Origin of the sequence: Sphingomonas hengshuiensis (assembly GCF_000935025.1) — a bacterium.
GTDB classification, from domain to species: Bacteria; Pseudomonadota; Alphaproteobacteria; order Sphingomonadales; family Sphingomonadaceae; genus Sphingomonas; species Sphingomonas hengshuiensis.
On sequence record NZ_CP010836.1, the window covers coordinates 1938643 to 1994662 of the forward strand.

Sequence of the window (56020 nt, forward strand, 5' to 3'; positions counted from 1 at the left end):
CCCGCGCGGGCTGATCGACTATGCGACGTTCGAGGATTGCGAGGAGGAGCGCAAGGGCGCGCCCCCCGTCCCCATCCGCCGCACGATCCTGCGCTCGCGCACCTTCCTCTATTTCGGCGGCTGGGCGGCGATCGGCATTGCGATGGCGATCATGCTGGGCGCGCGCACGCGGCTCGACCTGTCGGTCGGGCAGGAGCGCAATCCGCTCTATGTCCAGCTCTCGGACGGCAGCGTCCGCAACGCCTATACGGTCAAGGTCCGCAACATGGAGACCCGCCCGCGCCCGGTGCGGATCAGCATAGAGGGGCTGCCCGGCGCGTTGGTGTGGGATTCGCTTTCAGAAGAAAGCACTGCGGCACAATCGCTTACGCTCACCGTCGCGCCTGACCAGGTCGAGCGCCGCCGCCTCTATGTCCGCGCCCCCCGCACCGGACCCCAACCCGCCGACTTCCGCTTCCGCGTCACCGCGCTCGACCCGCAGGGCGGCGGCGATGACGATGCGGCCCGTTTCGATCGCCCGGAGACCCTTCGATGACCCGCAGCTTCCGCTTCACCGGCTGGCACATGTTCGCCACGATCGCCCTGTTCTTCGGCGTCGTCATCGGCGTGAACATGACGATGGCGACGCTGGCCACGCGCACCTTTGGCGGCGTGGTGGTCGCGAACAGCTATGTCGCCAGCCAGGAATTCAACGGCTGGCTGAAGGCGGCGGAAGCGCAGAAGCGGCTCGGGTGGGAGCCGAAGCTCGAAAGCATCGACCAGCGGCTCGTGGTCGCGACGAGCGCCCGGCACGCCGTCGCCACCGCCGTCGCGCGGCATCCGCTCGGGCGGCTGCCTGATGTGGCGATCCGCTTCACCGAAACCGCACCGGGCCGGTTTGTCGCCGACACCCGCCTGCCCGCCGGGCGCTGGCGGGTCCACCTGACCTTCGTCCGCGGCGCCGACCGCGCCGATTTCGTCCGGGACGTGGCGGCGTGAGCACCGAGCATAGCGTCCTCAGCGTCCCCGGCATCCGCTGCGCAAGCTGCATCGCGCGGATCGAGCGCGAGCTGGCGCCGATCCCCGGCATCCACAGCGCGCGGGTGAACTTCACGACCAAGCGCGTGACGATCGACCACGAACCCGCGCTGACCCCCGAAAACCTCCGCGATGCGCTCGGCAGGATCGGGTTCGACGCCGAACCGATCGCCGCGGGCCCGTTCGCCGCGCAGGGCGATGAGAGCAAGGCGCTGCTCCGCGCCGTGGCCGTCGCGGGCTTCGCGTCGATGAACATCATGCTGCTGTCGGTCTCGGTCTGGTCGGGCGCGACCGGGGTGACGCGCGAGATGTTCCACTGGCTGTCGGCGCTGATCGCGCTGCCGACGATCGCCTATGCTGGGCGTCCCTTCTACAAATCGGCTTGGGCGGCGCTGCGGCGCGGGCGGACCAACATGGACGTGCCGATCTCGATCGGCGTCACGCTGGCCACCGGCCTCAGCCTGTTCGAGACGATCACCGGCGGCGAGCACGCCTATTTCGACGGCGCCGTGATGCTGGTGTTCTTCCTGCTGATCGGGCGCTTCCTCGACAGCGTGATGCGCGACCGCGCGCGCCAGGGCGTCGAGGCGCTGCTGCGCCAGACCGCACCCGGCGGCACCGTGCTGCTGCCCGACGGCACCACCAGCTGGATCAAGTCCGATGCGCTCGAGCCCGGAATGCGGCTCATCGTCGGCGCCGGCGAACGCATCGCCGCCGACGGGCTGGTCGAGCAGGGCGCAAGCAGCATCGACCTGTCGCTGATCACCGGCGAGAGCCGCCCCGAGCCGATCGCCACGGGCGGCAAGGCGATCGCCGGCACGCTCAACCGCGATGCCCCGCTCACCATCCGCATCACTGCGGCGGGCGACCGCACCACCATCGCCGAAATCGCGCGGATGATGGACGCCGCGTCGCAGAGCCGATCGCGCTATGTCCGCATCGCCGATCGCGCCGCGCGCTTCTACGCGCCCGCGGTCCACACGCTGGCGCTGACCAGCTTCGTCGGATGGATGCTCGCGGGCGCGGGCTGGCACCAGTCGCTGATGATCGCCGTGGCGGTGCTCATCATCACCTGCCCCTGCGCGCTGGGCCTCGCGGTCCCGGCGGCGCAGGTGGTCGCGGCGGGGGCGCTGATGCGGCGCGGGATATTGGTCAAGGACGGTTCCGCACTCGAACGGCTGGCCGAAGCCGACACCGCGTGTTTCGACAAGACCGGCACGCTGACGCTGGGCCGCCCGGTGCCGGTGGGCACGCTTCCGCTGACCGGCGAGGATGCCGCCATCGCACTGGGGCTGGCGCGCGCAAGCCGCCATCCCGTGTCGCGCGCGCTGGCGCAAGCGCTCGAATGCAGCGGCGTCCGTGCCGCCGAACTGACCGACCTGCGCGAAACGCCCGGAATGGGGATCGAGGGGCGTTCGGGCACGCGCCACGCCCGGCTGGGCCGCCCGAGCTGGATCGGCGTCACGGCGTCGCATCCGGGGCTGGTCACGGCCTTTGCAGTCGACGGCGCCGAGCCCAGCATCCTGTGCTTCGCCGACGCGCTGCGCCCCGATGCAGCCGCCACGATCGCGGGGCTCAAGGCATTGGGGCTGCCCGCGACGATCCTGTCGGGCGACCGCCCCGAGGCCGTTGGGCCGATCGCCGACACGCTCGGCATCCCGGCGCTGCCCCGGCTGACCCCCGACGCCAAGCTGGCGGAGATCGAGCGGCTCCACGACACGGGCAAGCGCGTGCTGATGATCGGCGACGGCCTCAACGACGGGCCCGCGCTCGCCGCCGGGCACGTCTCGATCGCCCCCGCCTCGGCAAGCGATGTCGGACAGACCGCCGCCGACTTCATCTTCATGGGCGACAGCCTCGCCCCCGTGGCGATCGCGGTGCGCGCGGCGCGGCGGACATTGGCGATCGTGCGACAGAATTTCGCGCTGGCGATCGGGTACAACCTGCTCGCCGTGCCGCTGGCGATCCTCGGCTATGTCACTCCGCTGATCGCCGCGCTGGCGATGTCGAGTTCGTCGCTGATCGTCGTGGGCAATGCCCTGCGCCTGCGCCGGTGCGCGCGGTGAACGGGCTGGCAATCCTGATCCCGGTGGCGTTGCTGCTGGGGCTGAGCGGGCTGGCGGCGTTCCTGTGGTCGCTCAACGCCGGCCAGTTTGAGGATATGGACGGCGCCGCGCTGCGCATCCTGATCGACGAGGACGCCGAATGAGACTGCGCCTGCTGCTCCTGCTTCCGCCGCTCGCGCTGGCGGTGCCAGCGCCGGCCGCGCCGATGAAGCCGGCCTATGGGCGGCTGTGCGGCGGCGGCGCTGGGGGCCGCGAGGATATGCCGGGCAAACAGCCCTGCCCCGTCGCCTGCCACGCCGCGCTGTGCGAGCGGCAGCGCAAGGGGCGCTGACCTTCTGCGCCTCGGCGGCTCAGCTCCCGATCGCGCCGAAATCGCGCATCCGCACCAGCCATAGCGCGCGGCCCTTCTCGCCGCCCTCGACCATCCCGATCACGCTGTCGGTGACCGGGCCGATCCCGGCGAGCTTCAGCACGTTGCGCCGGAGGCTCTTCAGGCTGTGCGCGCGGTAATAGAGCCGATAGACGAAGCCCGGCATCCCCATCGTCACGACGATATGCGCGGTTCGCCCCTTGAGCAGCCCTTTGGGCCCGGTCGGGCCATCGGCAATCGCGAAACCCGGTCGCGCGACCTGTTCGAGAAACGCCTTGAGCAACGCGGGCACGTCGCCCAGCCATAGCGGATACAGGATCACCAGATGCTCGGCCCAGACGATCGTCTCCAGCGCCGCGGCAATCGCGGGGGGCGGCGCCGCGCGCCATTCGCGCTGCGAGCGCAGGATCGGAAAGTCGAGCGTGCTCAGCTCGATGCGGCGCACCGCATGCCCGGCCTCCGCCGCGCCCTGGGCATAAGCATCGGCAAGCGCATGGACATAGCGCGCGCGATCCGGATCGGGGTGGCCATCGAGGATGGCAATGCGTCTGGTCATGCCGCCAGCTTCGCGCACCCTGCCGCCGCGCTCCATCCGTAGCTTACCCAAGTGCGCCTGCGCCCCCGCTGCCGTCCAACGACGGCGACGCCCGGACACACGCTGCGGGCGAAGGAGAATGCACATGATACGGGACCTGCTCGCCATCGTCGACTGCCCCGACCAGTCGATGCCCTTTCTCGACGGAGTATTGGCCTTCGCCGAACATCAACAGGCCGAGGCGGAGGTCACGCTCCTGACGCCCGGCCCGCTGGCCAGTCCGGCGCTCGCGCCGTTCGGCGCGCTCTATGTCCCCGAACCGACGCTGGAGGCGGAGGAAGCCGCGCGGCTCGCGGTGTTGCGCGGGCGCTGCGGGTCGGCGCCGGTCACGACGATCGTCCATGGGCTGCGCGACGATGTGGCATGGCTCGCGGGCGACCTGCGCCATCGGCGGCAGATCGTCGACCTGATCCTGATCGGCGGTGCCGAGGGCTGGGCGCTGCCCTGGTTGCGCCGGCGCGTGATCGAGACGCTGCTGCTGGCGGCGGGAACGCCGGTGGTGCTGGTGCCGCGCGATCGCCACCTGACGCGCATACGCCGCGCCGTGATCGGCTGGACCCCTTCGCCCGAGGCGGCGCGCGCGGTCCATGATCTGGTCCGCCTCGCCGAGCCGGGTGCGGAAATCGATATCGTCACGATCACCGGCCACCACCCCGCCGATGAGCCGAGCGCCGCGGAGGTCCAGCGCCATCTGGCACGGCACGGCTTCGTCGCGCACGTCCATGCCTTCGCAAACGAGGACCGGCTCGAAGCCGATCTCCTCCAGAAATATGCGCTCGACGCGCATGCCGACCTGCTCGCGCTGGGCGGCTTCGCGCATTCGCGGGTGCGCGAAATCGCGCTGGGCGGCGTCACCCGCACGCTGATCGCGGAGACCCGCCTGCCCGTGCTGCTGTCGCATTAAACTCTGTTTCAGCGAAGCTGAAACAGGCCGGTGCCGATTCAGCGAAGCTGAAAACGAGTCTAACAAAAATGCCTCCCCGAGCCGTCGCCCGGGGAGGCAGTTCAAGACCGGCGCGCGGCGAAAGGGGAGGATCGCCGCTGCCTTCTTGCCCTAGAACCGGAAGCCGACGCCCACGCCCGCGACGATCGGGTTGACCTCGACATTGACCGAACGCTTGGTCGCGCCGGTGGTCAGCCGCGCGGTCGTGTCCATGTCGATATATTTGATGTCGGCGTTGACGAAGAACTTCGGCGTCACGTCGATGTCGATCCCGGCCTGCAGCGCATAGCCGAAGCTGTCGTCCAGCTTGACCTTGGTCGCGCCCAATGCCGTGTTGAGCGACTGAGTCGCATCCGCCGAGTAGAAGATCGTGTAGTTCACGCCCGCGCCGACATAGGGATGCACCTTGCCCTCGGGCAGGAAGTGATATTGCAGCGTCAGCGTCGGCGGCAGCACCCAGGTATCGGCGATCTTGCCCAGCGCGGAAATCGTGCCGCGACCGCTGACGTCATGCTTGGTCGTCGCCAGGATCAGCTCGGCGCCGATATTCTTGGTGACGAAATAGGTGAAGTCGACTTCGGGCATCACGCTGTTGCCCACGCCCACTTCGCTCCCGGCGATGCCGGTGACGGCGCCCGAGCTCTCGGTGGGCGAGACCATGATCGCGCGCGCGCGGAACAGCCAGTCGCCGGCCTCGCGGCTGGTATCGGCGGTGGGGGTCGGCGTGGCGTCCTGCGCCAGGGCCGGGCTCGCTACCAGCGCGCCCGCCGCCAGCATCGCGCATTTGAGAGCGGTGTTCATTTCGAATTTCCTCCTCGTTTCGAGGAGTTCGGGCTAGGCGGCGCGCGGCCCCGAAATGTTGATCCAGCGCAACAATCGGGTCCGCAATGTCCCCAATGGGGATGTCACGTACCCGCGACAACCAACGGTTTTCATTCGAATTCCAGGATCGCCGCATCCACCGCCAGGCTGTCGCCCGCCGCGAAGTTCGCCGCCTTCACCACCCCCGCCCGCTCGGCGCGCAGGATGTTCTCCATCTTCATCGCCTCGACCACCGCCAGCGGCTGGCCAGCCGAAACCGCATCCCCCGGCGCGACGTGGAGCCGGGTGAGCAGCCCCGGCATCGGCGCGAGCAGGAAGCGGCTCATGTCGGGCGGCATCTTCTCGATCATGTGCACCGCCAACTCCCCGGTGCGCGTATCATAGGTCTTGGCAACATGGGTGGCGCCATGCGTGGTCAGGTGCCAATTCACCCCTGCGCGCTTAACGCCGACGGTCAGCGGCTCGTCATCAATCATCGTTTCAACCAATGCCGCGCCCGGTTCCCAACGAATGGTGATTTCGACGCTTTCCAGGGCATCTCGCACGTTGTGGAGAACGTGATAGCTGCCTCTGTCGTAATTCCAATGGCCCGAGACGACGAGTTCGAATGGCTCACCGTCGATCGACACCGTCCAGTTGCCATGCGCCACCGGCGCCCCGGCAAGCTGACCGGAGATCTTGTGGGCACGCCCGCGACGGATATCCGCGATCACGCCCGCCACCGCGGCGAGCTTGCGTACGAGCGCCGGCGAGGCGGGAGCTCCGGCAAACCCGTCGGGGTACTCCTCGGCAATGAAGCCGGTCGTCAGTCGCCCTTCGCGGAAGCGGGCATCCTGCATGATAGCGGAAAGGAAATCGATGTTATGACCAATGCCCTCGATCCGGAACCGATCGAGCGCGGCGATCTGGCGATCAATCGCCTCTTCGCGCGTTGCGCCCCAGGTGACCAGTTTGGCGATCATCGGATCATAGAACATCGAGATTTCGCTGCCCTCGGTCACGCCATCGTCGATGCGAACCCCTTCCGACAGCGCTTCCGGCGCCAGCAATTCCCCGTGTGTGCGCAGGTCATCCGGATAGCCTTCGCTGTAAGCGACCAAAAACGTCGTTGGGCCACCGTCATTGCCGGCGCGCGGAGGGGAATACCGCACCAGCCGCCCGGTGCTCGGCAGGAACCCGCGATACGGGTCCTCGGCGTACACCCGGTTCTCCACCGCCCAGCCGTTGATCTGCACCTCGTCCTGCGTCAGCGGCAGCGCCTCGCCCGCAGCGACGCGGATCATCAGCTCGACCAGATCGAGCCCGGTAATCTCCTCGGTCACCGGATGCTCGACCTGGAGCCGGGTGTTCATCTCGAGGAAGTAGAAGCTCTCGCCCGTCGTATCCGCGCCCGATACGATCAGCTCGACCGTGCCCGCGCTGTAATAGCCCACCGCCCGCGCCAGCGCGACCGCCTGCTCGCCCATCTTCCGGCGCATCTCTGGCGTGACGAAGGGCGATGGCGCTTCCTCGACCACTTTCTGGTGGCGCCGCTGGATCGAGCATTCGCGCTCGTTCAGGTAGAGGATGTTGCCATGCTGGTCGCCCATCACCTGGATTTCGATGTGGCGCGGGCTCTCGATGAACTTCTCGATAAAGACGCGGTCGTCGCCGAAGCTTGCCAGCCCCTCGCGCTTGGTCGCCTCAAAGCCCTCGCGGACGTCCTGCTCGCTATAGGCCAGCCGCATCCCCTTGCCGCCGCCGCCCGCGCTCGCCTTCATCATCACCGGATAGCCGATCTCGCTGGCGATACGCACCGCATGTTCGGTATCGTCGATCTCGCCGACAAAGCCGGGGACGACGTTCACCCCCGCCGCTTTGGCCAGCTTCTTGGACTCGATCTTGTCCCCCATCGCCGCGATGGCTGCGGGCGGCGGGCCGACGAACGCGATCCCCGCCTCGGCGCACGCCCTGGCAAAGCTCTCGCGCTCGGAGAGGAAGCCATAGCCGGGATGGATGCAATCCGCCCCGGTCTCCTTGGCCGCGAGCAGGATCAGCTCGGCCTTGAGGTAGGACTCGCTCGCGGGCGCCGGCCCAAGCCGCACGCTCTCATCCGCCATCAACACATGCGGCGCGCGGGCATCGGCGTCGGAATAGACCGCGACGGTGGCGATGCCCATCTTCCTGGCGGTGCGCATGACCCGACACGCGATTTCGCCGCGATTGGCGACGAGGATTTTCTTGAACATCAGGCCCTCTCGGTTCTCACTTTTCGTCACCCCGGCCTTGCGCCGGGGCCCCGCTTGCTACGCGGGCAAGGTAGCGGGATCCCGGCGCAAGGCCGGGAAGACGAAGAGAGGAGGCCCCGCCGTCTTGCATTACTCCGCCGCTTCCAATTCCGCCCGCACCTCAACCGCCATCGGCATCACCCCCAATCGAGCAAACAGCGCCGCGTCCTTGTCGTCGCCCGCATTGCCCGTGGTGAGCAGCTTGTCGCCGGTGAAGATCGAGTTCGCCCCCGCCAAAAAGCAAAGCGCCTGCGTCTCGTCGCTCATGCTCTCACGCCCCGCGCTCAGCCGCACCATGCTCAGCGGCATCAGGATGCGCGCCACCGCCACGGTGCGGACGAATTCGATCGCGTCGATCTTCGCCAGCGGCGTGTCGGCCAGCATGTCGCCCAGCACGGTGCCCTTGACCGGCACCAGCGCGTTGATCGGCACGCTTTCGGGATGCTCCATCGTCGCCAGCGCGTGGAGGAAGCCGACGCGGTCCTCGCGCTTTTCGCCCATGCCGATGATGCCGCCCGAACAGACGTTGATCCCCGCCCCGCGCACATTTTCCAGCGTCTCGATCCGATCCTCGAACGTCCGCGTCGTGATGACGTTGGCGTAGTTCTCGGGCGAGGTATCGATATTGTGGTTGTAGTAATCGAGCCCCGCCTCGGCGAGCATCGCCGCCTGACGCTCGCTCAGCATGCCCAAAGTCATGCAGGTTTCCAGCCCCATCTGGCGCACGCCCTGCACCATCTCGACGATGGCGGGCATGTCCTTGTCCTTGGGGCTGCGCCACGCGGCGCCCATGCAGAAGCGCGACGAGCCATTGTCCTTGGCCTGCGCCGCCGCCTGGAGCACGGCGCGCACGTCCATCATCTTGGTCGCCTTCAGGCCCGTCTCGGCATGGGCGGACTGATTGCAGTATCCGCAATCCTCGACACAGCCGCCGGTCTTGATCGACAGCAGGGTCGAGAGCTGGACCTGGTTGCGCGGATGGTGCGCGCGGTGGATCGATGCGGCCTCGTACACCAGATCGAGGAACGGCAGGTCGAACAGCGCGGCGATCTCGTCGCGGGTCCAGTCGGTACGCAGCGTTACATCGGGCATCAGTGGTTCCAGTCCAGCGCGGCGAGCTGCCGCGTCCGCTCTTTGGTCAATCGGGTCAGGCATTGCGCGCGCACCATCGGCTGCATCGATCCGCCGGCATATTGCCCGGCCTCGATCACGCATTGCGCGTCGCGAAAGCGCAGCCAGGCGCGCTGGCTCTCCAGCGTCGCCGCGGCATAGCCGAAGCCACCCCCGCGTCCGCGCGTCGCCGCATCGCGCCGCTTCATCGCGGCATAGACGCGCTGCCACTGCGCGGTCATCGCCGCATCCGCCGCCTTATACTCGCGGCCGGCGTCGGTCGTCATCTGGGTCTGGCTCTGCGCCGCGGCGGGCGCGGTGGCCAGCATCGCGGCGAACAAGATTGAAATCATTCGGCGGCTTCCTCCATCGGGGGCATGTTGTGCCCCAGCAGACGGAGCACTTCCTCCGCCGCCTTAACGAGGTTCGTGCCGGGACCAAAGATCGCCTGGACCCCCGCTTCGCGCAGGAATTCATAATCCTGCGCGGGGATCACTCCGCCCGCGATCACCTTGATATCGGCGCGGCCCGCATCCTTCAGCGCGGCGATCAGCTCGGGGATCAGCGTCTTGTGCCCCGCCGCCAGGCTGGAGGCACCGACCACGTCGACTTGCCTTTCCAGCGCCAGCGCGGCGGCTTCGGACGGAGTCTGGAACAAGGGGCCGGGCACGACTTCGAAGCCGAGATCGCCGAACGCCGACGACACCAGATTGGCGCCGCGATCATGCCCGTCCTGCCCCATCTTGGCGACGAGCATCCGCGGCTTGCGCCCCAGCCGCCGCTCGGTCGCGGCAACGCCATCCTTGAGCCGGTCCCAGCGCCGGTCGAATTCATACGCGCCGCCATAAATGCCCTGCACCGGCGTCGGCTGGGTGCCATAGCGCCCGAAGCCGACCTCCATCGCCGCGCTGATTTCGCCCAGCGTGGCGCGCGCGCGGGCGGCGGTGACGGCGAGCGCGAGGAGGTTCGATCCTCCTGTACCCTGTGGCCGTTCCGCCTGCGCCTCTTGCGCTCCCCTTCCGCTTGCGAGTTTCAGGTCGGTCAGGCCCCCGGCCTGACCTAAACGATCCGGTGCATCGTTTACCTGAAACTGGGTCGGGGGAGGGACAGACATGGACGATGCAGCGAGAGGCATCGGCCCCTCCCCTAGCCCCTCCCGCAAGCGGGAGGGGGACGCTTGAACGGAAACTGCCGCCCCCCGAAGCGCCTCCAGCGCCGCCTGGCACGCCGCCTCGTCGCGCGTCGCCTTCACCCGCCGGATGCGCGCGATCTGTGCCTCGCGGACCGCGACGTTATCGACGTCGAGGATGTCGATCGGGTCCTCGCCGTCCTTGCGATATTTGTTGACCCCGACGATCACCTGCTCGCCGCGATCGACGCGCGCGGCCTGGGCGGCGGCGGCTTGCTCGATCATCGCCTTGGGCCAGCCGGCCGCGACCGCCTTGGCCATCCCGCCTTCGGCCTCGACGCGCTCGATAATCTCCCACGCCTTGTCGACCAGCTCCTGCGTCAGCGCCTCGACATAATAGGAGCCGCCCAGCGGATCGACGACCTTGGTCATCCCCGTCTCTTCCTGGATCACGATCTGGGTATTGCGCGCGATCCGGGCGGAGAAATCGGTGGGCAGCGCGATGGCTTCGTCGAGCGCATTGGTGTGCAGGCTCTGCGTGCCCCCCAGCATCGCGGCCATTGCCTCGATCGTGGTGCGCATCACATTGTTATACGGGTCCTGCTCGGTGAGCGAGACGCCGCTGGTCTGGCAATGCGTCCGCAGCATCTTGCTGCGCTCGTCCTTGGCGCCCAACTGCGTCATCACCCGATGCCACAGCACGCGGGCGGCGCGTAGCTTGGCGATCTCCATGAAGAAATTCATGCCGATCGCGAAGAAGAAGCTCAGCCGCCCGGCGAACTTGTCGATGTCCAGCCCCGATGCGACCCCGTATTTCACATATTCCATGCCGTCGGCGATGGTGAAGGCCAGCTCCTGCACCTGCGTCGCCCCGGCTTCCTGCATGTGATAGCCGGAAATCGAGATGCTGTTGAACTTCGGCATATGCGCCGAGGTATAGGCGAAGATGTCCGAGATGATCCGCATGCTCGGCTCGGGCGGGTAGATATAGGTGTTGCGGACCATGAACTCCTTCAGGATGTCGTTCTGGATCGTGCCTTCCAGCTTGTCCTGCGAGACGCCCTGCTCCTCGCCCGCGACGATGAAGAACGCCAGGATCGGGATCACCGCGCCGTTCATCGTCATGCTGACCGACATCTGGTCGAGCGGGATGCCGTCGAACAGGATCTTCATGTCCTCGACGCTGTCGATCGCGACCCCGGCCTTGCCGACATCGCCCGTCACGCGCGGATGATCGCTGTCATAGCCGCGATGCGTGGCGAGATCGAACGCGACGCTCAGCCCCTTCTGCCCGGCGGCGAGGTTGCGGCGGTAAAAGGCGTTCGATTCCTCGGCGGTGGAGAAGCCCGCATATTGCCGGATCGTCCAGGGCCGCCCGGCATACATCGACGCCCGCACCCCGCGCGTGAACGGCGCGAAACCGGGCAGGCCGGGGTCGATCCCCGCCACATCCTCGGCGGTGTAGAGCGGCTTGACCGCAATCCCCTCGGGCGTGTGCCAGGTCAGGTCGCGGCCCTTCACTTCCTTCGCGGCGGCGGCGGACCAGTGATCGAGCGTGGGTTTGCTCAAATTCCCTCTCCCATCGGGAGAGGGAGGGAGCGCCAAAGGCGCGGAAGGGTGAGGGCGACAGGCGGGACACCCTCACCCTCCCGGCGCTCCGCGCCTCCTTCCCTCTCCCAAAGGGAGAGGGACAGTCGCTCAATGTTCACGCGGCGTCTCCATGATCTCGGTAAGCACTCCGCCCATATCCTTGGGATGGACGAAGAAGATCAGCGTCCCATGCGCCCCGATACGCGGCTCGCCGAGCACCTTGGCGCCCTTCGCCTCGAACCAGGCCTTGGCCTCGTGGATGTCGGGCACTTCGTAGCAAAGGTGATGCTGCCCCCCCGCCGGGTTCTTGGCGAGAAAGCCATGGATCGGCGAGGCCTCGCCCAGCGGCTCGATCAGTTCGATCTGCGCGTTAGGGGTATCAACGAAGCACACCTTCACGCCCTGCGCGGGCAGGTCGAAGGGCGCGCGGATCACTTCCGCGCCCAGCGTGTCGCGATAGAGGACGATCGACGCTTCGATCGAAGGCGTCGCGATCCCGACATGGTTGAGACGGCCGAGTTTCATCCTCCAAATCCTCCCCTGCAAGGGGAGGTGGACCATTCGCGCAGCGAATGGTGGAGGGGTATCGCGCTATCGAGAGGGGAATACCCCTCCACCACGCCCTGCAGGCGCGGTCCTCCTCCCCCTGCGGGGGAGGAATGGTTGAAAAGGCCGAACCTCATTTGCCCGGCGTCACCGACGGCATCGCATAGGGAAGCCCGCACGCCGCATAGACCTTGCGGAACATCGCGTCGCTGCCCGGGCCGGGAAAGCTGCCCTCGATCATCACTTCGCCTTCGGGGACGCCGACGCGGACCGTTTTCGACTTGGCGACCTGGTCGACCAGGATGAACACCTCGACGGCCTCGCCATTATAGGCGCCCGCGCCCGGAAACTGCCACTGGCTCATCTCCGCCTGAGCCTCGTTGTACGTCATCGTCACGGTGCGCGAATCCCCGGCGGGGATCGGCGGCTTCGGGATGAACTGCACCGACACGATCGGCTGGACTGCCGTGTCGCAGCGCACCACCAGCCGCGAATTGCCGTCGGCGGCGCGGATCGAGGCGCTGGCGTTCTTCGGCTGCGCCGGATCGGTGCTTTCCTTGTACGTCCAGGCGGGCGCCGCCTGTGCAGGCGCCGTCTGGACGCCGAGCAGCGTGAGAGCGAGAGTCAGGATGGGCATGGCAATCCTCGGATGATGTCGGCAGCCACGGCGGCCCCGCTCACAGCGGGATGTTGTCGTGCTTCTTCCACGGGTTCTCAAGCTGTTTCCCCCGCAACTTGCGCAGTCCCAGCGCGATCCGCCGCCGCGTCGAATGCGGCTGGATCACTTCGTCGATAAACCCCTTGCTCGCCGCGACGAACGGGTTGGCGAAGCGCGCCTCATATTCCGCGGTGCGCTCGGCGATTTCCTCGGGCGTACGCCCACGGAAGATGATCTCCACCGCCCCCTTCGCCCCCATCACCGCGATCTCCGCAGTCGGCCAGGCATAGTTGAGGTCGCCGCGCAGATGCTTCGACGCCATCACGTCATAGGCGCCGCCATAAGCCTTGCGGGTGATCACCGTGATCTTCGGCACCGTCGCCTCGGCATAGGCGAAGAGCAGTTTCGCGCCGTGCTTGATGATCCCCGAATGCTCCTGCCCGACGCCCGGCAGGAAGCCCGGCACGTCGACAAAGGTCACGATCGGAATGTCGAACGCATCGCAGAAGCGCACGAACCGCGCCGCCTTCTTCGACGAATTAATGTCGAGGCACCCCGCCAGGACCATCGGCTGGTTCGCGACCACGCCCACCGTGCGCCCCTCGATCCGGCCAAAGCCGATCAGGATGTTGCCCGCATGGCTCGGTTGCAGCTCGAAGAATTCGCCCTCGTCGAGCGTCTTTCGCACCAGTTCGTGCATGTCATAGGGCTGGTTCGCGCTGGGCGGGATCAGCGTGTCGAGGCTCTCCTCGACTCGGTCCCACGGATCGTCGCAGGGCCGTTCGGGCACGGATTCCCGGTTCGATCCGGGCAGGAAGTCCACGAAGTCGCGGGCCGCGAGCAGCGCCTCGATGTCGTTATCGAAGGCCACGTCAGCGACCCCCGACTTCGTGGTATGCGTCACCGCTCCACCCAGTTCCTCCTGCGTGACGATCTCGTTTGTAACGGTCTTCACTACATCCGGGCCGGTGACGAACATGTACGACGAATCCTTCACCATGAAGATGAAGTCGGTCATTGCGGGAGAATAGACGGCGCCGCCTGCGCACGGCCCCATGATGAGGCTGAGCTGGGGCACCACGCCGCTGGCCAGCACGTTGCGCTGGAACACCTCGGCATAGCCGCCGAGCGACGCGACGCCCTCCTGGATGCGCGCGCCGCCGCTGTCGTTGAGCCCGATCACGGGCGCGCCGACCTTCAGCGCGGTGTCCATGACCTTGCAGATCTTTTGCGCATGGCGTTCGGACAGCGATCCGCCGAACACCGTGAAATCCTGGCTGAACACATAGACCAGCCGCCCGTTGATCGTGCCGCTGCCGGTCACCACGCCGTCGCCGGGGACGATCTGGTCCTGCATCCCGAAATCGGTGCAATTATGCTCGACATACATGTCCAGCTCTTCGAACGAGCCGGGATCGAGCAGCACTTCCAACCGCTCGCGCGCGGTCAGCTTGCCCTTGGCATGCTGCGCGTCGATCCGCTTCTGACCCCCGCCCAGTCGGGCAGCGGCTCGGCGGCGCTCAAGCTCCTGGATCGTCGAGGACATGCGTTTCTCCTGGGCGGGCTCATGCACAGGGCCAGCAGCCCCATGCAAATGCAATGTTGCAAAGTTGCAGCGCCGACGTTTGCAGAATATACTGCGCCGATGGCCGCCCCCCGTCGCCGCCTGTTCGAAGGCTTTCGCCTGAGGGACCTTCGCCGCCGCCTGTCGCTCAGCCAGGCGAGCATGGCCGCGCGGCTGGGCATTTCGGTGCCCTATCTGTCGCAGATCGAGAATAACGACCGCCCGATCACTGACATCGTCCTGCTCGCGCTCGCCCGCGAATTCCCGCTCGAAGCGAGCGAGATCGGCGCGCAGAGCGAGACCAGCGCGCTGCTCCGGACGATCGACGCCGCGACCGACAGCAGCATCCCCGCCGACCGCATCGACGAAGCCGATGTCCGCCGCGGCCTCGAGCAACAGCCGCTGCTCGCCCGGCGGCTGGTCGCGCTCCACGAAGCCTATCGCCGCAGCCAGGCGCAGCTTCGCGTGCTCGACGACCGGTTCGACAGCGGATCGGGCGACGCCGCGCCTTTGCCCTGGGAGGAAGTGCGCGACTGGTTCCAGGCCGAGGGCAATTATATCGACGCGATCGATCGCTCGGCCGAAGTGCTGGCGGAGGCAGTCGACGAGGGGATTGGCGGGCTCGAGTCGCGGTTGCTGCGCTGGCATGGCATCGCGGTGCTGGCCGGCGACGGCGGCGGCAGCCAGCTCAGCCATTTCGATCCCGCCGCTCGCACGCTTACGATCGCCGGCGGCCTGCCCCCCGAAAGCCGCGCCTTCCTGCTCGCGCACCGGCTGGTCCGCCACGAATTCGCGAACGAGATGCGGCTGGTGATCGATCGATCGGGGCTCGCCGCGCCCGCCTCGCGCGAATTGCTGTCGGTGGGCCTCGCCAATTATGCCGCGGGCGCGCTGCTGATGCCCTATGCCCGCTTCCGCAGCGCCGCGCGCGACGTCCGCCACGATATCGACCGGCTGCGCCAGCGCTTCGGGGTGAGCTTCGAACAAGCGTGCCACCGCCTGTCGACGCTCCAGCGCCCCGGCGAGGCGGGGCTGCCCTTCTTCTTCTGCCGCGTCGACATGGCGGGCAACATCACGAAGCGGCATTCGGCGACGCGGCTGCAATTCGCGGCGCTGGGCGGCGCCTGCCCGCTCTGGGTGGTGCATGAAGCGGTGGCGATCCCCGATCGCATCCTCGTCCAGCTTGCCGAGATGCCCGACGGCACGCGCTATGTGTCGATGGCGAAGGGGCTGGTGAAGCCCTCGGGCAGCTATACGCGCTCACCGCGCCGCTATGCCGTCGCTTTGGGCTGCGAAGAGGCGCATGCCGCCGACTTCGTCTATGCCGACGCGCTGCGCCCCGGCGGCGCCGCGACGCCGATCGGCGCCTCCTGCCGCATCTGCCCGCGCCTCGACTGCGACCAGCGCGCCTTCCCGCCGGCGGGATCGGTGATCGAGATCGATGCCGACCGGCGCACGATCGTTCCGTATCTATTGCGTTAGAGTAACGATCAGTTATTGTACAAGCATCCCAACGAAAAAAGCGGGAGGCTGTTATGAGGGCGGGCAATCTTTCCTTAGGCGCTAAAGATTTCCTCGCGGTGCTAATGCCTGGCGTCGTCCTGTTATATGCGGCGATGGAACTCCACAGTATCAAGGACTTGATCGCAACCGACGATGGTGGCGTAACGACGTTGGTATTCGCTGCTGCCGCTTACGGCGTTGGCAGTTTGGCGTACGCTATCGGAGCGACTCTTGACTGGCTTCACGAGCCTACAGTGGCGCTCTTCGTCCGGCCGAAACATGCGAAACGCGTCGAACTGCTCGAAGGCTCCATGGATAATGTCAAACAGCAGATGATTAAGGCACACCCAGCGTATGTTAGTTCAGCGGCACCGGAGTTCTCAAACAAGAGTTTCTTTTACGACTATTTACGTCTCAATAGCCCGTCTGCGGCGTCACTGCTCGAAGCGCTCGAAAGCAGGCAGAAGCTATTCAGAACATTCTACGTAGTTCTGGTGATAATATCGCTCGATGCTGCCCTGACAGGCAAGTTCTCACTCAGCCTCTGGACGATCATTGGGGCGATTGCCTGCTTCGGTTTCTACAACCATGCGCGCGCAGATTGGCGGTACCGCCTTTGCAAGCTTACGCTCCTCGCAGCGCTTCCAAAAATGCTACCGGGTGGCCCAGCGTCGTCGGTCGCTGCCATCGGCGGGTCACCGGGCACCCTACCCTGAATGCGGAGGGCGAACTGAAGGTTGTCAAATAGGGGGCCGTCGTGCCATACCCGACCCTCTAAAAACAGTTTCGGAGAGGGTTCATGGCCACCGCGCTCGCAACCAAACCGCAGGTCAGCGCAGCCGAATGGGAGGCGCGCCAGCAGCTTGCCGCCTGCTACCGCATCTTCGACATGCTCGGCTGGTCGGAGATGATCTACAACCATATCACGGTGAAGGTCCCGGACCAGGAAGGTGCCTTCCTGATCAACCCGTTCGGGCTGCATTTCAGCGAAATCAACGCGTCGAACCTCGTCAAGATCGATATCGACGGCAATACGCTCGACGGATCGCCCCATCCGGTCAACCGCGCCGGCTTCGTCCAGCACGCGCTGTTCCACCGCCATCTGCCCGACGCGCATTGCATCATGCACAGCCATACCACGGCGGGGATGGCGGTGAGTTCGGTCGAGGGCGGGCTGCAGCCGACCAATTTCTATGCGTGCAATTTCGCGGGCCAGATCGCCTACCATGATTTCGAAGGCGTCACGGTGCGCGACGAGGAAGGCGCCCGGCTGCTCGCCAATCTGGGCGACAAGCGCGTGATGCTGCTGCGCAATCACGGCATATTGGTGATGGGGCAAACCCTGCCCGAGGCGTTCATCAAGCATTGGGCGCTGCAGCGCGCATGCGAGATCCAGGTGGCGACGGCATCGATGGGCACGCCGCTGCTCGTCCCCGATGCCGTGGTCGCGGTCCACCAGCGCGACGTGCACATGGCGCAGGTGCCGGGCGGGCCGGGATCGGCCGATTTTGCGGCGATGGTGCGGCTGGTCGACCGGATCGATACGAGCTGGCGCGAATAGCGACCCGACCGCTCCGCGCGTTCAGTCACCCATCATGATCGGCGGACCGGCGATCGCCTTGATCACCTGTGCGACGGTCGAGCCCACGACGACTTCGTGATCCTTGTCGAACACGATCACCCCCATCTCCGCGCCCGCCAGATTGATCGCCGACACCGACCGGACCGAGGCAAGATTCACCAGCATCGGCTCGCCATTGATCGCCATCAATTCGATGAACCGCGGTTTTTCGCTCAGCATCTATGTCCGCTCCGTTTGCGTACTCCAACCCTCCTTATAGGCAGATCGGCGCCGCAACGGCGCGAAGCTAGCCGAAACGATATCCGCTGACGGTCCAGCCCATGACGTGATCGCGATAGTCGCACCGCGCCGGGTCCGCCCCACCCGCTCCCAGCGCGACCATCAGCGGCAGCAGATGCTCGGCGCGCGGATGGGCGAAGCGGGCTTGTGCCAGGTCCTCCCACGCGGTGAGGCGCTCGGCGCGGCGCACGGGATCGGGATCGGTGACGGCCTCGCTCAGCGCTGCGTCCCACGCATCGGCGACCGGCGTCACCTGCGGCCCGAACGCCCGCATATTGTGAAAGCTCATTCCCGACCCGACGATCAGCACCCCCTCGTCGCGCAGCGGCGCCAGCGCGCGCCCGATCGCGATATGCGCGGCAGGATCCAGATCGCGGCGGAGCGACAGCTGCGCCAGCGGGATGTCCGCGCCCGGCACCGCAACCATCATCGGGATGAACACGCCGTGGTCCCATCCGCGCGCCGTCTCGACGCCCACGGGGAAGCCTGCCCCCTCGATCAATGCCCTGGCCCGCATCGCGACGTCGGGCGCACCCGGCGCGTCCCAGCGCAGGCGATAGGTGTGCTCGGGGAAGCCGCCATAATCATAGAGCAGCGGGTGCCCGTCGCCGGCATGGATCGTGACCTGCGCCGCTTCCCAATGCCCCGAGACGAGCAGGATCGCGCGCGGCCGCTCGGCCAGCGATCCGATCAGCCCGGCGAGATAGGCCTGCATCGGCTGCCACATCGGGTCGGGCGGACCGCCCTCAGGGTCCATGAAGAAACAGGGGCCGCCGCCATGCGGGATGAAGAGAGTGGGGAGCGTCATCGCACTGATGTCGCGCGCCGGCGATGCGGGTACAATGCCGGTTTCGGAAACGGCATGTTTCCCGCTACACACAGGCCATGACTCGCTTCACCGTCAACAACCAGCCGGTCGAGTACAGGATGGACCCGCGCACGCCGCTGCTCTGGGCGCTGCGCGATGCGTCGAACCTGACGGGCACCAAATATGGCTGCGGCACCGGCGATTGCGGCGCGTGCGCGGTCGATGTCGACGGCACGCTGCGGCTGGCGTGCCAGGAGACGATCGGCGCGCTCGAAGGCAATTTCGTCACCACGATCGAGGGGCTGTCAAAGGATCGCAGCCATCCGGTGCAACAGGCGCTGATCGCCGCCAATGTTCCGCAATGCGGCTATTGCATCCCCGGAATCGTGATGGCCGCGTCGATATTGTTGCGAAACAATCGCAACCCGTCCGAAGAAGATATCAAGGCGGGCATCCCCAATATCTGTCGCTGCGGCATTTATCCGCGGCTCATCGGCGCAATAACCGATGCCGCGCGGATCGCGCGCGGGGATGCTCCGGTCAGTCTCGACGCGCCGAGCCAAGTCGTCGAGCCGAGCGATTGATCCTTTTCTTTCAATCGGCTTTCACCGCAATTCAGCAACCGCTCATCCGGCGGGGCCTAATCGGAATGCAGGTGGCCCGGCCATTGCCGGTCCCGCGGAGACGCATCAGATGAAGAAAGCATTGCTCGCGGCGATCATCGCCGCAACGGCCCTGGTCCCGCCTGCACTGGCGCAGGATCGCGGCGAGCGTGGGCGCGGCAACCGCGCCGACTCCGGTGCGTCGAGCGGCCAGCAGTCGCGCCCCGATCGCGGCCAGTGGCGCCAGAGCGCGCCGCAGCGCGACCGCGCCCCGCAACCGCAGCGCCAGTGGAACGGTGGCGATCGCGGCCCGCAGCGCCAGCCCCAGGCCCAGCCGCAGCAACAGCCCCAGGCGGCGCCGCAACAGCGCCAGTGGAACGGTGGCGACCGCGCCGCGCGCCCGGATCGCGGTGCGCGCCCTGACCGCGGCCAGTGGAATGGCGGCGATCGTGGGCGTCCGGACGGCGGCCAGTTCAACGGCGGCAATCGCGGCCCGCGCCCCGATGGCCAGTGGAACGGCAACCGCGACGGGCGCGGCGATCGCAACCAGTGGAATGGCGGCAATCGCGGCCAATATGATCGCGGCAATCCCGGCTGGAACGGCGGGCGCGGCCAATATGACCGCAACAACCGCAGCTGGAACGATCGCAACGGCGGCCGCTGGAACAACAGCTGGCGCAACGACCGCCGCTATGACTGGCGCGGCTATCGCACCAGCAACCGCAGCCTCTATCGCCTGCCGCGCTACTATGCCCCCAATGGCTGGGGCTATGGCTATCGCCGCTTCTCGATCGGGTTCACGCTCAATTCGATCCTGTTCTCGCAGCAATATTGGATCAACGATCCCTATTATTACCGGCTTCCCGAAGTCGACGGCCCGTATCGCTGGGTGCGCTATTACAATGACGCGCTGCTCGTCGATATCTACACCGGCCAGGTGGTCGACACGATCTACGACATCTTCTGGTAAGCGCACTCGCGCTGTTGCCGGCAAGACCTGGGGGCCTGGCGGAAACGCCGGGCCCTTTTGCCGTGCCCTCTTGCAATCCGCGCGGCGCCGCGCGAATTCGCTTTCGTGAGCAATATCATCATCGGCAAGGTATCGGGCAGCGCCTCCCCCGCCCGCGCGAAGATCGGTCGCGACGTCGCCGCGCGGCTCGATGCCGACCCCGCGGTCCGCCGCGCCAAGGTCGAGACGGCGCAGATGTACACCGTCCCCGGCTTTTTCGACGATGCCGAATGCGACATGCTGATCCAGATGATCGACAGCAATTCGCGCCCGTCGACGCTGCTCGCCTCCAGCGAGGACCCCGAATACCGCACTTCCCACAGTTCGGACCTGTATCGCTGGGACGAATCGATCTGGGCGATCGACCAGCGCATCGCCGCGTTGCTCGGCATACCCGGCGACCATGGCGAGACGCTCCAGGGCCAGCGCTATGCCGTGAACCAGCAGTTCCGCGCGCATTGCGACTATTTCCACGAAACCAGCGATTACTGGCCAAAGATGCAGGAGACCGGCGGCCAGCGCACCTGGACCGCGATGGCCTATCTCAACGACGTGCCCGAAGGCGGCGCAACCTGGTTCCCCCGCGCCGGCATCCGCTTCAAGCCGAAGCGTGGGCTGCTCGTCGTGTGGAACAACATGGCGGCGGACGGCGCCCCCAATTACGATACGCTCCACGAAGGGATGCGCGTGCTGGAGGGCATGAAGTACATCGTAACAAAATGGTTCCGCGAAGAGCCATGGATCCGCGACATCATCCCCACCTACACCTCGCCGGGGATCGAGAACGCGAACTGAGGCGCCCTGCCCCGCGCACGCTCCACCTACTGAGCGCTTGCGTCGCCGCACCGAACCGGCACAAGCGCCGGCGATGACTCCGCTCCTCCCCGTCGCCGAAGCCCAGTCGCGGCTGCTCGCGCTCGCCACGCCGTTGCCGCCCGAGGCCACCCCGCTCGCCCGTGCGCTAGGCCATTGGGCGGGACAGCCGGTCACGGCCCGCCGCACCCAGCCCGACGCCGATCTCTCGGCGATGGACGGCTATGCGATCCGCTTCGCCGACCTGCCCGGCCCCTGGACCGTGATCGGCGAGAGCGCCGCGGGGCGCCCCTTCGCGGGCACCGCGAGCCCCGGCGAGGCAGTGCGCATCTTCACCGGCGCGATGCTCCCCGCCGGCACCGACACGGTGCTCGTCCAGGAGGAAGCGCAGCGCGAAGGCACCGCACTGGCGCTTGCCGGCGAGGGGCCGCAATATCTCCGCCGCAATGTCCGCGCGCGCGGGCTCGATTTCCACGAAGGCGATGTGCTCATCGCGGCAGGCGAGCGCATCACCCCCGCCCGGCTCGCACTCGCCGGGGTGGCGGGGCATGCGACGCTTCCGGTGGCGCGGCGCGTCCGCGTGGCGGTCGCCGCGACGGGGGACGAACTCGTCCCACCCGGCACGCCGCTATCCCCCGGCCAGTTGCCCGAGACCAACCGGCTGATGCTCATGGCGCAACTCGCCGATCTGCCGGTCGACCTGATCGACCTCGGCATCCTTCCCGACGACATGGCGACGCTGACCGCAGCTTTCGCAGGCGTCGATGCCGATCTGCTGGTCACCAGCGGCGGCGCGTCGGTGGGCGATCACGACCTCGTCCGCCCGGCGCTCGCGGCGGCGGGGGCGGCGCTCGATTTCTGGCGCGTCGCGCTGCGCCCCGGCAAGCCGGTGATGGCGGGCCGGATGCGCAACACCGTGGTGCTCGGGCTGCCCGGCAACCCCGTCTCGGCGTTCGTCACCGCCATGCTCTTCGTCCGCCCGCTGGTCGCGCGGATGGCCGGAGCCGGCAACCCCCTCCCCGTCCCGCGCCCGATCCTGCTCGGCGCGCCCCTCCCCGCCAACGGCCCCCGCGCCGATTATCTGCGCGGGGCCATCGTCGACGGGCGGGCCGTCGCACCGCCGCTTCAGGACAGCGCGATGCTGCGCACGCTCGCCGCCGCCGACTGCCTGATCCTCCGCGCGCCGGGCGCGCCGGCGGCAAATCCGGGCGACTCGGTGGAAATCCTCAGCATCGCTTGACAAGCGGGAGGAACATTGCATAAACGTTCCCAGTCTGTTCTAGACGGAGGAACCCCGATGCTCACGCGCAAGCAGCACGAGCTGATCTGCTTCATTTCCGATCGCCTCAATGAAACCGGCGTATCGCCCTCTTTCGAGGAAATGAAGGAAGCGCTCGACCTGAAATCCAAGTCGGGGGTCCACCGGCTGATCAGCGCGCTCGAGGAACGCGAGTTCATCCGGCGCCTGCCCAACCGCGCTCGCGCGCTCGAAGTGTTGCGTATGCCCGAACGCGGCGAAACCAGGAAGCCGGCACCGCGGAAAGAGCCTGCGCTACTATCAACTTCATCAACTTCGGCCCCGCCGCGCGCCGCGAACGACGTCGTCGAGATCCCGCTCCACGGGCGGATCGCCGCGGGTACCCCGATCGAGGCGCTCGAAGGATCGACGATGCTGCCGGTGCCCGCCGCGCTGCTGGGCGCAGGCGAGCATTATGCGCTCGAAGTCGCGGGCGATTCGATGGTCGAGGCGGGCATATTGGACGGCGATTACGCGCTGATCCGCCGCACCGAGATTGCGCGCGACGGCGAGATCGTCGTGGCGCTGATCGACGATACCGAAGCGACGCTCAAATATTTCCGCAAGGAAGGCGCGATGGTCCGGCTCGATCCGGCCAACCGCGCCTATGACGCGCAGCGCTATCGCCCCGATCAGGTGCGGGTGCAGGGCAAGCTGGCGGGGCTGCTCCGCCGCTATTGAGGCGGGGCGTCCGGGCGGCGGCGCGTCATCGCTCTGCGGGGCCGATCGTGCCGCGCCGCTCCGGGTGCAGCTTCGAACGGTGGCTGGACCGTCGGCGGGTCGATCCACGGATGGTGCCCGCCCGACCGCACCGTAACCACGCGCGGCCCGGCGAAGCTAATCGCGACCCCACCGCTATGCGCCAGCGTGACACGGTCGAGCGCCGTCCAGCGGGGGTGGCACCCCGGCGGCAAGCGGCGTTCGCTCACGACGAGGTCCGATGCGGCACAGGTCGCGATCATCGCCTTCCACGGCACCAGATAGCCGCTGCGCGTGGCGGCGACTCGCCACCGCCGCCCGCCGCGGGTCACGTCGATCAGGCACAGATCGGCGCTGCACCGCGCCTCGGGCTGGTCGGCAAGGAGCGCGAGCGCATCGTCCTCGACCCCGCCATTCTCGCCGAGCATCGCCCGCGTATAGTCCCCGGCCCGATCGCGCAGCAGAGCGAGTCCGCCATTCGCGGTACGGATCGCCAGATGCCGCCCGTCGCCGGTGACGAGCAGGTCGGGCGCCGGGGTGAGCAGCGCCCAGCCCGCCCCGATCGCCAGCGGCACCAGCCCGCCGATCCGCACCCGCGTCCGCCACAGCGCAAGCCACAGCCCACCCGCGACCATCAGCGCATAGGCCCCGCCGGGCATCGCCGGCAGCGCGGCGACCGCGCCGGGCGCCGATGCCGTGACATGCGCCAGCCCCAGCAACAGGTCGAGCGCCCGCGCCGTCAGCCACCACGCCGGCGCCCCGATCCCGACCAGGTCCAGCGCGAGCGCCAATGCCTCGAGCGGCATGATCACGAACGTCGTCAGCGGAATCGCGACGATGTTCGCCAGCGCGCCGTACAGCCCCGATTTGTGGAAATGGAACAGCGCGATGGGCATCAGCGCCGCCTCGACCGCGACGCCGGTGAGCAGGAGCGAGCAGAGCCCGCGTCCGATCCCGCGCCACCGCGCCTCGTCGCGGGCCAGGAACCATGCCCGCACCCGCGGATGCTCGTGGATCGTGACGATTGCAGTGACCGCGGCAAAGCTGAGCTGAAAGCTCGGCCCCGCCAGCGACTCGGGCCAGAGCAGCAGCACGATCGTCGCCCCGGCCGCGACCAGCCGCAGCGTGAGTGCCTCGCGCCCCAGGCTGAGCGCCAGCAGCACGAGCAGCGCGGCAACGCACGACCGGATCGTCGGCACTTCCGCACCGGTGAGCAGCGTATAGCCGATCGCCGCCAGCGCCCCGCCCCCCGCCGCAACGAGCGGAAGCCGCCAGCGCAGTGCCAGCGTCGGGCTGAGCGAGAGCAGCCGCAGCACCACCAGCATCGCCGCCGCGGTCACGGCGGTGACGTGCAGCCCGCTGACCGACAGCAAATGGCTGAGCCCGGCGCGTTGCATCGCCTCCGAATCGTCCTGGGTGATCGCGCCACGGTCGCCGGTGGCGAGCGCGCTGGCGATTCCCCCCGCGCTGCCCGCGATCCGCGACTCGATATGCGCCGACAGCCGGGCGCGCAGGTCGGCACCCGGCGCAGCGCCGGGGCGCAGCACCTGCACCGGCGCAAAGCCCTTGCCCGTCGCGCCGAGCCCGGCGAACCACGCCGCGCGCGCAAAATCATAGGCGCCGGGGACCGAGGGCGGCGCGGGCGGCATCAGCCGCGCCCTGAGGCGGACCAGCGCGCCAGTGGCGATGCCAGCCGGCGCATCGCCCTCCGCCAAATTCACCCGCAGCTTGCGCGGCAGGTCGCTTCGCCCGACCGGCGCCAGCGTCAGCCGCACCATCTCGCGCGCCGGCAGCGCCTCGACTCGCACCACGGTCCCGTCGAGCGTCACCATTGCGGGCCGCGCCAATACGGGCGCCGCCACGCGCTCCGCCCGCCACCAGATCAGCGCGCAACCCAGCGCGACCGCCAGCGCCGCCACCGCCAGCACGCGCGGTGCCCGCCCCCGCCCCGCCGTCGCCACGCCGATCAGCGCGAGCGCCGCCGCAGCCGCGATCAGCGCACTCCATCGCGCCGCATCGGGCAGCCCGAACCACGCCGCGATCCCCAGCCCCAGCATCACCGGCAGCCACAGCACAAGCTGATCGCGTTCGGCCTCCAGCCAGCATTCGACTGCGTCCGACGCCTGGCGCAATGCCGCCCCCGCCCCCATTTGAAGGGCGGACACCCCCGTGCTAGGGGCCTCGGCGGCTGAATGGGCCATCGATCTTATTGTCTGGGAGCAAGCGCGGTTGAGCGCAACATCTGATACCGGCACCGTAACGGATGTCGTCACGCGCTTCGCGCCTTCGCCTACCGGCTTCCTGCATATCGGAGGGGCACGGACGGCGCTGTTCAACCTTCTCTATGCGCGGCATCACGGGGGCAAGTTCCTGCTGCGGATCGAGGACACCGATCGCGCCCGCTCGACCGAGCCCGCCATCGCCGCGATTCTCGACGGGATGCGCTGGCTGGGGCTCGACTGGGACGGCGAAGAGGTCTTCCAGTTCGCCCGCGCCGAGCGCCATGCCGAGGTTGCGCACCAGTTGCTGGCCAAGGGCCATGCCTATAAATGCTTCGCCACCGCCGAGGAGCTGGAGGCGATGCGCGCCGAGCAGCGCGCGAACAAGCTGCCGCTGCGCTATGACGGACGCTGGCGCGACCGGCCGGAGAGCGATGCCCCGGCAGGTGCCCCCTTCGTCATCCGGCTGAAGGCGCCACGCGAAGGCGCGGTCACGATCGACGATCGCGTCCAGGGCGCAGTGACGGTCAACAACGCCGAGCTGGACGACATGGTCCTGCTCCGCTCGGACGGCACGCCCACCTATATGCTCGCGGTCGTCGTCGACGATTATGACATGGGCGTCACCCACGTCATCCGCGGCGACGATCACCTCAACAACGCCTTCCGCCAGCTCGCGCTGATCCGCGCGATGGATTGGCGCGAGCCGATCTATGCGCATATCCCGCTGATCCACGGATCGGACGGAGCGAAGCTGTCGAAGCGCCACGGCGCGCTGGGGGTCGACGCCTATCGCGACGATATGGGCATTTTGCCCGAAGCGCTGTCCAATTACCTCCTCCGACTCGGCTGGGGACATGGCGATGATGAGGTCATCAGCCGCGACCAGGCGATCGAATGGTTCGATCTGGGCGGGGTCGGCAAGTCGCCGTCGCGCTTCGACCTGAAGAAGCTCGAGAACCTCAACGGCCTCTATATCCGCGCCGCCGACGATGCCCGGCTCGCCGATCTGGTGGCGCCGCGCTTGGGCGTCGCGCTGTCCGAGTCGCAGCACGACCTTCTGCGCCGCAGCATGGCCTCGCTGAAGCCAAGGGCCGCGAATCTGGGCGAATTGGCCGATGGCGCGGGCTTCCTGTTTCGCAGCCGCCCACTGGAATTGGACGAAGGCGCGGCGGCTCTGCTAGAGGGCGAGGCGCGGACGTTTCTGGCTCAGTTGCACACCGCGCTTGACGGCGTGGAAGCCTGGGATACGGAGGCGCTCGAAGCGGCGGTTCGCGCCGTCGCGGAAGATGCGGGGGTCAAGCTCGGCGCCGCTGCGCAACCGTTGCGCGCAGCACTCGTTGGGCGGCGTACCTCGCCTGGTATCTTCGACGTCCTGGCATTGCTCGGACGCGAGGAGAGCCTGGCCCGTATCGCAGACCAGATGACCGTTCCCGCCTGACCGCGGGACTAGCAAGGACGACACTATGAGCGACACCGCGAAGCTGCAGGTTCCGGGGAAGGACGTCGAATATTCGATCCTGACGGGCAGCACCGGCCCCGATGTCGTCGATATTCGCAAGCTCTATGCCCAGACGGGCATGTTCACCTACGACCCCGGCTTCACGTCGACGGCATCGTGCGAATCGGGGCTGACGTTCATCGACGGCGATGAGGGCGTATTGCTCCATCGCGGCTATCCGATCGGCCAGCTCGCCGAAGAGTCGAGCTTCATGGAAGTCAGCTACCTCCTGCTGAACGGCGAACTGCCGAACCAGGGCGAGCTGAACAAGTTCACGCATACGATCAGCCGCCACACCATGCTCCATGAGCAGCTGGCGACCTTCTATCGCGGCTTCCGTCGCGACGCGCATCCGATGGCGATCATGTGCGGCGTGGTCGGCGCGCTGTCGGCTTTCTATCACGATTCGACCGACATCACCGATCCGACCCAGCGCATGATCGCGAGCCACCGGCTGATCGCGAAGATGCCGACGATCGCGGCGATGGCGTACAAGTACAGCGTCGGCCAGCCGTTCCTCTATCCGCAGAACGATCTGAGCTACACCGGCAATTTCCTGCGCATGACCTTCGGCGTCCCTGCCGAGCCGTATGAAGTCAATCCGGTGGTGGAGAAGGCGCTCGACCGCATCTTCATCCTCCATGCCGATCACGAGCAGAACGCCTCGACCTCGACGGTGCGGCTGGCCGGTTCGTCGGGCGCGAATCCGTTCGCGTGCATCGCGGCCGGCATCGCCTGCCTGTGGGGCCCCGCGCATGGCGGCGCCAACGAAGCCGCGCTCAACATGCTCCACGAGATCGGCCGCCCCGAGCGCATTCCCGAGTTCATCGCGCGCGCCAAGGACAAGAACGATCCGTTCCGTCTGATGGGCTTCGGCCACCGCGTGTACAAGAATTACGATCCCCGCGCGACCGTGATGCAGAAGACCGTGCGCGAAGTGTTCGCTGCGCTGAACGTCAGCAACCCGGTGTTCGAAGTCGCGCTTCAGCTCGAGGAAATGGCACTCAAGGACGATTATTTCGTCGAGAAGAAGCTGTTCCCGAACGTCGACTTCTATTCGGGCGTGATCCTGTCGGCGATCGGCTTCCCGACGACGATGTTCACCGCGCTGTTCGCGCTGGCCCGCACCGTCGGCTGGGTCGCGCAGTGGAACGAGATGATCTCGGACCCCGAGCAGAAGATCGGCCGCCCGCGCCAGCTCTACACCGGCCCGACCGAGCGCGATTACGTGCCGATCACGAGCCGCTGAACGCCCTCACCCGCGTAGAGTCCCGCCCCGTCGCCCCTTCAGGGCGGCGGGGCGGAGTTGTTTCGGGGCATTTCTCCGCGACATGTGGTACCCGGCTGTATCGATCCACGAGCGGAGCCCGCGATGCGCCAGACGATCCTGATCCTTGCCGGCCTGCTAGCGATTCCTTTCGGGGCGCTGTTCGTGCTCCAGGGGCTCGGTATGGTCCGCTGGCCGAGTTCCAGCTTCATGATCGACAGCCGGACCTGGGTGCTGCGCGGCGCGATCCTCGCCGTGCTGGGCGCGGTGCTGGTCGGCGGCGCGCGCTTGGTGCCGACCCGCGCCGAACGCAAGCGAAGCCGCCGGCGCGACTAGCCGCGCCTCCTTAACCTCAGCCGACAAGTCGGTTCAGCAAGCGCACCGACGGCCTCTGCTATTCCCGTCTCCACCATAGACGAGAGAGGGAAGCAGAGATGAAGATCGCCCAGCTTATCGCAGTCGCCGGCCTTGCCTTTGCCGGGATTGCCAGCGCCGCCACCCCCGCGGCCGCAGCGCCGACCCATGCCGGCGCCAGCACCTTGGTCGCCAGCGTGCAGAGCCACGGCTATCAGCGCGGCGACCGCTATGACCGCCAGCGCTATGACCGCCATCGCCGGGGCTGGGATCGTGGCCGCCATCATGCGGGGAACCGGCGCTACAGCCGCTCGCGCAAGGCGTGCTGGAACGAATGGCGCCGCGGCCATCGCGTGACGGTCTGCCGCCGCCGCTAGTCTGGCAACCAAGGGCGTCCGCGGTGCGGGCGCCCTTTTCGCTCACGCATCGCGCCAGGGAAGCGTGAACACGAAGCGCGCGCCCATTCCGAGCGCGCTGTCGACCGTGAGGTCGCCGCCCATCGCCCGCGCCAGCCGCCGCGCGATGTAGAGCCCCAGCCCGCTGCCGCCGGGCTCGTTCGGGTCGACACGCCCGAACTTCTCGAAGATGCGCTGCTGGTCTTCGGGCGCGATCCCCTTGCCCTGGTCGGCGACGATCACGCAGCCCATGTCGCCGTCGCGCTCCAGCCGGATCCACACCATCCCGCCCTGCGGCGAATAGCGCACGGCATTGCCGATCAGATTGACCAGCACCTGGAGCGCGCGACGGAACTCGCCCGTCACCGGCACGGTCTCGTCCATCGCCGGCTTGTCGATCCGCACTTCGCCCTGCGCCGCCCGCACCGCGAGCAGACCGCCCGCGCGGCGGGCCACATCGGCCAGGTCGATTGGCTCGGCACTCGTAGTGAAATCGTCGCGCTCGATCGCCTGCAAATCGACCAGATCGTCGACCAGCCCGAGCAGATGGCGCCCCGCATTGGCGATGTCGCCGGCATATTCGGCATAGTCCGGCTTGAGCGGCCCTTCGGTCTGCGCATTGATCGAATCGGCGTTGGCGATGATCTTGCCCAGGGGCCCACGCAGCGCGCGGTCGAGCCGCTGGCTGAACGAATTGGGAAAGCCGCCAAAGGGCGCGGCGGGTGCGGGCACCGGCGCATCGATCTTGGGCGGCGGCGGCGTGGGATCGAGCATGTGCGCCGCGCCGACGAACCCGGCGAAGCGCCCGCCCGCATCGGTACGCGGCGTAGCGCCCAGCCGCACCATCCGCCCGGTGCCGCGCAACTCGGCCTGCTGACGATCGAAACGCGTCTGCGCGGCGACGGCGGTCAGGATCGGCAGGTTGCCGGCGTCATCATGCGCCAGGCTGAACAGCCGGGTCAGCGGCTGGCCAAGCATCGCACTCGAATCGAAACCATAGCGTGCGCCCGCCTCGATCGAGAGGAAGGTGATGCGCAGCGATGCGTCGGTTTCCCACAGCCAGTCGGCGGAGGAGCGGAAGAAATCGCCGTCGCGGTCCGATTCGGTCCCCGGCGCGCGCCACACCGGGCGCGGACGCCAGCCGCTGACCTCCAGCCGGACGCCGCCGCGATCGGGCTCGGCACGGACCCAAAGCTCGAGATCGTCTTCGCCATCGGCGGCGATCACGTTGCGCGAAATCGCGATCCCCAACCGCTGCGAGAGCCGTGCCAGCGTCGCGATCTGCGGCACCGCCAACGGGCCGCCGATCAGGCCCCCGGCGCGATCGTTGAGTTCGTACAGCCGCGTCTCGGCCTCGACCAGCCGCCCGTCGGGGTCGAGTCGCCCGATCGCCAGCGGCAGCGCGGGGCCGATCGCGTTCATCGCGGAGACCCGGCCTGTGCCAGCGCGAGCAGGGCCGCGCGATAATCGGGATCGAGCTTGAGCGGCGCAAACGCCTCACGCGCTTCGTGACCGCCGATCTCGGCGATCGCGTCGAGCGTATCGGCAAAGCGCTCGACATCGCGGCGCGGATCAGCCTCGCACAGGGCATAGCCGATCTGGGCAATCGCCTCGCGCGGGAGTTCGAGCGCCCGAAGCGCGAGCCACAGCCGGTCGGCGCCGGGATCGAGCACCATGTCGCGGGCAAGCGCATAGTCCGAGCCCAGCGCGTGGGCGAGCAACGCGACGAACAGCACTACGCGCCGGTCGCCGAGCGATTCGACCAGAAGCTGGGGCAGTTCGTCGGCCTGTGCGTCGATCACCGCGGCGAAGCGCATCGCGGTCGCCTCCAGCCGATCGCCCTCGTCATACGCGGCGAGGCTGCGTTGCGCGGCCTCGGACAGCGCGCGGTCGACGACTGCCAGCGCCGCGCCCTCGGCTTCCTCGACGCGCTCGCGCAGCGCGGCGGCGACCCACCAGACGAGCTTGTGGTGCAGTTCGGCGGGCAATCCCGTCTCGGCCAGCTGTCCCGCATCGGGACTGCCCCGGCGACGACTTTCGGCGATCAGCACGGCCATCGCACCGCTCGCGAGCACGCGATCGGGATGCTGAACGAATCGGTTGATCAGGCTCGGGCGCTCGGGATCGTCGGGGGCGTGCATCGGCAGCGCGGCGCCGATCGCATCCTGCCGCACCCGCGCAGTGAGTTCGGCCATCAGCGCGGTGTCGCGGAGCAGCCCAGACCGGGCCAGCCGGGGGAATACCGAGGCGCCGCCTTCGGTAAGCGCCTGCGCCAGCGCGGATTCGCCGCGGCTGATCAGCAAACGTGCCCCATATTCGCGGATTTGCGCCTCTACGGTCTCCACCAGCGCGCGGAGGAGCGTCGCGAGCGCCGATCGGGTCCGTTCGTCAAGCCGCTGATCTTCGGGCAGAAAGAAATCGTCGACGGCAACCATCAGGCCGCGATAGGCGCACGCCTCCGCAGCTGCCGCGCGCGCGAGCAGCGCCTTTGCGCCGATGGAAGCGCCACCGCGCAGGTCGACGGGGTTGTCCGACATCGTGCTCAATCTACGGGAGTGTCCTTAAGACGAGCCTAAGCTTTTTCCCGCGTCCCCTCAACCGCCGCTGCAAGGGTAGCGAATGCGTATATCGCAACTGCAGCAAGGCCGGCCGTGACAAAACCTGCCAGCGAAAAGGGCGTGATGAGGAGCAAAAGCGCCGACGGACTCGCCCACCAGCGCCTGTGTCGCGATGGGACACGTTCGACCAGGAATTGGGCGACGACCGCGACGAGCGCAAGCACCAGCGGCGTGGCTGATTGCGTGGCATCCTGAACCCCGCGCGCAGCAAGCATCGCCACAGCGGCGAACAGCGCCAATATCGCCCATTCGAATCCGCGCGTGCGCGCTTCCTCGCCGCGCAGCGCCGCCATCGCCGCGCCGGTGGCGAGCGTCGCGGTCGCCAGCAGCGCGCCGAGCGCGCCCGATCCGACCCATCCAAAAGCGATCGCGGTCAGCGCCAGCGCCGCTACGACGCCCGCGCCGGCCATCAGCCCCCAGCCAGGAACGGTGCGCGCCACGAGTTCGGGCAGCGCCAGCCGCGCGATCGGCGTGAACACCCAGCGATCGGCCCAGTCGGTGCGCCGCTCGGTAAGCGCCGCCAGCACGCCGGTATTGCGCGAGGCCAGCCCGTCCGCGCTACGCTCGACGGCATGGCCGCTGCGCAGCCACGCGGCGCTCAGCGTGATATGTTCGGCGCCCGATTGCGCCGCGACGCGCAACAGCGCCGATTGAAAATCATAATCCTCGGGCATCTGCGCGATCTGCCCGAGCTGGGGGACCGAGATGCGGGCGATTCCGGCCCAGCAATCGCGCATGTCGAGCCGCTCGATCGCCGCGGGCGAGGTCGCATCGTCGGTGACGAGCAGCGCCTCCGCCCCCTCGCCCGCCATCCGGTCCATCACCGGATCGGTGGTGACCAGCCCATCGGCGATCACCAGCACGCGTGCGTTCGGCTCCATCTTCTCCGAGGCTTCCTCGGCGGAGCGGACGATCTCGACGGCGACGTCGCGCTTCGACGCGCGGTTGACCGCCGCGAGCAGCGCGGGCGTCATCCGCCCGACCGCGATCAGCACCTGCTCCGCACCCGCGCCGGCCAGCAGCCGCACCTGATATTCGAGCAAAGTCATGCCGCCGAACGGCAACGTCGCGACGAGCGTCCCCGGCCGGTCGCTCGCCTCCTCGACTGCAAAGATCAGCCCTGCCAGCATGGTCGCCGGGTTAGGCGGTTCGGCGCCCACAATCAAATCGTCGATCGGCAGGATCGGGAAGCGCTCGCGCGGCGGGAGCTTGCACGACCAGGACGGCAGGTCGATCTCGTCCGAAGCCATCGCCTTCAGCCCGCCAGATACGCCGCGCGCACCTGTTCCCAGGCGGTCTCGTCAGGAAGCGTGGCTGCGTCCAGATCCCCCGGCTGCGCGGCAGGATCGTCGACCCATAGCCGCAGCCCCGGCCCGCCGTTGATCACGTCGATCGCGAGCTTGTCGAACACATATTCATACGGAAAATCGCGCCACAGATTGTAATCGGGGTAAAGCGTGCGGATCGCCTTGAACCCCAGCGCCTGCACCCGCCACGGGCGGAAGGCGGCATGGTCGTATCCCGGCCCCTCGGCATGGAGGAACACACCGTTGCAGAGCTGGCCGACATGCTTGTGGAAGGTCGGCTGGAACCAGAAATCGCGCAAGCGCACCCCGCCCAGCCAGTGCGGCGCGAGTCTGTGCATCTCGGCAATCACCGCCTTGGCATCGATGTCGGGCGCGCCGAACAGCTCGAGCGGGCGGGTGGTGCCGCGCCCCTCGGACAACGTCGTGCCCTCCAGCATCACCGTGCCGGCATAGGCGCGCGCCATGTTGACGTTGGCGGCATTGGGGCTGGGGTTGATCCACGGACGCTCGGGCGGCCAGCCAAAGCCGGGCGCGGCATCGGGCGCCCAGCCCTCCATTTCGATCACGCGATAGTCGACGTCGAGGCCGTAGTGATCGACGAACCACCGCCCCATCTCGCCCAGCGTCATCCCGTGCCGCATCGGCATCGGCCCCGCGCCGACAAAGCTCTCCCAGCCGGGCAACAGCGTCTGCCCCTCGACCGGGCGCCCGGCGGGATTGGGGCGATCGAGCACCCATACGCTCTTGCGGTGCGCGGCGGCGGCCTCGAGGATGTAGAGCAGGGTCGTGACGAAGGTGTAGATCCTGCAACCGACATCCTGGAGATCGACCAGCATCGTGTCGAACGTGCCCATCGACTGGCCGGTCGGGCGGCGGACCTCGCCATAGAGGCTGAACACGGGCACGCGATAGGTCGGGTCGGTAAAGTCCGGCGACTCCATCATGTTATCCTGAAGGTCGCCGCGCACGCCATGCTGCGGCCCGAACACCGCCGAGATATTCACCCCCGCCGCGACCAGCGCATCCAGCGAATGGGTAAGGTCCGCCGTGACGGAGGCAGGGTGCGCGAGCAGCGCGACACGCTGGCCCTCAAGCGGTTTGCGCAGCGCGGGGTCGGCGAGCAGCCGGTCGATACCGAATTTCATGCCGTGCCTGCTGCCGGGAGTTCCAGCACGAAGCAAGCCGGATCGTGGAAATCGGGCTTTCCGGGCGGATGGGCAAGCGCCCAATAGGATTTGGTACCGTCGGTCTCCTCGATGACGGCGGTGAGGCTGACGTGTTTGCCGTAAATCCCGCGGAAAGGCCGAACATCCAGCCACGCGGTCAATGCAAAGCGGGTTGGGTCGGTCTCGAGGTAAATGTCGACCCCTGTCACGGCGCTCGGGGCCATCCCCTCCCGATAGCTATCGAAGCGGTATGCCGCCCAATGCCGCGACGGCGCAAAGTTAAATTCGTGGTAGGCACCGCTGGCGCCTTCGCGGAAAAACAATTCGAAACACGTGTGCCGCCAAAGCTCGTCACGCCGTTCAGGAATCGCCGGCGCTGGTATCAGCACGCGGCCGATGTCACCTATCGCGACAAATTCGGCCTTGAGCACATCGGTACCAACCAGCGAAAGCTTGGTTCCGAGCCGGACGGGAGCCGCAGCGCTCGCAGGGTGCGGCACTAACGCGCTTTTGCTCAACACCTGCGCCATCATTCCTCCACGGACCATTTCGTCCCCGTGATCGTTAGGTCAGAAGCACCACCTTCCGAAAGTCCCCCATGCTTCGCGCCCTCCTGATCGGCCTCGTCGCCGGTGCCCGTTCGATGACTCCCCTCGCCATGGTCGCCAATGCCGCGCGCACCGGCACGCTGCCCACCGACAATGGCGCCCCGCGCTGGCTGGGGCATCCGCTGGTGTCGCTCGGTACGATGGCGCTCGCGACCTATGAGCTGGCGGGCGACAAGCAGAAGAGTGCGCCCGACCGGATCATTCCGCCCGCCATCTTCGTGCGCAGCCTGAACGCCGCATTCGCCGGCATGGCGCTGTCCCCGCGCTGCGATCGCATCGCCGGGGCAGCAGTGGCGGGGGCGGCGGCGGTGCTCGCCTCCTACGCCAGCTTCGCGCTGCGGATGCGGGCGATGCGCGACCATGGCCAGACGTCCACCGGCTTCGTCGAGGACGCGATCGTGCTGGCGGCAGCGACTGCGGCAGTCCGCGCGCCTCTGCCGGCCGTCCCCGCGCCGACGCGGGCACTTTCCGAGCCGCAGTAAGCACGCAGCTTCCGGGATGACGCGCGGCCCGCCAGCGGCTATGCGCGCGGCATGACCGAATACCAGTCCGACCTCCTCCGCCTGCTGTCCTCGCGCGGCTATATCCACCAGGTCACCGACGCGAGCGCGCTCGATACGCTTGCGAGCAAGCAGGTCGTGCCCGGCTATATCGGCTTCGATCCGACCGCGCCGTCGCTTCATGTCGGCAGCCTGGTGCAGATCATGCTGCTGCGGCGGCTGCAACAGGCGGGGCACAAGCCGATCGTGCTGATGGGCGGCGGCACCGGCAAGGTCGGCGACCCCAGCTTCAAGGACGATGCGCGCAAGCTGCTGACGCTCGACACGATCGGCAGCAACATCGCGTCGATCAAGACGGTGTTCGAACGCTTCCTGACGTTCGGCGACGGGCCGACCGACGCGGTGATGGTCGATAACGCCGAATGGCTCGACGCGCTGGAGTACATCCCGTTCCTGCGCGACATCGGCCAGCATTTCTCAGTCAACCGGATGCTGAGCTTCGATTCGGTCAAGCTGCGGCTGGATCGCGAGCAATCGCTGAGCTTCCTGGAATTCAACTACATGATCCTCCAGGCCTATGATTTCCTGGAGCTTTCCCGTCGCGCCGGGTGCCGGCTCCAGATGGGCGGCTCGGACCAATGGGGCAATATCGTCAACGGCATCGAACTGTCGCGCCGCGTCGACGGGACCGAGGTGTTCGGCGTCACCACCCCGCTGATCACCACGGCGGACGGCGGCAAGATGGGCAAGACCATGTCCGGCGCGGTGTGGCTCAACGAGGACCAGTTGCCACATTTCGATTACTGGCAGTTCTGGCGGAACACCGATGATCGCGACGTGGGCCGGTTCCTGCGGCTGTTCACCGACCTGCCGCTCGACGAGATCGCCCGGCTGGAGGCGCTGGAGGGCGCCGAAATCAACGAGGCGAAGAAGCTGCTCGCGACCGAGGCGACTGCGATGTGCCGCGGCCGCGACGCCGCCGAGCAGGCAGCCGAGACCGCACGCCGCACGTTCGAAGAGGGCGCTGCTGGCGACTCGCTCCCGCGCTACACCGTAGAGGGCGGTAGCATCGCGGTGGTCGATGCGCTGATCGCACTCGGGCTGTGCGCGTCGAAGGGCGAGGCGCGGCGCAAGATCGCCGAGGGCGCGATCCGGGTCGACGATGCGGTTGTGTCCGACGCGGCGGCGAGCGTGACGGTGGCGGGGCAGGTCAAGCTGAGCTTCGGGAAGAAGAAGCACGGGCTGCTCGTTACCGGGTGAGCTTTGGCGGGGAGCCGCCGCGATCGGTGGTGCGCGCGGCGCGCATTGTTTTTTTATCGCGCAAAGACGCAAAGACGCAAAGGCGCAAAGCTGGCTGGATATGTGGCGCGCGAGCACCCGATCACGGCTCTCGTTCAAGCACCCGAAAAGCGCGACGCCCTCTTAGCGCCTTTGCGTCTTTGCGCGAAAAATGTCGCGGGCCGCGCGCTGAACGCTTGAGAAAGATTCTCACACAAAGCCACTAAGACACTAAGAACGAATTCTTTTTCTCTTTGTGCCTTCGTGGCTTTGTGTGAAATCCAAACACCTTCACCCAGACCGCAACAACCCCACCGCCGCATCCCGCTCGAACAAATACAGCGCCGTCCGCGCCGCCTGCCCGCGATCGCCCTTCAGCCCGCCGTCGCGATCGATCAGCAGCCGCGCGTCGCTGTTCGCCGCCGGAATAAGCTGGGTCAGCATCTCAGGCGTCGCCAGCCGGAACTGCATCTCGCCAGACTGGCGCGTGCCGAGCAGTTCGCCCGCGCCGCGCAGCCGCAGATCCTCCTCGGCGATGCGGAAACCGTCATTGGTCTCGCGCATCAGCGCTAGCCGCGCGCGCGACGTCTCGCTCAGCCCCTTGCCGCGCAGCAACAGGCAGATCGAGCGCCCCCCGCCCCGTCCCACGCGCCCGCGAAGCTGGTGGAGCTGGGCCAGTCCGAAGCGGTCGGCATGTTCGATCACGATCAGCGTGGCGTTGGGCACGTCGACGCCGACTTCGATCACCGTCGTCGCCACCAGCACGCCCAGTTCGCCGCCCGCGAAGCGCGCCATCACCGCGTCCTTCTCGACCGGCTTCATCCGGCCATGAACCAGCCCCACGGCATCGCCGAACCGCGCCGCAAGCTGCCCTGCGCGTTCCTCGGCCGCGGCAAGGTCGATCTTCTCGCTCTCCTCGACCAGCGGGCACACCCAATAGGCCTGCTTCCCCGACGCCAGATGCCGCCCCAGCGCCTCGACGATCTCGGCCAGCCGGTCCTCGGCGATCACGCTGGTCTCCACCGGCTCGCGCCCGGGGGGCATTTCGTCGAGGCGGCTGACGTCCATCTCGCCATGGCTGGCGAGCTGGAGCGTGCGCGGGATCGGGGTGGCGGTCATCACCAGCAGATGCGGCGGCACCTGTGCCTTGGACTGGAGCATCAGCCGCTCGGCGACGCCGAAGCGATGCTGCTCGTCGACCACCACCAGCCCGAGGTCGCGATACGCGACTCCCTGCTGGAAGATCGCATGCGTGCCGATCAGCACATCGATCTCGCCCGACGCCAGCCCCATCAGCGTCGCCTCGCGCACCCGGCCCTTGTCGCGCCCGGTGAGGATCGCGACGCGGACGCCCAGCGGCTCGAACAGGCGCGACAGCGTGTCGAAATGCTGGCGCGCGAGGATTTCGGTCGGCGCCAGCAGCGCGCCCTGCGCCCCCGCCTCCGCCGCGATCAGCAGCGCCATTGCCGCCACCAGCGTCTTGCCCGACCCGACATCGCCCTGGAGCAGCCTTAGCATCGGCTGGACCTGCGCCATGTCGCCTTCGATCTCGCGGATCGTCCGCGCCTGCGCGCCGGTGGGGCTATAGGGCAGCCGCAGCGCGTCGCGCAGCCGCCCGTCGCCCTTCAGCGCGCGCCCGCGCCGCGCCCGCGCCTCGCCGCGCACCAGCATCAGCGCGAGTTGGTTGGCGAAAATCTCGTCATAAGCGAGCCGCGCCCGCGCCTTCGCGTCCGCCGGATCGGCATGGATGCGCGCCAGCGCCTCGCGCCAGCCGGGCCACTCCTGTTGCGCCTTCAGGCTCGGCTCAATCCATTCGGGCAAATCGGGCGCGCGCTCGATCGCCTGCACCGCCAGCGCCGCCAGCCGCCGCGAGGTGATCCCTTCCGAACAGGGATAGACCGCCTCGCGCCCCGGCAGCGCGGCTTCGTCGGGCGGGAGGACATGGTCGGGGTGGACCATCTGGAGGTCCTGGCCATATTGCTCCAGCTTGCCCGAAACCCAGCGCGGCTCGCCGATCGGCAGCAGTTTCTTCGCCCAGCCCGAATTGCCGCCGAAGAAAACGAGTGTGACGTGGTTCCCCGCCGCGTCCACCGCCTGAACGCGCGCCGGAGCCCGCGCGCTGCCGCCCATGCGATAGCTGACCGGGGTCAAAATGATCGCGATCACGCGCCCCGCATCGGCCATATCGAGTTCGTCGCGCGGCTCGCGATCGATGAAGCCGGTGGGCAGATGGAACGCGACATCGACCGCGCGCGCCAGCCCAAGCCGCTCCAGCGGCTTGGCCAGCCCGGGGCCGATGCCTTTCAGCGCGGTGACTTCCGCGAACAGTGGATTGAGAATTTCGGGCCGCATGACTATCTGCCGACCCCTATAGCCCAGCCGGCAGCGCGTTCCAGCGCCGCCGGCCAATTGCCGTTTAGGAATGTGCCATGGACCGCGAACATCGTCTCAAGCGCCTGCGCTTTCGTGCGTGGCATCGCGGCGTGAAAGAGGCCGACCTGCTGATCGGGGGCTTTTTCGACGCGCACCATGCGGGCTGGAACGATGCCGAGATCGAGTTGTTCGAAGCGCTTCTGGAAGAACAGGATGTCGACATCATGGCATGGGCGATGGGAACCGCCGGCGTTCCCATGCACTATCAGGGGTCCATCCTATCTGTTCTGAAAACCCTCAATTATGTGCCGATTGCGAAATAGCCGCTGATGCCTGATCTCAAGACGATCCTCAAAGCCGCGAAGCCGCTGACGCTGGCGGGTGCGCCCACCGGCTTCCTGCCGTGGATGCTCGCCGATCTGGCGCGGGCGAGCGGTGTCGCGGTGTTCATCGCGCCCGACGAGGCGGAGATGCGCGCGATCGCATCGACGGCGCCCTATTTCGCGCCCGACCTCGACGTGCTCGCCTATCCGGCATGGGATTGCCTGCCCTATGACCGCGCCAGCCCGACGCTGCGCGTCATGGCCGAGCGCCTCGCGACGCTCCACGCGCTCCAGGCCAAGGCAAAGGGGCCGCGGCTGCTCGTCACCACCGTCAACGCGGCGACTCAGCGCACGCTGACCCCGTTCCGCATCCGCCAGTTGATCGCACGCCTCGCGCCCGGCGAGCGCATCTCGCTCGATCGGCTGGCGACTTTGCTCCAGGCGAACGGATACCACCGAGTCGACACCGTCGCCGATGCGGGCGAGTTCGCGGTGCGCGGCGGGCTGGTCGATCTGTTTCCTTCGGGCGCCGAACAGGCGTTGCGGCTCGATTTCTTCGGCGACGAGATCGAGACCGTCCGCACCTTCGATCCGCAGGACCAGCGCACCACGGGCCGCGTCGACGGCTTCGCGCTGCTGCCCGCCAGCGAGGCGTTGCTCGACGAGGAAAGCGTCAAGCGCTTCCGCGCGCGCTATCGCGAGAAATTCGGCGCCAACGCCACCGCCGATCCGCTGTACCAGGCGATCAGCGACGGGCGGCGGCTGGCCGGGATGGAGCATTGGCTGCCGCTGTTCGAGGATCGGCTGGCGACGCTGTTCGACCATCTGCCCGATGGCTGCGTGGTGCTGCGCGACACGGGGACGCAGGGTGCGGGCACCCAGCGTTTCGAGGCGATCGCCGATTACCAGCAGAACCGCGCCCGCGCTGAATCGACCGCACCGGGCAGCTATCGCCCGCTCGACACCACCGCCTTGTACCTGAGCCCCGACGAATGGGCGACGGCGCAGGATGCGGTGCCCGTGCATGTGACGACCAGCTTCCACGAGCCGGAAAGCGCCACCGTCCTCGACTTCGCCGTCGACGGCCCGCGCGACTTCGCGCCCGAGCGCGCGGCGAGCGCCAATGTCTACGATGCGGTCGTAGACCATCTCGGCAAGCTGCGGAAAGCGGGGCAGAAACCGATCCTCGCCAGCTATTCGAACGGCGCGCGCGAGCGGCTTTCGGGGCTGCTCAAGGATCACGGCCTGAAATCGCTCGTCGCGGTCGAAAGCTGGCAGGAGGCGCTGGGCGCTGCCGACAAGAGCGTCGCCCTGATCGTCCTGCCGCTCGACCATGGCTTCAGTGCCCCCGGCGTCGCGGTGCTGACCGAACAGGACATGCTGGGCGACCGGCTGGTTCGCCGGGCCAAGCGGCGCAAGAATACCGATGCGTTCCTCCAGGAACTCGCCACCCTCTCCCCCGGCGATCTGGTCGTCCATGTCGATCACGGCATCGGCCGCTATGAGGGGCTGACGCAGATTCCGGTGCAGAAAGCGCCGCACGATTGCGTCGCGCTGAGCTATGCCGGGGGCGACAAGCTGTTCGTGCCGGTCGAGAATCTCGAGGTGCTCAGCCGCTATGGCGCGGGCGAGGAAGGCGCGACGCTCGACAAGCTGGGCGGCGAGGCGTGGCAGCGGCGCAAATCGAAGATGAAGGAGCGCATCCGCGAAATCGCGGGCGAACTCATCGCGACCGCCGCCAAGCGCGCGACGCGCCCCGCCGATGTCGCCGAGCCCGATCATGGCGGCTACCCCGCCTTTGTCGATCGCTTCCCCTATGAGGAGACCGACGACCAGGATCGCGCGATCAACGACGTGCTGGAGGATCTCGCCGCGGGGCGCCCGATGGACCGGCTGATCGTCGGCGATGTCGGCTTCGGCAAGACCGAGGTCGCGTTGCGCGCCGCGTTCGTCGCGGCGATGGCGGGGATGCAGGTCGCGGTGGTATGCCCCACCACCCTCCTCGCCCGCCAGCACCACCGCAATTTCGTCGAGCGATTCCAGGGCTTCCCGCTCGAAGTCGGCCGCCTCTCGCGCCTCGTCCCCGCTGCCGAGGCAAAGGCGGTGCGCGACGGGCTGACCGCGGGCACGATCGACATCGTGATCGGCACCCACGCGATCCTGTCCAAGACCGTCGATTTCAAGCGGCTCGGCCTCGTCATCGTCGATGAGGAGCAGCGGTTCGGCGTGACGCACAAGGAACGGCTCAAGGCGATGAAGGCCGATGTCCACGTCCTGACGCTCACCGCCACGCCGATCCCGCGCACGCTCCAGATGGCGATGTCGGGCCTGCGCGAATTGTCGGTGATCCAGACCCCACCGGTCGATCGGCTCGCGGTGCGCACCTATGTCATGCCGTGGGACCCGGTGGTGCTGCGCGAGGCGTTGCTGCGCGAGCATTATCGCGGCGGCCAGGCCTATTTCGTCACCCCCCGCATCTCCGACCTGCCCGATATCGAGAAATTCCTGCGCGAGGACGTGCCCGAGATCAGCTATGTCGTCGCACACGGCCAGATGGCGCCGACCGAAGTCGAGGAGCGGATGTCCGCCTTCTACGATCGCCGCTACGACCTGCTGATCTCGACGACGATCATCGAGAGCGGGCTCGACATCCCCAGCGCCAACACGCTGATCGTCAACCGCGCCGACAAGTTCGGCCTCGCGCAGCTCTACCAGATTCGCGGGCGCGTGGGCCGGGCGAAGACCCGCGCCTATGCCTATATGACCACCCCGCCCGAGCGCCAGATGAGCGAGGCGGCGGCCAAGCGGCTCAAGGTGCTGTCCGACCTCGAATCGCTCGGCGCCGGGTTCCAGCTTGCCAGCCACGACCTCGACATTCGCGGCGCGGGCAATCTGCTCGGCGACGAGCAATCGGGGCATATCAAGGAAGTCGGCTACGAACTCTACCAGTCGATGCTGGAAGAGGCGATCATGGACGCCAAGGCTGGCGGCATCCGCGACGAACGCCCCAAGGACCTGTCGCCGTCGATCACCGTCGACGCGCCGATCCTGATCCCCGAGGACTATGTCCCCGATCTCGACCTGCGCATGGGGCTGTACCGCCGCCTGAACGAGATCGAGGACAGCGACGGCATCGAAGGGTTCGCCGCGGAAATGATCGACCGTTTCGGCAAGCTGCCCGAGGCGACCGAGAATTTGCTGCAACTGATCGAGGCCAAGCTGAACGCGAAAAAGGCGTGCATCGCCAAGATCGACGTGGGGCCAAAGGGTGCGCTGGTCACCTTCCACGAGGATAAATTCCCCAATGTCGCGGGGCTGATGGCCTATGTCGATCGGCTGAACGGCACTGCGCGGCTGCGTCCGGACATGCGGCTGGTGGTGACGCGCGAGTGGAACAACCCGCGGTCGCGGCTCAACGCGGCGCTCCAGATTTCGCGCGGGCTGGCCAAGGCGGCGGGCTGAAATCGCTGCCAGTCGTTGGAAAATCTGAACAAAAGCGGGACCCTCGCACCTCCGACCCCTCTATAAAGGCTGCACAGTATCGTCAGCCTTCTGGGGGATGTAGTTTGAGTAATTCGCTGAGTTCGCGGCTCTCTTTCATGGAGATGGATCAGCCCCAGCTCGACCAGCTGCGCGCCGCGAAGCCGATCGTGGAACGGGCGATCGGTCCCGCGCTGGACCGCTTCTACGCCCGTGCGAGCGCGACCCCCGAGACTGCACAATTCTTCCGCGACACCGCGCATATGGCGCGTGCGAAGGGCGCGCAGGAGCGCCATTGGGCGCGGATCAGCGACGCGACGTTCGACGACGAGTATCTGGACGGCGCCCGCCGCATCGGCGCGGTCCACGCCCGGATCGGGCTGGAGCCGCGCTGGTATATCGGCAGCTATGCGCTGGTGATCGAGGGGCTGATCGAGAGCGCGCATCGCCGCATGCCGTGGTGGCGCCGGGCGCTGTCGCTGTTTCGCGGCCCCAGTGCGGTCGCGACCTCGATCGCGCTGACCAAGGCGGCGCTGCTCGACATGGAAGTCTCGCTGTCGGTCTATTTCGAAATGGCGCAGGCCGATCGCGAAGCCGCGGTGACGAAGCTGCAGGGCGCGCTGGGCGCGATGGCGGACGGCGACCTCACGCGCGACTTGGATGGCATGCCCGAAAGCTTCGCCGCGCTCGAACGCGCGTTCAACGAAACGATGGGCAAGATGCGCGTGATGATCGGCGCCGTCAGCGAAGGCACCGGGCGGCTCGCATCGGGCATCGGCGAGATCAGCACCGCGTCGGAGGACCTCGCGCGCCGTACCGAAAGCAACGCCGCCAGCCTGGAACAAACCACGGCGGCAATCTCGCAGATGGATACGCGGCTCAAGGCCACCGCCACCGCCGCCGGCGAAACCGTGAGCCGCGCCGACAAGGCGCTGGCCACCGTGGGCAGCGGTCGCTCGATCACCGACGACGCGGTGCAGGCGATGACTCGCGTCGCCGACAGCGCCAAGGGGATCGACAGCGTGATCGAGGGGCTCGACAAGATCGCGTTCCAGACGCGCGTTCTCGCGATGAACGCGGCAGTAGAGGCCGGGCGCGCCGGCGAGGCCGGGCGCGGCTTCGCGGTCGTCGCCGACCTCGTCTCCGCGCTGGCGATGCGCGCCGAGGAAGAAGCGGGCCGCGCGCGCGACCAGCTCACCGCGACCCAGACCGATATCGTCGCGGCAGTGCAGATGGTGGAAAAGGTCGACGGCGCGCTCGCCGATATCTCGACCGATGTCGGCCAGGTCCACGAACTGCTCGCCTGCATGGCCACCGACAATAATGCCCAGGCGGGCGCGATCACCGAAATCTCGACCGCGATCACCACGATGGACCGCGCCACGCAGCAAAATGCCGCAATGGTCGAGCAGACCTCGGCGGCGGCGCGGACGCTGAGCGAGGAAGTGCGGACGCTGAACGCGCAGGCGTCACTGTTCACCGTCGCCGGCGGCGCGCGCTCCGGCGGTGCGCGCACGGTGCGCCACGGTGCCGACGCCCGCAGCTACGCACTCAATTGATGCGGCGGCGGGCGGGACACCCCCGCCCGCCCGCTCATGCGGCTACCAGCCGCGCCAGTGCCGGCACGTCGAGCGGCGGCGCGCACAGAAAGCCCTGGAAATACTGGCACCCCTCCTTGGCGAGCAGATCGAGCTGCGCCTCGGTCTCGACGCCCTCGGCCACCACCGACAGCCCCAGCGAGCGCGCCATGTCGATCACGCCGCGGACCACGACGCGATCGCGGTGCGATCCGGTGATGTCCTGGCTGAGCTTCTTGTCGATCTTGAGATAGTCGAGCGGCAGCGCCTTGAGATAGGCGAGGCTGGAATAGCCCGTTCCGAAATCGTCGATCGCGACGCGGCACCCGGCGGTGCGCAGCTCCGACAACAGCCGCGCCGCCTCACCCAGCTCGGCCATGATGCCGCCCTCGGTGATCTCGACCGTCAGCCGCGACCGTGGAAACCCGCTCGAATCGACTCGCCCGAGCAGGCTGTCGGCGAACCCTGCGCGCGCGACATCGGCGGCGGTGACGTTGATCGACAGCCGCAGCTTGCCGAGCGACGCGGGCCACACTGCGGCGCCGGACAAAGCGCGTCGCTGGACATGGTCGCTGAGTGCAAGCTCGAGCCCGGCGCGCTGCGCGGCGGCGAACAGCGTCTCGGCACCGATTTCGCCGAACTGCGGATGCTGCCAGCGTGCCAGTGCCTCGACGCCGATTACCCTGCCCGTCGCGATGGCGATTTGCGGCTGGTACAGCACGCCGATCTCGCTGCGTTCGAGCGCGCGGTGGAGATCGTTGACCAGCGCATCGATCGGCGGCGCATTGGCATCCGCCGGACGCGGATCGCCGAGCAACGCCTCGCTCGCGCGGCGCAGCAAAGCCGCTGCCGAATCGCCGGGTGCGCTGATCGCATTGGCCAGCTTGGCGCCCAGCGGCGCGATTTCGCCCCCCGCGACGAACGGGCGGCTCAGCGCCTCGTCGAGCCGCGCGGTTGCCGTGGCGAGCAGCGCCGAATCGATGCCGTCGCTGGCGGCCAGAAACTCCGAACCCCCGATCCGCGCGACGATCGCATTCGTCCCCAGCGCCTCGCGCACCACCTCGGTCACGCGCTTGGATACTGCGCGGAGCAGGTCGTCGCCCGCCGCGCGGCCATAGACGGTGTTGACGGTTTCGAACCGCGACAGCCCGATCAGCACCACGCCGACGCACGCGCCCTCGCCCAGCCGTCGATCGATCCAGCGGCGCGCGCTCGGCCCGTCGCGCGCACCGGTCAGCGCGTCGCGCACCGCGGCGCTCGCATCGGGCGCCACGCCCAATACCTCGACCAGCGCATGCAGCCCGCCGGTCTGCGCGTCATATTGCAGATGCTGGACGACGCGCCCCACCCCGGCCAGGTCATGCGCGAACGCCGTCGATCCGGGCGCGCCGGCCAGCCGGCGGAGCGCGGCATGGGCCAGCTTGCGGTCGCCGGGATCGAGCCGGCGGAGCAACGCGCGCACCCCCGGCGCCTCGACCAGTCCGAGCAGCTTGGCGAGCCCCGGGGTGAGCTGGAGCGAGCCAAGCTCGGGGTCATAGCGCCATCCCATCGGCTCGGAGGGGCCGGCGGACTGGCCATTCCACGCGGTCAGCCGCTCGACATGGCGCAACGCGAAGCGGATCGCATGCGCCATCGCCGCCGACGACATCGGGCTGCCCAGGAAATGCGTCGCGCCGGCGTCGTAGAAATGGCGCATATGGACGGTGTCGCTCTGCGAGACGAGGATCAGCATCGCCGCCCCGTGCGCCGCGATCGTCGGCCCCAATGCCTTGGCCGCGGCCAGCCCGTCGCTCATCGCGCCGCGCGCGTCGATCACTGCAACCGAGGCGCCGCTTGCAAGGAATCGTTGCTCGACGCCTTCGGGCCGCCGCGCCGCGACGACGCGCCACCCGCCTCCCGCCGCCGCCGCCGCGACCTCGTCGCGCTGGCGAAAGGAAAGCACGAACACGGGCGCGTCGGGCGCATTCGCAGTCGCATCGATTACCGAGAAATCTTCGTCCATCCATCCTGCGATAGCCGCAACCGCGCCGCACCGCCATCGCAAGGGTTGTTTGGGGACTGCGGAGTGCTTACCCCAGTAACATGGCCAGTATTTCCGATGCCCGACCCGATACTCTGGTGGACCGGCATGGCCGTGCGATCACCTATTTGCGGATTTCCGTCACCGATCGCTGCGACCTGCGCTGTCGCTATTGCATGTCGGAAAAGATGGCGTTCCTCCCCCGATCGGCGCTGCTGACGCTCGAGGAGATCGCGCTGATCGCCGATCGCTTCATCGCGCGCGGGGTGCGCAAGATCCGGCTGACCGGCGGCGAGCCGCTGGTGCGCCGCGACGTGATGGACCTCACGCGGCGACTGGGTCGGCATATCGGCACCGGGCTCGACGAACTGACGCTTACCACCAACGGTGTGCGGCTCGCCGACCATGCCGAGGCACTGGCCGATGCCGGAGTGCGGCGTATCAATGTCAGCCTCGACAGCCTCGACGCCGATCGTTTCCGCCACATCACCCGCCAGGGCGACCTGTCAAAGGTGCTGGGCGGGATCAGGGCCGCGCAGGCAGCAGGGCTCGCCGTCAAGATCAACATGGTCGCGCTCAAGGGGCTGAACGACGACGAGATCGCGCCGATGCTCGGCTGGTGCGTCGAACAGGGGCTGGACCTCACCCTGATCGAGACGATGCCGCTGGGCGTCGTCGACGAGGACCGCGCCGACCGCTTCCTGCCGCTGACCGATGTGCTGGCCGATCTCAAGACGCGATTCGCGCTGGTCGGCGACGGGCACCGCAGCGGCGGCCCGGCGCGCTATTGGCGCGTCGAGGGGACGGATACGCGGCTGGGCCTCATCTCGCCGCTCACGGCCAATTTCTGCGACGGGTGTAATCGCGTCCGGCTGACCACCGAGGGCAAGCTGTACATGTGCCTGGGCCATGACGACCAGGTCGACCTGAAGACCGCCTTTCGCGAAGGCGGGCTGGCGGCGGTCGACACCGCGATCGGCGAGGCGCTGGCGCTCAAGCCCGCGCGGCATGATTTCAGCGTCGCGCGCGGCGCCGCGCCTGCCGTGGGTCGCCATATGAGCGTCACCGGCGGATGACGCTGCGCGCGCTGGTTGCATCGCCGACTCCGCCCGCACAGGCCGCCGCGGAGGAACTGCGCGCCGCCTATGACTGGGTGCCGCTGGCAGAGGCCGAGCAGGTCGTCGCGCTGGGCGGCGACGGCTTCATGCTCCAGACGCTCCATGCGATGCTGGAGACCCGGCGGATGGTGCCGGTGTTCGGGATGAACCTGGGCACGATCGGGTTCCTGATGAACGATTGGCGACTCGAGGGGCTCGACGCCCGGCTGGCGCGCGCCAAGCCGTTCCGCGTGTCGCCGCTGACGATGACTGCGACGACGGTCGACGGCGAACATTGCGTGCTGCCCGCGATCAACGAAGTCTCGCTGCTGCGCGAGACCCGCCAGACCGCCAAGCTGGAAGTGATGATCAACGACCGAATCGTCCTGCCCGAGCTGGTCGCGGACGGGATGCTGGTGGCAACCCCGGCGGGGTCGACGGCGTATAACCTCTCCGCCAACGGCCCGATCCTGCCGCTGGGTTCCGCGCTGCTCGCGCTCACCCCGATCAGCCCCTTCCGCCCCCGCCGCTGGCGCGGCGCGATTCTCCCCGAAAAGACTCGCATAGCGATTCGCGTCCTCGAAGCCGACAAACGCCCGGTAAGCGCGGTCGCCGATCAGCGCGAGGTTCGAGAAGTTGCGCAGGTCGAGGTGGCGATCGACCATGTCCGCGACCTGACTTTGCTCTTCGATCCGGAGCACGCGCTGGACGATCGCATAACGATGGAACAGTTCATTGCGTGACCCCCTTGCCATGTCCGAAAACCCGCTGCTATAGGCGCGCCTCCCGCAGCGGCCTCGGTCGCTAGAAGACGGCATTCCCCGGTAGCTCAGCGGTAGAGCGTTCGACTGTTAATCGAATGGTCGCCTGTTCGAATCAGGCCCGGGGAGCCACTTCTTTTTGAGTGAGAGTTGGGCCGAGCGCACTGCCGATGGTGGACGAAGCCCGTACCGACTTTCCGCTACACGACAGCGCGGCATCGATCGCCGACGGGTGTCTGGGCGTCGTAGGCAACCTGCTCGTCCGACCACGCCGCGATTGCCCGCGGGTGCTCGTACTGTTCAACGGCGCGATCAACGAGCACAAGATCCTGCCCATGAATTTCCAGCGTTGGACATGGGCGGAGGATTTCGACGCAACGATCGTGTCGGCGTCCGATACTCTGGTCTCGCCCGAGACCGGGCTGTCGCTCGGCTGGTATCACGGCGGCGCACAGGATTTCGCGACCACGACGCTGCGCCCGATCGCCGATGCGCTCGATGCGCTCGGGCTGGGCGATGCACAGCGGATATGCTTCGGGTCGTCGGCGGGGGGATTCGCTGCGGTGATGGCGTCGATTCTCGGCTGGTCCGACCTTTCGATCGCGATCAACCCACAGACCGATATCACGCGCTACCACGATGCCGGCCGCCTGCCCTTCCTCGCGCAGATCGGTGTCGATCCCGAGGCGGTTTCGCCCGAGGCGGCGAAGCGGCTGTCGCTTTGTGCGGCGCTGGAGGGAAACACGGCGGGCGGCAAGGTCGTGATCTTCCAGAACCGCTTCGACAATCACCATTTCACGCGGCATTTCCTGCCGCTGGTCGACGCCGTCGCCGACCTGCCCGAAGCGCGGCGCCGCGATTTTTCGCTGCGTCTGACCGCCGATCGCGAGGCCGGACATTCGCCACCCAACCGTGCCGCGACGCTGGCGATGATCCGAGAGGCGGCACCCGAGCTGCTGGCGTAGCGCGGCTACCCCTCGACAAAGGCGTAGCGGTCGCGGATGCGGCGGTTGAAGTAGATACCCTTGGACGGCGCCTCGGCGAGCCCCTGTGCGACTTCGGGCGGCACCTCCCGATAGCGATAGCGCCGGCCGCTGACGAACCGCATGTCGAGCGTCCGTGTCGTCGCGTCATAGTGCCAGCCGCGGATCACGCTCGAGGGCATGGCGCCCCAACGCACGACCACGCGCACCGCTCCGCCTTGCAACGCTAGGCCGGCCCTGCGATGCTCCGGTAGATGACCGATACCGACACCTTCATCACCGGGCTGCCCAAGGCCGAGCTGCATCTGCATATCGAAGGCAGCCTGGAGCCCGAGCAGATGTTCGAATTCGCCCGGCGCAACCGTGTCTCGATCCCCTTCGCGACGGTCGAGGACGTGCGCGCCGCGTATCAATTCTCGAACCTCCAGGACTTTCTCGACATTTATTATGCCGGTGCCGACGTGCTGCGCACCGAGGAGGATTTTCGCGACCTGGCGATCGCCTATTTCGATCGCGCCGCGGCCGATGGCGTGGTGCATGCCGAAATCTTCTTCGACCCGCAGACGCACACGCATCGCGGCGTGCCGTTCGGAGTCGTCGCCAACGGGCTGCTCGCGGGCATGGCGGATGCCGAGGCGCGGCACGGGCTGACGTCGAAGCTCATCCTCTCGTTCCTGCGCCACCTGGACGAAGAGGACGCGTTCAAGACGCTGACCCAGGCGCAGCCCTGGCTCGACCGGATCGAGGCCGTGGGGCTCGATTCGTCCGAGCTGGGGCATCCGCCGTCGAAATTCGCCCGCGTCTTCGCCGCCGCCGCTGCAATGGGGCTGAAACGCGTCGCCCATGCCGGCGAAGAGGGGCCGCCCGCTTATGTCCATGAGGCGCTCGACCTGCTCGGCATCGACCGGCTCGATCACGGCAATCGCAGCCTGGAGGACCCAGCGCTGGTCGCGCGGCTGGCGCGCAGCGGGATGACGCTGACGGTGTGCCCCCTCTCGAACGTCAAACTGTGCAACGTCGCCTCGATCGACCTCCATCCGATCGACACGATGCTGCGCAAGGGGCTGCGCGCAACGATCAATTCGGACGATCCTGCCTATTTCGGAGGCTATGTCGCCGATAATTTCCGCGCGGTCGCAGGCGGGCGCGGGCTGCGCCGCGACGATCTGGTGACGCTGGCGCGCAACAGCTTCCTGGGTGCGTTCCTGCCCGATGCAGCGATCGAGGCGCATCTGGAGCGGCTGGACGTCTATGTCGACGCCGATAAAGGGGCGATATGAGCATTACCTTCACGCCCTTTACCCATGACGCGATGGTCGCCGGGATCCATGCCATCGCCGAAGCCGCTGCGGACTGGGGCCCTTCGCTGCTCGTGGGCGTCGGTCGCGGCGGGCTGACCCCTGCTGTGTTCCTGTCGCATCGCATGGGCGTGCCGCTGGTCTCGATCGACCATTCGACTCGCATCGCGCAGTTTGGCGAGGAACTGGTCGCCGTGCTCGCCCAGCGCACCCGCGACGGCGACCGGCTGTTGTTCGTCGAGGATATCAACGACAGCGGTCGCACGATTGGCGAGATTCGTACCGCACTCCAAGCCGAGGGCGCGGTGGCCGCGAACATCCGCTTCGCCGTGCTGCTTGACAATATTCGCTCGGCGCAACGCATCGATTACGCCGCGCGGACGATCGACCGCAGCGTCGACAAGGACTGGTTCGTCTTCCCCTGGGAAGCGATGGCGCCGCGCGCGACGATCGAGGAAGATGCGATGGAGGTGCCCGATCGGATCGCCTGAACCGCGATCCGTTCAGGCGCCGTCAATCGCGCCTGCTGCACTGTTGGCCGCACTTCGGCCCGGAGCCAAACCGTCCCGGCGCGCGTTCGTTTGCGACAGGCATCCCGCCTTCGCATAACTATCGGAGGAATAATGATTAAAGGCACCCTGATGCGCCCCGCCCTGGCGGCGCTGGTTGCCGCGACGGCCCTTAGCGGCTGTATGACGGCAACGCCCTATCAGCCCGCCACGGGCGCCGGCCAATCGCGCACCGGCTATTCGGACGAGCAGATCGAAAGCAACCGGTTCCGCGTGAGCTTCGCGGGCAACAGCCTGACCGCGCGCGAGACGGTCGAGCGCTACCTTCTGTACCGGGCAGCGGAACTGACGCTCCAGCAGGGCTTCGACCATTTCGTGCTGGTGACGCGCGATACCGAGAAGCGCACCGATACCGTTCGCACCGGCGGCGCCTGGGCGGGCGGCGGCGCCTGGGGTCCGGGCGGCGGTTTCGGCTATTGGAGCCCCTATTGGCGCTATTATCGCCCGCAATGGGGCTGGCGCAGCTGGGACCCGTTCTTCGACGATCCCTTCTGGAACGACCGCGGCTTCGATTATCGCACGATCAATCGCTATGAGGCGATGGCCGAGATCGTGATGGGCAAGGGCCCGAAGCCCGCCGACAATGTCCGCGCCTTCGACGCGCACGAAGTCGTCGACCGGCTGGGCAAGGCGATCCAGATGCCGCAGCCGCGCTGAGGCCCGCCCGGCCTCCAAGCCCTCGCCTATGAAAAGGGGCAGCTACCAGGATGGTAGCTGCCCCTTTTTCATGCGCCTTCTGGGCCTGCGTTCAGGAGGTCAGCGCGCCATGGCAATGCTTGTACTTGCGGCCCGACCCACAGGGGCACGGCGCGTTGCGGCTCACGACTCCGACCCATTCGGACGGATCGGTACCGAATTCGCCGCCGCTCGGCTGGGGAATGCCGAGCTGCGGGAGCCGCGTCGTCACCAGCCCGGCCGAACCGCCGTCATAGTCATAGGTATCGTCCTCGCCGGTCAGCGGGTCGATATGCGTCGTCAGGAAATCGGGCAGCTCGGGGAGCGCGGGCGCCTCCTGCATGCGGAACTGGGCGAAGGCAAGCGTGCGGGTCACGTCCTCGCGGATGTTCGACAGCATCCGCTCGAACAGCGCGAACGCTTCGTGCTTATATTCGTTGAGCGGGGTCTTCTGCGCATAGGCGCGCAGGTGGATGACCTGGCGCAGCGCGTCGAGCATCGCGAGATGCTCCTTCCAGTGATGGTCGAGATTCTGGAGGAGGATCGACTTCTCGATCTGGGTCCAGGTCTCCGGCTCCAGCTCGGCGGCCTTTTCCTCGATCAGCGCGTCGGCGGCGGCGCGGATGCGCTCCTCCACCATTTCGGGCTCGATCGCTTCCTCGGCCTTGATCCACTCGTCGACCGGCGCATCGACGTTGAGCGTCGCGGCGACCTTTTCCTTGAGCTCGGTGACGTTCCACTGCTCGGGATAGCTGTTGGGCGGGCATGCCTCGCCGACGATCGCATTGACCGTCTCGAGCCGCATGTCGACCACGACTTCGCCCACCGTCTCGGCATCCATGATGTCGGCGCGCTGCTCGTAGATCACCTTGCGCTGATCGTTCATCACGTCGTCATATTCGACGACCTGCTTGCGGATGTCGTAGTTGCGCGCCTCGACCTTCTTCTGCGCGGTCTCGATCGCCTTGGTCAGCCACTTGCTGCCGATCGCCTCGCCATCCTCGATATTGTTGCGCATCATCTTGGCGAACAGCGTGTTCGATCCGAAGATGCGCAGCAGGTCGTCGTCGAGGCTGAGGTAGAAGCGGCTGAGCCCCGGATCGCCCTGGCGGCCCGAACGGCCGCGCAGCTGGTTGTCGATGCGGCGGCTTTCGTGGCGCTCGGTGCCGAGCACGAACAACCCGCCGGCTTCCTGCACGCGCGCCTTCTCGGCGGCGATCTCGCGCTTGATCTGCTCGACCGCGGCGTCGCGCTCCGGCCCCTCGGGCATCTCGCCCAGCTCTTCCTCGACGCGGAATTCCAGATTGCCGCCCAGCTGGATGTCGGTGCCGCGCCCCGCCATGTTGGTGGCGATCGTCACCGCGCCCAGCCGGCCCGCCTGCGCGACGATCCCGGCCTCCAGTTCATGGTGCCGCGCGTTCAGCACGGCATGCTCGACGCCTTCCTTGGTGAGAAACGCCGACAGCAGCTCGGATTTCTCGATCGACACGGTGCCGACCAGTACCGGCTGGCCCTTGGCCGAATGCTCGCGGATCTTCTTGGCGATCGCGCCGAACTTTTCCTCGGTAGTCTTGTAGAACTCGTCTTCCTCGTCGACGCGCTTGACCGGCAGGTTGGTCGGGATCGTCACGACGTTCATCTTGTAGATGTCGTAGAATTCCGCCGCCTCGGTCGCCGCGGTGCCGGTCATGCCCGACAGCTTGGGGTACATGCGGAAATAATTCTGGAAGGTGATCGACGCGAGCGTCTGGTTCTCGGGCTCGATCTGGACGCCTTCCTTGGCCTCGACGGCCTGGTGCAGCCCCTCGGACCAGCGGCGCCCGTCCATCATGCGGCCGGTGAATTCGTCGATGATGACGACCTTGTCGTCCTTCACGATATAATCGATGTCGCGCTTGAACATCACGTTCGCGCGCAGCGCCTGGTTCAGGTGGTGGACGACCTGGGTATTCTCGAAATCATACAGGTTGGCGCCGACCAGGATGCCGGCATCCTCCAGCATCCGCTCGACCTTCTCGGTGCCATCCTCGGTCAGCACGACGGTGCGCTGCTTCTCGTCCTTGTCGTAATCGGTGGGGACGAGCCGCTTCACGACCAGGTCGACGCTCTTGTACAGCTCGCTGCGGTCGTCGGTCGGGCCAGAGATGATCAGCGGCGTGCGCGCCTCGTCGATCAGGATCGAGTCGACCTCGTCGACGATCGCGAAATTGAACGGGCGCTGGGTCATCGACGCGCGGTCGTACTTCATGTTGTCGCGCAGATAGTCGAAGCCGAACTCGTTGTTCGTGCCATAGGTGATGTCGGCGGCATAGGCGTCGCGGCGCTGCTGGTCGCTCAGGTTCGGGATGATCGTGCCCGTGGTCAGCCCCAGGAAGCGATAGACGCGGCCCATCCACTCCGCGTCGCGCGCGGCCAGATAGTCGTTGACGGTGACGACATGGACGCCCTCGCCCGGCAGCGCGTTGAGATAGGTGGCGAGCGTCGCTACCAGCGTCTTGCCCTCGCCCGTGCGCATCTCCGCAATCTCGCCGCGGTGGAGGACGATGCCGCCGATCATCTGGACGTCATAATGCCGCTGGCCGAGCACGCGCTTCGCCGCCTCGCGCACCGTGGCGAAGGCTTCGGGAAGCAGCGTGTCGAGCTTCTCGCCATTCGCCAGCGCCTCGCGGAACTTGATCGTCTGCGCGGCGAGTTGGTCGTCGCTCATCACCGAGATTGCGGGTTCGAACGCATTGATCTTCTGCACGATCGCGCCGAGCGACTTGACATAGCGTTCGTTCGAGGAACCGAAAAAGGTCTTGGCCAGGCCGCCGAGCATGGGGAATTCCTGTCGTATCTTGAATGGGTTTCGGGCAGGCGCGCCTTCACGGCCGGCGCCCGCAGCGTGCGGTATGCGAAGAAGGGCGCGACCGGAGTTCAGGCCGCGCGGGGGCTCACTCGAGCCGACGCTCGAACGGCAGGCGCTGCGCGACCAGCGCCGCGAAATCGCGTACCAGCGGGAGGTTTGCATCGGGCCGGAACGCCGCAGCCGCGATCGCCGCAGGCAGCGCGCGGCGCGCGGGCAACACCGCCGCCTGCGCCCGTTCCGCCGCACGGACCACCGCCACGCCCTGAACCTGACGCACCCCGCCCTCGCCCGCACCGACACCGGTGAGGCTGGCGAAAAACGCAGTCAGGAGGAGCAGCAGTTCCAATTCAGTCCCTAAGCGACGTCACACCCCGGGCGCCGACAAAGCGCGCGGAAACTGCGACATAGGGATTGCGGGGCGTTTCGTCGACTCAGAAAGCGGCAATCGAGGCGCCTACAACCCGTCACGACCGGCGCGACATCGCGATCACCAACCTGCCGCCGCTGCGTCGGCGTTCCCCACCTTCGGTGACCGGGGGGGCGAATTTGTCGGTGAGCATGCCGCACGGGCTCGGCAGCCCTGCCAGATTGCCCTCCGCGCCCGTGACCACGGGCTTGCAATTCTCTACCTCTCCGCTCTCCGAAATCTCGAACGCGGCATCGAGGCGGCCAATCGCGATCTGCCCCGGCGCGGCCAGCGCCAGCGCAGGGACCGGACGGCCTTCCATTGCGAACACCACTTCCATGGTCAGCGTCTGCGGCTTGCCCTGCTGCCCGATCCGATCCAGCAATTGCTGCGACACGCCCGCTGCCATCGAATCGCACGGATCGCCAGCAAAGGGCGGCGCCTGCCCGGTAGAGCGATCTTCGCAACCCGCTACTTCGCCCTGCGCATCAAGTTTCACGACCGCGATTCCATGCCAATCGTCGATCGCAGCACGCGGAACGTCCGGCAATTTCCACTTCACGCGGGTCTTATAAAGCGAAGCGATTGGCTTGCCCGCCGCGTTCTTCGCGGGCTCGAACTTCGCCCTCTCGCGCACCAGCGCGCAGGTCGCTTCGTCCAGCTCGTCGCTCCCCGAAGGTTCGGTCACGTTGCAGTCGTAAATCATCCCATCGGCAGTCATCAGCAGCTCGAAGCCGACGGTGCCTTCAGCCCCGGCGCGAATCGCCGCCGGCGGATAATCGTCCGAGCCGATCCACTCGCGCATGTTCAGCGGCTTGGCGGGCACGGCGACCTTTTCCTGCGCCAGCGCGGCTGCCGGGAACATGGCGATCATCGCCCACAGCGCACCGATCGCACCCACGCCCCGCACGCAATGTCGCATACCCGCTCCCCCAAGCGAGCGCCGACACTGCCGCGCTACCGCCCGCCTGTCGAGGGGCCTCAGTGGCGAAAGCGCTGGACGATCCACGTCGCCCCGCCGGCGGCAAGGCTGATCCCGAAGATCAGCATCGCTGGATTCCGCAGCCCCCACACCGGCGCGGCCAGCATCACCAGCACCGTGGCGAACAGGCTGGTAAAGCCCATCGC

Annotated in this window: 53 protein-coding genes and 1 tRNA gene (2 of these 54 running past the window's edge); 30 read left to right on the top strand and 24 right to left on the bottom strand. The window is 67.5% G+C overall.

All coding sequences use genetic code 11. The features are described 5' to 3' along the window. The 5 genes in view from ccoG to TS85_RS08495 are tightly spaced (each overlapping or abutting the next) and all read left to right on the top strand, a layout consistent with a single transcriptional unit that may run on beyond the window. On the top strand, nucleotides 1–535 hold the 3' portion of the coding sequence (gene ccoG / locus TS85_RS08475; protein ID WP_044331618.1) for a cytochrome c oxidase accessory protein CcoG. The gene continues 920 nt to the left of window position 1, outside the view; 535 of the gene's 1455 nt are visible here — the last part of the coding sequence; its start codon lies beyond the left edge, outside the window; its stop codon occupies nucleotides 533–535. After that, nucleotides 532–978, top strand: a complete 447-nt coding sequence (locus TS85_RS08480) for a FixH family protein (RefSeq protein WP_044331619.1) — start codon at nucleotides 532–534, stop codon at nucleotides 976–978. The genes ccoG and TS85_RS08480 overlap by 4 nt, the downstream gene beginning before the upstream one ends. After that, complete coding sequence (locus tag TS85_RS08485; RefSeq protein ID WP_044331621.1) at nucleotides 975–3083, top strand: heavy metal translocating P-type ATPase; 2109 nt, start codon at nucleotides 975–977, stop codon at nucleotides 3081–3083. Before TS85_RS08480 ends, TS85_RS08485 begins: the two co-directional genes overlap by 4 nt. Then, on the top strand, nucleotides 3080–3226 hold the full coding sequence (gene ccoS / locus TS85_RS08490) for a cbb3-type cytochrome oxidase assembly protein CcoS (protein WP_044336073.1): 147 nt from the start codon (nucleotides 3080–3082) through the stop codon (nucleotides 3224–3226). Before TS85_RS08485 ends, ccoS begins: the two co-directional genes overlap by 4 nt. Continuing rightward, nucleotides 3223–3414, top strand: a complete 192-nt coding sequence (locus tag TS85_RS08495; protein ID WP_044331623.1) for a hypothetical protein — start codon at nucleotides 3223–3225, stop codon at nucleotides 3412–3414. The genes ccoS and TS85_RS08495 overlap by 4 nt, the downstream gene beginning before the upstream one ends. 19 nt (nucleotides 3415–3433) lie before the next feature. On the opposite strand, the gene TS85_RS08500 is transcribed toward TS85_RS08495, so the two are convergent. Beyond that, nucleotides 3434–4009, bottom strand: coding sequence for an NAD(P)H-dependent oxidoreductase (locus TS85_RS08500; protein WP_044336074.1), 576 nt, complete (start codon nucleotides 4007–4009; stop codon nucleotides 3434–3436). Nucleotides 4010–4133: 124 nt separating this feature from the next. On the opposite strand from TS85_RS08500, the gene TS85_RS08505 reads away from it, so the two are divergent. Then, nucleotides 4134–4952: a universal stress protein gene (locus TS85_RS08505; protein ID WP_044331624.1), complete on the top strand. Its 819-nt coding sequence runs from the start codon at nucleotides 4134–4136 to the stop codon at nucleotides 4950–4952. Nucleotides 4953–5102: 150 nt separating this feature from the next. Here TS85_RS08505 and TS85_RS08510 read toward each other — a convergent pair whose 3' ends face one another. The 8 genes from TS85_RS08510 to TS85_RS08545 form a co-directional block, all read right to left on the bottom strand. After that, complete coding sequence (locus TS85_RS08510; protein WP_044331625.1) at nucleotides 5103–5792, bottom strand: OmpW/AlkL family protein; 690 nt, start codon at nucleotides 5790–5792, stop codon at nucleotides 5103–5105. Between the two features lie 131 nt (nucleotides 5793–5923). After that, nucleotides 5924–8041 (bottom strand): acetyl-CoA carboxylase biotin carboxylase subunit, encoded by a 2118-nt coding sequence (locus TS85_RS08515; RefSeq protein ID WP_044331627.1) that lies wholly within the window; start codon nucleotides 8039–8041, stop codon nucleotides 5924–5926. A gap of 129 nt (nucleotides 8042–8170) precedes the next feature. After that, nucleotides 8171–9172 carry a biotin synthase BioB gene (bioB, locus tag TS85_RS08520; protein WP_044331628.1) on the bottom strand — a complete coding sequence of 334 codons (1002 nt, stop codon included), beginning with the start codon at nucleotides 9170–9172 and terminating at the stop codon, nucleotides 8171–8173. After that, nucleotides 9172–9543, bottom strand: coding sequence for a lysozyme inhibitor LprI family protein (locus TS85_RS08525; RefSeq protein ID WP_227698725.1), 372 nt, complete (start codon nucleotides 9541–9543; stop codon nucleotides 9172–9174). The genes bioB and TS85_RS08525 overlap by 1 nt, the downstream gene beginning before the upstream one ends. Further along, nucleotides 9540–11888, bottom strand: coding sequence for a methylmalonyl-CoA mutase (gene scpA, locus TS85_RS08530; RefSeq protein ID WP_044331629.1), 2349 nt, complete (start codon nucleotides 11886–11888; stop codon nucleotides 9540–9542). Before scpA ends, TS85_RS08525 begins: the two co-directional genes overlap by 4 nt. A gap of 129 nt (nucleotides 11889–12017) precedes the next feature. Continuing rightward, nucleotides 12018–12434, bottom strand: coding sequence for a methylmalonyl-CoA epimerase (gene mce / locus TS85_RS08535; RefSeq protein WP_044331630.1), 417 nt, complete (start codon nucleotides 12432–12434; stop codon nucleotides 12018–12020). A gap of 154 nt (nucleotides 12435–12588) precedes the next feature. Next, the gene (locus TS85_RS08540) at nucleotides 12589–13092 is read right to left on the bottom strand and encodes a hypothetical protein (protein ID WP_044331631.1); all 504 of its coding nucleotides are present in this window, start codon (nucleotides 13090–13092) and stop codon (nucleotides 12589–12591) included. A gap of 40 nt (nucleotides 13093–13132) precedes the next feature. Further along, the gene (locus tag TS85_RS08545) at nucleotides 13133–14659 is read right to left on the bottom strand and encodes an acyl-CoA carboxylase subunit beta (RefSeq protein WP_044336076.1); all 1527 of its coding nucleotides are present in this window, start codon (nucleotides 14657–14659) and stop codon (nucleotides 13133–13135) included. Between the two features lie 99 nt (nucleotides 14660–14758). Between TS85_RS08545 and TS85_RS08550 the strand changes: the two genes are divergently transcribed. From TS85_RS08550 to TS85_RS08560, 3 genes are all read left to right on the top strand, one after another. Continuing rightward, on the top strand, nucleotides 14759–16159 hold the full coding sequence (locus TS85_RS08550; protein ID WP_044331632.1) for a helix-turn-helix domain-containing protein: 1401 nt from the start codon (nucleotides 14759–14761) through the stop codon (nucleotides 16157–16159). Between the two features lie 53 nt (nucleotides 16160–16212). Next, on the top strand, nucleotides 16213–16896 hold the full coding sequence (locus tag TS85_RS08555) for a hypothetical protein (protein WP_044331633.1): 684 nt from the start codon (nucleotides 16213–16215) through the stop codon (nucleotides 16894–16896). An 83-nt stretch (nucleotides 16897–16979) separates the two neighbouring features. Next, nucleotides 16980–17741, top strand: coding sequence for a class II aldolase/adducin family protein (locus TS85_RS08560; protein ID WP_044331634.1), 762 nt, complete (start codon nucleotides 16980–16982; stop codon nucleotides 17739–17741). Nucleotides 17742–17762: 21 nt separating this feature from the next. Here TS85_RS08560 and TS85_RS08565 read toward each other — a convergent pair whose 3' ends face one another. Beyond that, on the bottom strand, nucleotides 17763–17981 hold the full coding sequence (locus tag TS85_RS08565) for a hypothetical protein (protein WP_044331635.1): 219 nt from the start codon (nucleotides 17979–17981) through the stop codon (nucleotides 17763–17765). 67 nt (nucleotides 17982–18048) lie between these two features. Then, nucleotides 18049–18849 carry a DODA-type extradiol aromatic ring-opening family dioxygenase gene (locus TS85_RS08570; RefSeq protein WP_044331636.1) on the bottom strand — a complete coding sequence of 267 codons (801 nt, stop codon included), beginning with the start codon at nucleotides 18847–18849 and terminating at the stop codon, nucleotides 18049–18051. 77 nt (nucleotides 18850–18926) lie between these two features. Here TS85_RS08570 and TS85_RS08575 point away from each other — a divergent pair, with 77 nt between their 5' ends. The 5 genes from TS85_RS08575 (at nucleotide 18927) to lexA (ending at nucleotide 23251) form a co-directional block, all read left to right on the top strand. Further along, complete coding sequence (locus tag TS85_RS08575) at nucleotides 18927–19433, top strand: (2Fe-2S)-binding protein (RefSeq protein WP_044331637.1); 507 nt, start codon at nucleotides 18927–18929, stop codon at nucleotides 19431–19433. 109 nt (nucleotides 19434–19542) lie between these two features. Continuing rightward, nucleotides 19543–20421: an RcnB family protein gene (locus TS85_RS08580; RefSeq protein ID WP_052507817.1), complete on the top strand. Its 879-nt coding sequence runs from the start codon at nucleotides 19543–19545 to the stop codon at nucleotides 20419–20421. A gap of 114 nt (nucleotides 20422–20535) precedes the next feature. Next, nucleotides 20536–21255, top strand: coding sequence for a prolyl hydroxylase family protein (locus tag TS85_RS08585; protein WP_044336078.1), 720 nt, complete (start codon nucleotides 20536–20538; stop codon nucleotides 21253–21255). A 73-nt stretch (nucleotides 21256–21328) separates the two neighbouring features. Then, a complete protein-coding gene (locus TS85_RS08590; RefSeq protein ID WP_044331638.1) occupies nucleotides 21329–22513 on the top strand; it encodes a molybdopterin molybdotransferase MoeA in 1185 nt (394 codons plus the stop codon). Between the two features lie 57 nt (nucleotides 22514–22570). Then, a complete protein-coding gene (gene lexA, locus TS85_RS08595; protein WP_044331639.1) occupies nucleotides 22571–23251 on the top strand; it encodes a transcriptional repressor LexA in 681 nt (226 codons plus the stop codon). On the opposite strand, the gene TS85_RS08600 is transcribed toward lexA, so the two are convergent. Then, on the bottom strand, nucleotides 23245–25419 hold the full coding sequence (locus TS85_RS08600) for a ComEC/Rec2 family competence protein (protein ID WP_044331640.1): 2175 nt from the start codon (nucleotides 25417–25419) through the stop codon (nucleotides 23245–23247). The genes lexA and TS85_RS08600 overlap by 7 nt on opposite strands. A 79-nt stretch (nucleotides 25420–25498) precedes the next feature. Between TS85_RS08600 and gltX the strand changes: the two genes are divergently transcribed. From gltX to TS85_RS08620, 4 genes are all read left to right on the top strand, one after another. Next, a complete protein-coding gene (gene gltX / locus TS85_RS08605) occupies nucleotides 25499–26929 on the top strand; it encodes a glutamate--tRNA ligase (RefSeq protein ID WP_044331641.1) in 1431 nt (476 codons plus the stop codon). Between the two features lie 25 nt (nucleotides 26930–26954). Further along, nucleotides 26955–28238, top strand: a complete 1284-nt coding sequence (locus TS85_RS08610; RefSeq protein ID WP_044331642.1) for a citrate synthase — start codon at nucleotides 26955–26957, stop codon at nucleotides 28236–28238. Between the two features lie 123 nt (nucleotides 28239–28361). Next, on the top strand, nucleotides 28362–28592 hold the full coding sequence (locus TS85_RS08615) for a hypothetical protein (RefSeq protein ID WP_044331643.1): 231 nt from the start codon (nucleotides 28362–28364) through the stop codon (nucleotides 28590–28592). A 98-nt stretch (nucleotides 28593–28690) separates the two neighbouring features. Then, the gene (locus tag TS85_RS08620) at nucleotides 28691–28987 is read left to right on the top strand and encodes a hypothetical protein (protein ID WP_044331644.1); all 297 of its coding nucleotides are present in this window, start codon (nucleotides 28691–28693) and stop codon (nucleotides 28985–28987) included. A 42-nt stretch (nucleotides 28988–29029) separates the two neighbouring features. Here the strand turns inward: TS85_RS08620 and TS85_RS08625 are convergent, their stop codons facing one another. The 5 genes from TS85_RS08625 to TS85_RS08645 are packed head-to-tail and all read right to left on the bottom strand — an operon-like array spanning nucleotide 29030 to nucleotide 34629. Next, on the bottom strand, nucleotides 29030–30427 hold the full coding sequence (locus TS85_RS08625) for a sensor histidine kinase (RefSeq protein WP_044331645.1): 1398 nt from the start codon (nucleotides 30425–30427) through the stop codon (nucleotides 29030–29032). Beyond that, nucleotides 30424–31542 (bottom strand): DUF2336 domain-containing protein, encoded by a 1119-nt coding sequence (locus TS85_RS08630; RefSeq protein ID WP_044331646.1) that lies wholly within the window; start codon nucleotides 31540–31542, stop codon nucleotides 30424–30426. Before TS85_RS08630 ends, TS85_RS08625 begins: the two co-directional genes overlap by 4 nt. A gap of 35 nt (nucleotides 31543–31577) precedes the next feature. Beyond that, nucleotides 31578–32873 carry a zinc ribbon-containing protein gene (locus TS85_RS08635; RefSeq protein ID WP_227698726.1) on the bottom strand — a complete coding sequence of 432 codons (1296 nt, stop codon included), beginning with the start codon at nucleotides 32871–32873 and terminating at the stop codon, nucleotides 31578–31580. Between the two features lie 5 nt (nucleotides 32874–32878). Then, nucleotides 32879–34075 (bottom strand): exo-beta-N-acetylmuramidase NamZ family protein, encoded by a 1197-nt coding sequence (locus TS85_RS08640; RefSeq protein WP_044331647.1) that lies wholly within the window; start codon nucleotides 34073–34075, stop codon nucleotides 32879–32881. Continuing rightward, complete coding sequence (locus TS85_RS08645; RefSeq protein WP_052507818.1) at nucleotides 34072–34629, bottom strand: DOMON-like domain-containing protein; 558 nt, start codon at nucleotides 34627–34629, stop codon at nucleotides 34072–34074. The genes TS85_RS08640 and TS85_RS08645 overlap by 4 nt, the downstream gene beginning before the upstream one ends. Nucleotides 34630–34694: 65 nt before the next feature. Between TS85_RS08645 and TS85_RS08650 the strand changes: the two genes are divergently transcribed. Together TS85_RS08650 and tyrS are read left to right on the top strand one after the other, a co-directional pair. Then, complete coding sequence (locus TS85_RS08650) at nucleotides 34695–35186, top strand: DUF4126 family protein (RefSeq protein ID WP_044331648.1); 492 nt, start codon at nucleotides 34695–34697, stop codon at nucleotides 35184–35186. 51 nt (nucleotides 35187–35237) lie between these two features. Beyond that, the gene (gene tyrS, locus TS85_RS08655; protein WP_044331649.1) at nucleotides 35238–36464 is read left to right on the top strand and encodes a tyrosine--tRNA ligase; all 1227 of its coding nucleotides are present in this window, start codon (nucleotides 35238–35240) and stop codon (nucleotides 36462–36464) included. Nucleotides 36465–36773: 309 nt separating this feature from the next. On the opposite strand, the gene recG is transcribed toward tyrS, so the two are convergent. Then, on the bottom strand, nucleotides 36774–38834 hold the full coding sequence (gene recG, locus TS85_RS08660) for an ATP-dependent DNA helicase RecG (RefSeq protein ID WP_044331650.1): 2061 nt from the start codon (nucleotides 38832–38834) through the stop codon (nucleotides 36774–36776). Nucleotides 38835–38911: 77 nt separating this feature from the next. Here recG and TS85_RS08665 point away from each other — a divergent pair, with 77 nt between their 5' ends. The 3 genes from TS85_RS08665 (at nucleotide 38912) to TS85_RS08675 (ending at nucleotide 44217) form a co-directional block, all read left to right on the top strand. Then, complete coding sequence (locus tag TS85_RS08665; protein ID WP_044331651.1) at nucleotides 38912–39178, top strand: FAD assembly factor SdhE; 267 nt, start codon at nucleotides 38912–38914, stop codon at nucleotides 39176–39178. A gap of 6 nt (nucleotides 39179–39184) precedes the next feature. Beyond that, nucleotides 39185–42640, top strand: a complete 3456-nt coding sequence (gene mfd, locus TS85_RS08670) for a transcription-repair coupling factor (protein ID WP_044331652.1) — start codon at nucleotides 39185–39187, stop codon at nucleotides 42638–42640. Between the two features lie 143 nt (nucleotides 42641–42783). Next, on the top strand, nucleotides 42784–44217 hold the full coding sequence (locus TS85_RS08675; protein WP_407082114.1) for a protoglobin domain-containing protein: 1434 nt from the start codon (nucleotides 42784–42786) through the stop codon (nucleotides 44215–44217). 34 nt (nucleotides 44218–44251) lie between these two features. Here TS85_RS08675 and TS85_RS08680 read toward each other — a convergent pair whose 3' ends face one another. After that, nucleotides 44252–46237, bottom strand: a complete 1986-nt coding sequence (locus TS85_RS08680; RefSeq protein WP_044331654.1) for a putative bifunctional diguanylate cyclase/phosphodiesterase — start codon at nucleotides 46235–46237, stop codon at nucleotides 44252–44254. Between the two features lie 80 nt (nucleotides 46238–46317). Between TS85_RS08680 and moaA the strand changes: the two genes are divergently transcribed. From moaA to TS85_RS08700, 4 genes are all read left to right on the top strand, one after another. Further along, nucleotides 46318–47331 (top strand): GTP 3',8-cyclase MoaA, encoded by a 1014-nt coding sequence (gene moaA, locus TS85_RS08685; protein WP_044331655.1) that lies wholly within the window; start codon nucleotides 46318–46320, stop codon nucleotides 47329–47331. Next, nucleotides 47328–48095 carry an NAD kinase gene (locus TS85_RS08690; RefSeq protein WP_044331656.1) on the top strand — a complete coding sequence of 256 codons (768 nt, stop codon included), beginning with the start codon at nucleotides 47328–47330 and terminating at the stop codon, nucleotides 48093–48095. Before moaA ends, TS85_RS08690 begins: the two co-directional genes overlap by 4 nt. 75 nt (nucleotides 48096–48170) lie before the next feature. Continuing rightward, nucleotides 48171–48245, top strand: a tRNA-Asn gene (locus TS85_RS08695). Nucleotides 48246–48283: 38 nt separating this feature from the next. Beyond that, a complete protein-coding gene (locus tag TS85_RS08700) occupies nucleotides 48284–49078 on the top strand; it encodes an alpha/beta hydrolase family protein (protein ID WP_044331657.1) in 795 nt (264 codons plus the stop codon). A gap of 5 nt (nucleotides 49079–49083) precedes the next feature. Here TS85_RS08700 and TS85_RS08705 read toward each other — a convergent pair whose 3' ends face one another. Beyond that, nucleotides 49084–49299 (bottom strand): KTSC domain-containing protein, encoded by a 216-nt coding sequence (locus TS85_RS08705; protein ID WP_227698728.1) that lies wholly within the window; start codon nucleotides 49297–49299, stop codon nucleotides 49084–49086. Between the two features lie 51 nt (nucleotides 49300–49350). Between TS85_RS08705 and TS85_RS08710 the strand changes: the two genes are divergently transcribed. The 3 genes from TS85_RS08710 to TS85_RS08720 all read left to right on the top strand — a co-directional run bounded on the left by TS85_RS08710 (nucleotide 49351) and on the right by TS85_RS08720 (nucleotide 51620). Continuing rightward, nucleotides 49351–50376, top strand: coding sequence for an adenosine deaminase (locus TS85_RS08710; RefSeq protein WP_044331658.1), 1026 nt, complete (start codon nucleotides 49351–49353; stop codon nucleotides 50374–50376). After that, nucleotides 50373–50885, top strand: coding sequence for a phosphoribosyltransferase (locus TS85_RS08715; protein ID WP_044331659.1), 513 nt, complete (start codon nucleotides 50373–50375; stop codon nucleotides 50883–50885). Before TS85_RS08710 ends, TS85_RS08715 begins: the two co-directional genes overlap by 4 nt. Nucleotides 50886–51017: 132 nt before the next feature. After that, the gene (locus TS85_RS08720) at nucleotides 51018–51620 is read left to right on the top strand and encodes a CC0125/CC1285 family lipoprotein (protein ID WP_044331660.1); all 603 of its coding nucleotides are present in this window, start codon (nucleotides 51018–51020) and stop codon (nucleotides 51618–51620) included. A gap of 91 nt (nucleotides 51621–51711) precedes the next feature. Here TS85_RS08720 and secA read toward each other — a convergent pair whose 3' ends face one another. The 4 genes from secA to TS85_RS08740 form a co-directional block, all read right to left on the bottom strand. After that, entirely contained in the window at nucleotides 51712–54456 is a 2745-nt protein-coding gene (gene secA / locus TS85_RS08725; protein ID WP_044331661.1) for a preprotein translocase subunit SecA, read from the bottom strand. 115 nt (nucleotides 54457–54571) lie between these two features. Then, on the bottom strand, nucleotides 54572–54832 hold the full coding sequence (locus TS85_RS08730) for a hypothetical protein (RefSeq protein ID WP_044331662.1): 261 nt from the start codon (nucleotides 54830–54832) through the stop codon (nucleotides 54572–54574). 118 nt (nucleotides 54833–54950) lie between these two features. Next, on the bottom strand, nucleotides 54951–55814 hold the full coding sequence (locus TS85_RS24050) for an energy transducer TonB (RefSeq protein WP_077228532.1): 864 nt from the start codon (nucleotides 55812–55814) through the stop codon (nucleotides 54951–54953). 59 nt (nucleotides 55815–55873) lie between these two features. Further along, nucleotides 55874–56020: the 3' portion of a hypothetical protein gene (locus TS85_RS08740; RefSeq protein WP_155006347.1), read on the bottom strand. The gene runs 270 nt beyond the window's last position; only the last 147 of its 417 coding nucleotides appear in the window; its start codon lies off the right edge, out of view — the gene reads right to left on this strand; the stop codon is at nucleotides 55874–55876.

What these genes read in the sequence shown, in the direction of transcription:
- TS85_RS08555 (WP_044331633.1), top strand. Translation starts at nt 16,213, where the DNA reads ATGAGGGCGGGCAATCTTTCCTTAGGCGCTAAAGATTTCCTCGCGGTG.
- TS85_RS08580 (WP_052507817.1), top strand. Translation starts at nt 19,543, where the DNA reads ATGAAGAAAGCATTGCTCGCGGCGATCATCGCCGCAACGGCCCTGGTC.
- TS85_RS08710 (WP_044331658.1), top strand. Translation starts at nt 49,351, where the DNA reads ATGACCGATACCGACACCTTCATCACCGGGCTGCCCAAGGCCGAGCTG.
- TS85_RS08620 (WP_044331644.1), top strand. Translation starts at nt 28,691, where the DNA reads ATGAAGATCGCCCAGCTTATCGCAGTCGCCGGCCTTGCCTTTGCCGGG.
- TS85_RS24050 (WP_077228532.1), bottom strand. Translation starts at nt 55,814, where the DNA reads ATGCGACATTGCGTGCGGGGCGTGGGTGCGATCGGTGCGCTGTGGGCG.
- TS85_RS08630 (WP_044331646.1), bottom strand. Translation starts at nt 31,542, where the DNA reads ATGTCGGACAACCCCGTCGACCTGCGCGGTGGCGCTTCCATCGGCGCA.
- TS85_RS08720 (WP_044331660.1), top strand. Translation starts at nt 51,018, where the DNA reads ATGATTAAAGGCACCCTGATGCGCCCCGCCCTGGCGGCGCTGGTTGCC.
- TS85_RS08525 (WP_227698725.1), bottom strand. Translation starts at nt 9,543, where the DNA reads ATGATTTCAATCTTGTTCGCCGCGATGCTGGCCACCGCGCCCGCCGCG.
- TS85_RS08680 (WP_044331654.1), bottom strand. Translation starts at nt 46,237, where the DNA reads ATGGACGAAGATTTCTCGGTAATCGATGCGACTGCGAATGCGCCCGAC.
- TS85_RS08540 (WP_044331631.1), bottom strand. Translation starts at nt 13,092, where the DNA reads ATGCCCATCCTGACTCTCGCTCTCACGCTGCTCGGCGTCCAGACGGCG.
- tyrS (WP_044331649.1), top strand. Translation starts at nt 35,238, where the DNA reads ATGACCGAATACCAGTCCGACCTCCTCCGCCTGCTGTCCTCGCGCGGC.
- TS85_RS08610 (WP_044331642.1), top strand. Translation starts at nt 26,955, where the DNA reads ATGAGCGACACCGCGAAGCTGCAGGTTCCGGGGAAGGACGTCGAATAT.
- TS85_RS08550 (WP_044331632.1), top strand. Translation starts at nt 14,759, where the DNA reads ATGGCCGCCCCCCGTCGCCGCCTGTTCGAAGGCTTTCGCCTGAGGGAC.
- lexA (WP_044331639.1), top strand. Translation starts at nt 22,571, where the DNA reads ATGCTCACGCGCAAGCAGCACGAGCTGATCTGCTTCATTTCCGATCGC.
- secA (WP_044331661.1), bottom strand. Translation starts at nt 54,456, where the DNA reads ATGCTCGGCGGCCTGGCCAAGACCTTTTTCGGTTCCTCGAACGAACGC.
- recG (WP_044331650.1), bottom strand. Translation starts at nt 38,834, where the DNA reads ATGCGGCCCGAAATTCTCAATCCACTGTTCGCGGAAGTCACCGCGCTG.
- TS85_RS08480 (WP_044331619.1), top strand. Translation starts at nt 532, where the DNA reads ATGACCCGCAGCTTCCGCTTCACCGGCTGGCACATGTTCGCCACGATC.
- TS85_RS08700 (WP_044331657.1), top strand. Translation starts at nt 48,284, where the DNA reads ATGGTGGACGAAGCCCGTACCGACTTTCCGCTACACGACAGCGCGGCA.
- mce (WP_044331630.1), bottom strand. Translation starts at nt 12,434, where the DNA reads ATGAAACTCGGCCGTCTCAACCATGTCGGGATCGCGACGCCTTCGATC.
- TS85_RS08500 (WP_044336074.1), bottom strand. Translation starts at nt 4,009, where the DNA reads ATGACCAGACGCATTGCCATCCTCGATGGCCACCCCGATCCGGATCGC.
- TS85_RS08560 (WP_044331634.1), top strand. Translation starts at nt 16,980, where the DNA reads ATGGCCACCGCGCTCGCAACCAAACCGCAGGTCAGCGCAGCCGAATGG.
- bioB (WP_044331628.1), bottom strand. Translation starts at nt 9,172, where the DNA reads ATGCCCGATGTAACGCTGCGTACCGACTGGACCCGCGACGAGATCGCC.
- TS85_RS08590 (WP_044331638.1), top strand. Translation starts at nt 21,329, where the DNA reads ATGACTCCGCTCCTCCCCGTCGCCGAAGCCCAGTCGCGGCTGCTCGCG.
- TS85_RS08515 (WP_044331627.1), bottom strand. Translation starts at nt 8,041, where the DNA reads ATGTTCAAGAAAATCCTCGTCGCCAATCGCGGCGAAATCGCGTGTCGG.
- TS85_RS08645 (WP_052507818.1), bottom strand. Translation starts at nt 34,629, where the DNA reads ATGATGGCGCAGGTGTTGAGCAAAAGCGCGTTAGTGCCGCACCCTGCG.
- TS85_RS08650 (WP_044331648.1), top strand. Translation starts at nt 34,695, where the DNA reads ATGCTTCGCGCCCTCCTGATCGGCCTCGTCGCCGGTGCCCGTTCGATG.
- TS85_RS08545 (WP_044336076.1), bottom strand. Translation starts at nt 14,659, where the DNA reads ATGTCCTCGACGATCCAGGAGCTTGAGCGCCGCCGAGCCGCTGCCCGA.
- TS85_RS08635 (WP_227698726.1), bottom strand. Translation starts at nt 32,873, where the DNA reads ATGGCTTCGGACGAGATCGACCTGCCGTCCTGGTCGTGCAAGCTCCCG.
- TS85_RS08615 (WP_044331643.1), top strand. Translation starts at nt 28,362, where the DNA reads ATGCGCCAGACGATCCTGATCCTTGCCGGCCTGCTAGCGATTCCTTTC.
- TS85_RS08690 (WP_044331656.1), top strand. Translation starts at nt 47,328, where the DNA reads ATGACGCTGCGCGCGCTGGTTGCATCGCCGACTCCGCCCGCACAGGCC.
- TS85_RS08625 (WP_044331645.1), bottom strand. Translation starts at nt 30,427, where the DNA reads ATGAACGCGATCGGCCCCGCGCTGCCGCTGGCGATCGGGCGACTCGAC.
- TS85_RS08640 (WP_044331647.1), bottom strand. Translation starts at nt 34,075, where the DNA reads ATGAAATTCGGTATCGACCGGCTGCTCGCCGACCCCGCGCTGCGCAAA.
- TS85_RS08600 (WP_044331640.1), bottom strand. Translation starts at nt 25,419, where the DNA reads ATGGGGGCGGGGGCGGCATTGCGCCAGGCGTCGGACGCAGTCGAATGC.
- mfd (WP_044331652.1), top strand. Translation starts at nt 39,185, where the DNA reads ATGCCTGATCTCAAGACGATCCTCAAAGCCGCGAAGCCGCTGACGCTG.
- TS85_RS08675 (WP_407082114.1), top strand. Translation starts at nt 42,784, where the DNA reads ATGGATCAGCCCCAGCTCGACCAGCTGCGCGCCGCGAAGCCGATCGTG.
- TS85_RS08575 (WP_044331637.1), top strand. Translation starts at nt 18,927, where the DNA reads ATGACTCGCTTCACCGTCAACAACCAGCCGGTCGAGTACAGGATGGAC.
- TS85_RS08570 (WP_044331636.1), bottom strand. Translation starts at nt 18,849, where the DNA reads ATGACGCTCCCCACTCTCTTCATCCCGCATGGCGGCGGCCCCTGTTTC.
- TS85_RS08665 (WP_044331651.1), top strand. Translation starts at nt 38,912, where the DNA reads ATGGACCGCGAACATCGTCTCAAGCGCCTGCGCTTTCGTGCGTGGCAT.
- TS85_RS08565 (WP_044331635.1), bottom strand. Translation starts at nt 17,981, where the DNA reads ATGCTGAGCGAAAAACCGCGGTTCATCGAATTGATGGCGATCAATGGC.
- TS85_RS08510 (WP_044331625.1), bottom strand. Translation starts at nt 5,792, where the DNA reads ATGAACACCGCTCTCAAATGCGCGATGCTGGCGGCGGGCGCGCTGGTA.
- moaA (WP_044331655.1), top strand. Translation starts at nt 46,318, where the DNA reads ATGGCCAGTATTTCCGATGCCCGACCCGATACTCTGGTGGACCGGCAT.
- TS85_RS08495 (WP_044331623.1), top strand. Translation starts at nt 3,223, where the DNA reads ATGAGACTGCGCCTGCTGCTCCTGCTTCCGCCGCTCGCGCTGGCGGTG.
- TS85_RS08715 (WP_044331659.1), top strand. Translation starts at nt 50,373, where the DNA reads ATGAGCATTACCTTCACGCCCTTTACCCATGACGCGATGGTCGCCGGG.
- TS85_RS08505 (WP_044331624.1), top strand. Translation starts at nt 4,134, where the DNA reads ATGATACGGGACCTGCTCGCCATCGTCGACTGCCCCGACCAGTCGATG.